Source organism: Novosphingobium sp. SG720 (genome assembly GCF_012275365.1).
Lineage (GTDB): Bacteria > Pseudomonadota > Alphaproteobacteria > Sphingomonadales > Sphingomonadaceae > Novosphingobium > Novosphingobium rhizosphaerae.
In genome coordinates, this window is sequence record NZ_JAAZQN010000001.1 from 673,994 (window position 1) to 731,664 (window position 57,671).

The following is a 57,671-nucleotide window of genomic DNA, read 5'->3' on the forward strand; positions in this document are numbered from 1 at the left end:
CGCAAGCATTGCCTGCTCAACGGCCTCGACGAAGTGGGCCTGACCCTAGCGCGTGGCGACGCAATCGGTGCGTTCGAAGCGCAAGTGGCCGATGCGCGGCCGTTCCTGGCCCAGGGCACTGGCGTCCCTGCCTAAGGGTTAGCCGCGCCGCAAGCGCGCGCGGGCCATCAGTCGACTGGCTCCTCCACCGGGGCCACATCGACGCAAACTCGCAGGCGCTGGCCGCCTCCACCATGGAACACGCCATCCATCGGCGCGACATCGGCATAGTCGCGCCCCATGGCCGTGAACACGTGGTCGGTCGAAGCGAGCACCGCGTTGGTGGGATCGAACCCGACCCAGCCCAATTCGTTGCCGCACCACAGCGCGGCCCAGGCGTGGGTGGCGTCGGCACCCACCAGGCGGGGCTGGCCGGGCGGGGGCAGGGTGCGCAAATAGCCGCTGACATAGGCGGCGGGCAGGCCATGCCCGCGCGCCGCCACGATCATCACATGGGCAAAATCTTGGCACACCCCATGGCGGGCGCGAAAGGCTTCCGCAGGCGGGGTGTCGGCCGTGGTCGCGGTGCCATCATAGGTGAATTCGTCGTGGATGGCGTGCATCAGCGCAAGGCCTGCGTCCATCACGCTGCGCTTGCCCGCCAGGATACTGCCGGCCCAGCCAACGATCTCGGGGGAAAGCGGCGTCATGGCCGACGGATAGATATAGCTCGCTGGGCCCAGCGCCGAAAGGTCGCGATGCGCGGCGGCGCAGGCACCGATCTCTGCCACGCTGGGCGTGACCGCCTCGGCCGGGTCGGCCGCAGCCGGGGTCACTTCCACGCGGAACGTGCTGTCCACGTCCAGCCGATCGAGCGGCTCGCGAATGAACAGGCGGCTGCGGTTGACCAGGAAGGGTCCGGCTTCCTCTTCCATGGTCCACGGTTGCGGCGAGACGGAGAGGCGGAACTGGCTGACCGATTGCGTGGGCCAGGGCGCGGGACGCAGGCGCAAGTTGAACCGGGCGAGGCGGACAGGCGCGTCGTAATCGACGCGTGTTTGATGGCGAATATCGTAGATCACGCGAGCAGGCTGCCACCGGCCGGGTTTCCGGCCTTTTCGAATTGCAGGAAATAGCGGGTGGATATCGTGTCGGACAGGGTCAGCAGCCGCTGCTCCACATCAGCCAGCCGCGCGAGGTTCCAGCTGGCCACGGGCAAGCTGGACAAGGGCGCCAGGATGGCACGCGCTTCCAACAGCGGGGCTTCGGGCAGGTTGTCTTCGCCCAGCGAAGGCAGCGCTTCGATATGGCCGACCAGGGTCTGCGCCTGAAACGCCAGCGAGCGCGGATTGGTGGGGTCGAGCAGCAGCAGGTCGAGCACCGGCGCCGTGCTGGGCGCGGCCAGATAGCGCGCGCGATAGGTGATCTGGCTGTCCGACAGGTCGAGCAATACGCCCAGCGCTTCGGGTGTCTCGATCTGCGCAGACAGCGCCCGCAGCGTCTGGCATAGCGCCACTGCGCGTTCCAGGCGGCGGCCCATGTCGAGGAAATGGCGCGATGGGCCCAGCGTGAAGTTTTCCGCCAGCAGGCCGGACAGCGCGGACAGGCGCTCGATCAATTCGCGCGCGGCCCGCAACAGCGCGCCGGGGCGGTGGCCGTCCATCGGCGGCAGTGGGCGGCTGGCGATGCGCCAGAAATCGGTGGTGAAGCGATCGCGCAGAGTCAGCGCCGTGGCGCGGATCGCGGCAAACAGCGCGCCGACCGAACCGTTCATCGCCGTGTCGGCCAAAGCCGCGCGGCAGGCTTGGGGCACGCCCAACCCGGCATCTTCGCGCTCGATTGCGCCCCAGCTTACCATCAGGTCTACCAGCCGCGCGATCACCTCGGGATTATGCCCGGCGGCCGCGTCCACTTCGATCGAACTGCCAAGTACGGCGCGCACCACGCGCACGGTGGTTTCCGCACGCTCCATATAGCGGCCGAACCAGAACAGATTGTCGGCCGCCTGGCTCGCCAGGATGCCCCCGCCGCGTCGCACCGCCGGCGGGGCGCCCAGTACCGAAGGCGTGGCGCTGACCGTGGCGACATCAACCGCGGTGTCCACCACGCAGACATCGGCGGAAATATCGCCTTCGCCCATCATCGTCGTGACCATTTCGCCCGACGAGGACAGGCGGGCAAAGCCGCCGGGCATGACGCTCCATTCCCCTGCCGCATTGCGCGCCAGGAAAGCGCGCACGGTAAAGGCGCGCGGCACGAACGCTTCGTCGATCAGCGCCGGCGTGGTGGAAAGAGTAACGATTTCCTGGCCGCAATAGTCCACCGGGCGGCGCTCCATCGCAGCGAGCAAGGCTCGGCGTTGCGCGGGGCTCAGGCTGCGCCCGGCCACGGGGCGGCCCTGGGGCAGGCCGGCCACTTCCACCCCGAACGCCGGGGTGATCATCAACTGGTCAAGCCGCGCGGCGACGTCCTGCGCTTCGCGGGGTTGGCCGCACCACCAGGTGGCGACGTTGGGCAGGATGGGCTCTTCGCCCAGCAGGGCCGAGAACAGGCGCGGCATGAACGCGGCAAAGGCCGGCGCTTCCAGCACTTCGGCCCCCGGCCAGTTTGCCAGGGTCACGCCGCCACGGTCCAGCGCCTCGAACAGGTCGGGCACGCCGATTGCCGATCGCGCATCAAAGCGCAGCGGATCGAGCGCGTTGGTGTCGATCCAGCGCCACAGCGCGTCCACCCGCTTGGGCCCGGCGATGGTGCGCACATAGAGCCGGTCGTCGCTCACCGTCAGGTCGCGGCCTTCGACCAGGGGGAAGCCCAGGTAGCGCGCGAGATGGGCCTGTTCGGGATAGGACTGGTTGAAGCGGCCGGGCGTGAGCAGGGCGATGCGCGGGTTTTCGCGCTGGCATTCGCGGGCGATGCCGCCGCGCAGGTCGGAAAAGAACTGGGCCACGCGGCGCGCGCGCATGTCGGTGAGCAGGCTGCCGGTCACGCGCGAAAGCGCCAGGCGGTTTTCCAGGGCATAGCCGATGCCGTTGGCCAGGCGCAGGCGATCGCCCAGCACGCGCCACTGCCCGCGCGGGCCGCGCGCCAGGTCTACCGCATAGACGTGGATATGCGGGCCGCTGCGTGGGCCCACGCCCACCATCGATCGGGCGAAATAGCGGCTGCCGGCAATGAGCGCGGCAGGCAGATGGCCATCGGCCACCAGGCGCCCTTCGCCATAGATGTCTTCCACCACGGCTTCGAGCAGGCGGGCGCGTTGCACCAGGCCGCGTTCCACCTGGGTCCATTCCTGGGCGCCGACGATCAGCGGCATGGGCGAAAGCGGCCAGTCGCGCTCCTCGTCCTCGCCGGTCAGGCGGAACGACATGCCCAGATCGAGGATCTGGCGGCCGACCAGTTCCTGCACCGCGACGCCGGCTTCCTCGCGCAGGGCCATCAGCCCTTGCGCCGCCTGCTGCCAGGCCTGGGCCACATCGGGCGCCGCATGGCGATAGAGATCGCCCGCACCCACATCCACCGGATAGCCGGCCAGCCCCACGGGCGGGCGCCGGCCCGCCGGCGATGGCGGGGTTTCGGGCAGGGTGGCCACCGTGGTCAGGCCAGCCCGGCGGGGCGGCGCAGGTCGAGCGTCATCGGGAATTCCCCAGGCATTTCGGCCGGCGGCACCGGCAGGGGGCCGGGCGAATGGCCATGGTCCTGAAACCGTGCGCGCCGCCGCGCTTCGGCTTCATAGCCGTTGATCGGCACCGAATCGTAATTGCGCCCCCCCGGATGGGCCACATGATAGACGCAGCCCCCCAGCGAGCGCTGGCTCCAGGTATCGAAGATATCGAACGTGAGCGGCGCATGGGGCGGCAGCATCGGATGCATGCAATTGGCCGGCAGCCAGGCCTTGTAGCGCACGCCGCCCACCGCTTCGCCGGGCGTGCCGGTATAGCTCAAGGGCACGCGGCGCCCGTTGCAGGTGATTACGTGGCGGCCCGGCACGAGGCCGGCCGCGCGCACTTGCAACCGCTCGGTCGAACTGTCGACATAGCGCACGGTGCCGCCGATCGCGCCGGTTTCGCCCAGCACGTTCCAGGGTTCGAGCGCATGGCTCACTTCCAGGTGCACGCCGCCCCCTTCCACCGCGCCGTGTACGGGGAAGCGGAACTGGCGCTGCGCTTCGAACCACACGGGATCGAAATCATAGCCTGCGCCGCGCAGATCGGCCAGCACATCGAGGAAATCGGTCCACACGAAATGCGGCAGCATGAACTTGTCGTGCAACTGCGTGCCCCAGCGCACCAGCGGGCCATCCACCGGCTGGCGCCAGAACCAGGCACATAGCGCGCGCAGCAGCAATTGCTGGGCGAGCGACATGCGCGCATCCGGCGGCATCTCGAACCCGCGAAACTCGACCAGGCCCAGCCGCCCGGTGGGACCATCGGGCGAAAACAGCTTGTCGATGCAGATTTCGGTGCGGTGGGTATTGCCCGTCACGTCTACCAGCAAGTTGCGGAACAGGCGATCGACCACCCAGGCGAGCGGCTGGGGCTGATCCGGGCCGGGCACTTGCGATAGCGCGATTTCCAGCTCGTAAAGCCCGTCGTGCCGCGCTTCGTCGATGCGCGGCGCCTGGCAGGTGGGGCCGATGAACATGCCGGAAAACAGATAGGACAGGCTGGGATGGCGCTGCCAATAGATCACGAACGACTTGAGCAGATCGGGCCGGCGGATGAACGGGCTATCCAGCAAGGTCGGCCCGCCCAGCACGATGTGGTTGCCCCCGCCGGTGCCGATGGCGCGGCCATCGACCATGAACTTGTCGGCCGTCAGCCCAATTTCGCGGGCGCAGCGATAAAGCGTTTCGGTGATGTCCACCGATTCCGCCCATGAGCCGGCAGGCTGGATGTTCACTTCGATCACGCCGGGATCGGGCGTGACTTTGAGCACCATCAGCCGCGGGTCGGGCGGTGGGGGATAGCCTTCGATGCGCACCGGCAGGCGGGTTTCCTCGGCCACGGCTTCCACGCTGGCAATCAGGTCGAGATAGTCTTCCAGCGTTTCGACCGGTGGGATGAACACGCACAAGTGATCGCCGCGCGGCTCCACGGTGATCGCCGTGCGCACCGCGCCTTCGATGGCGATGGTCTGTTCCACGCGGCTCTGCCGCACTGGGTCGGCACTGTGCCGCTCATGCCCCTGCGCCCGCGCCTCGCGGCTGCGATCCTCGTGGGACATCTCGCCGGGCGTGAGCGCGTCGCGCGTCTGCACCGCGCGTTCCACCACTTGCGCGCGGAAATCGGCCAGCGCTTCGCGTGGCTCGGCCGTGTCGCGTGGGTGAATATAGGGATAGGCCGAGGGCGGCACGTAGGGCAGCGAATTGAGCGGCAGGCGATAGCCCAGCGCGCTGTCGCCCGGCACGGCAAACAGCGCGCCGCGGCGCAGCTTCCACTTTTCCGAATACCAGTGGCCGGCGGCATGGGCGCGGCGCGCCTGCCAGGGCTGTTGCCGCTGGATCGGCAGGACATGCCCCACCGGCTTGGTCAGCCCGCGCTGGAACGTGCGGACAAAGCGCTGGCGCACTTCGGGATCGTCCAGCTTGGGATCGGTGGGCTCGGTGTTTTCGGGCAGGTCCGCCTCGCGCACGATCCATTCCAGCGCGTCTTCGTAGACCGGGGCGACATTCTCGGGCGCCACGCCCAGCACGGCGGCCGTCTCGCGCAGGAACAGCGCGGCGTCGTCGGCATCCACGCCGGTGACGCTGTCATCGGGCGGGCGATCGCCGGCGATCAGGCTTTCATCGCGCCAGATCGGCACGCCGTCCTTGCGCCAATAGATCGAATAGCCCCAGCGCGGCAGGCTTTCGCCCGGATACCACTTGCCCTGGCCGTGGTGCAGCAGCGATCCCGGCGCAAAGTGATCGCGCAGCTTGCGGATGAGCCGGTCGGCGTACCAGGCCTTGGTGGGCCCCACCGCGCTGCTGTTCCATTCGGGCGCCTCGAAATCGCCATCGGCCACGAACGTGGGTTCGCCGCCGATCGTCAGGCGCACGTCCTGGTTGGCAAGGTCGGCATCGACTTGCTGGCCCAGCGCATCGAGCGCGTCCCAGCGCGCATCGGTGAACGGCTTGGTGATGCGCACCGCTTCGGCAATGCGCGAAACCTGCATTTCGAAATGGAAATCGGAATGCACCGGTTCCAGCACCACACCTTCGATCGGCGCGGCGGAGCGATAGTGCGGCGTGGCGCAGAGCGGGATGTGTCCTTCGCCAGCAAACAGTCCCCAGGTGGCGTCCAGTCCGATCCAGCCCGCGCCCGGCAGATAGACTTCGGTCCAGGCATGCAGGTCGCACACGTCCTGCGCCACGCCGGCCGGGCCATCCACCGCGACGACATCGGGCGTCAGCTGGATCGAATAGCCCGAGACGAAACGCGCGGCAAAGCCCAGGCGGCGTAGCAGATGCACCAGGAGCCAGGCCGAATCGCGGCACGATCCGCTGCCCACGTCGAGCGTTTCCTCAGGGCTTTGCACGCCCGGCTCCATGCGGATGACATAGCCGACCGCCTGGTTGACCGCCTGGTTGATCGCCACCAGGAAGTCGATCGTGCGCCCCTCGTGGCCGGTAAAGCGCGCCAGCAATTCATCGAACAGCGGGCCTTGCGCTTCGGTTTCAAAGCAGGCGGCCAGATCGGCTTTCAGTTCCTCTGCATAAACAAAGGGATAGGTTTCGGCATATTCCTCGACAAAGAAATCGAACGGATTGATCACCATCAGATCGGCAAGCAGGTCGACCGAGATTTCGAAGTGATCGATCGGATCGGGAAAAACCACCCGCGCCAGCCAGTTGCCATAAGGGTCCTGCTGCCAGTTGATGAAGTGATTGGCCGGGCTGATCTTCAGCGAATAGTTCGGCACGGCAGTGCGGCTATGCGCCGCCGGCCGCAATCGGATCACCTGCGGGCCCAATCGAACCGGCTTGGAATAGGTATAGCGCGTGAGGTGATGGAGGCCCGCCTTGATCATAAGACGGGAGGGTGCCCCAATTCATGCTGCGCTGCAACGCACAATCCGCTGGCGTGCGATCAATCCGTGTCTGCGTGGGCAGGGCGGCCGCCATAGGCCGGGATAGCCAGTTTCCAGCGGATCGCGGCGGCACGCAGGGCAAACCCGGCCAGTGCCGATACCGCCCAGACCCAGCCCTTGGGCAAGTGCAGCGCCTGTCCTGCCGAACAGAGCGCTGCGGCAAGGGCTGCGGCGGTGACATAGAGTTCGGGCCGCATGATGATCGACGGGCGCCCGGCAACACAATCGCGGATCACCCCGCCCACGCAGCCCGTGATCACGCCCATGATGAAGGCCGGAACGGGAGGGATGCCATAGGCCAGCGCCTTGGTCGTGCCCAGCACGGCATAAGCGCTGAGCCCCACGGCATCGGCCCATTCCAGTGCGGCGCCGCGCCACCAGCGGTGCGGCGTGATCCAGCACACCACCGCCATGGCCAGGCAGACCAGCGCCACCCAGCGATCGTGCACCCAGAACACTGGCGCTCCGATCAGCAGATCGCGCACCGAGCCGCCGCCCACACCGGTGATCACCGCGAAAAAGCACATCGTCACCAGGGTCTGCCGCATCCGCGCGGCTACCAGTGCGCCCGACAGCGCAAACAGCGCGATACCGGCCAGGTCTGCCACGCCGATCACGGCGGGCAGGGCCGGGGCCACCGCGTGGGGTAACGCGCTGGGCAGGGACGATGGCAAGGACGTGGGCAGCGAGGGGACCAGCGGCATGGACCATGCCATGCCTTGTGGTTCACCGCATGTCGAGGCTGACCGTCGCCGTTCCCGTTCCTTCCACCGGCAGGTAGAGGCCTTGGCCCGCGGCCTTGAGACGGCCGGTGCGCACATCCTCGATCCGTGCGCGGATCACGAAATCGCCGGTGCGCTTGTCAGTCAGGGCGCGGTCGATCTTGGCCATCAGCTTGGCATAGTCGCGCTCGAAGTTCTGGGCGAGCGCGGCAGCGATGGTTTCCGAAAGACCTGGCGCGTTGGCCAGGCTCAGCAGCACATCGGTGCCGGTGCTGTCGGTCACGCCCGAAACGGCAAGGTCGGCAAAGCTGACGACGCGCGAATTCGGCGCATTGACCGGGGTGCCGGTCAGCCAGACGGTGCCGTGCGCGCCATTGGCGGCAAACTGTACGCCCACCGCCACCTTGCCGCCGGTGGTGCCATAGCAGGTCACCTTGCCGAACTGCGCCGTCACCGCCCCCAGGCCGGGAACATCGAACGGGCGGGCCGATCGCTTGACCAGCGCCCGCGCGATGACCGGTTCCAGTTCGCGATAATCGGCGATCACCGGAATGACGAACAGCATCCGCCCTGGCGCGCCATCAAGGGTGTGCAGCGGCGGCAGCGGGGCCGGGGTGGGATCGGGCGGACGGTTGCCGACGAAGGTTTCGGTTTGCGCCTGCATGCCCATCTTGAGCACCAGTTGCCGCCCTTCCACCGCATAGCCGCCATAGCGCAGATCCTTGGGCGTGACGCGCATCCACACCGGCGGATTGGCGTGGTTGAGTTCCAGCGACGTAAACGCGCTGGCCCAGGCCTTGCCGATCTGGCGATCGAGATGCAGCTTGTCCAACTCGCTGGGCAGGGTGCGTTCCAGCTTGTCGATCACGCCCTTGAGCTTGGCATCGGCCTTGCTGGTGAACGTGATGCGCTGTCCGAGAAAATCGATGCCCGGCGCGTTGGTCCAGTCATAGTGGATGTCGAGCGTGGCGCGTGGCTTCCAGTCGCGCGTCAGCGACAGGCGCACATGCGCGCGCACCACCGCATCGCCGGTGGCGGTTTCCTGCTTGAGCACCCCGGCAATGTCGCGCGCGCGCACCGTTGCGTGCATCGGCAGCGTGATCACCAGATCCTGCCCCTGTCCGGCCAGCGTGATCGGACCGCGCACCACGTTGCCCACGACGCGGCATTCCACGCGAGGCGTCTTGATCTTGACGCCCAGCACTTGGACTCGCTTCGACGCCAGGCAATCCTGGCCAGGCTGGTCGATCGACCACAACTCGCGCGGCACGGCCTGTTCGAGCGCGGCGCTGAGTTCATCGAGCCGGGCAACGATCGGCACGGCAATGGTGGAGGCCTGGGGCGGCAGGCTGATGGCGTCTGTGGCCCGCGGCGGCGCCTGGTTCGCCGGGCGGTGATGGCAGGCGACAAGCGGGATCGATGCGGCCAGCGCCACTGCGCTGCCGATCAGGAGAGAACGTTTCATGTGCAGTTGCCCCGTTTGGGCAGGACTACGCGCCAACGCCGGGCAAAGTTCCCGGTGCCATGATCGCGCCACAATCAACGTTCAGTTTCAGCATGTTGCGGATGGAGCCTAGCCGCCATGCCTATCGATGCACCACCTGTCGCACCGATTTCTGCCCCCGCCCCGTCCGCACCGCCTGCGGCGCAGGGCCAATCCTTCGACCTTGCGCGGCTCAAGCCGGAAGAGGCGCGCTGCGGCAGTCCGGCGGCCGATGGCGCGATCGTGGTCTGTGCGGTGGATCGGGAAAAGTTTCGCGTCCATCCCCTGACCGGTCCTTTCGCCGATCAGGCGCCACCCGTGGCGCAACTGCAATTGGCGCCTGGCGTCAAGGCCCAGGCCGAAGCGGAACAGCGCGCCGTGGGCGGCGGTGTCAGCGTTCCTTCGGCCATGGTTCGGATGAAGATAGATTTCTAGCGTGCGATGACAAAAAGTGGGTACCGGTTTTTGGCAGCAAATCGCACGATAACAAAAACCTAGATCACGATGGCGTGTCCATGAAACGTTATCGTGCTCTAGCGTTTGGAAGGGCTGCCTGGCGTCGCACGACGTGGCAGGTGGCGGGCCAGGCAGCCCTTCCTGCGTCAGGTCAACGCGGGCACTTCACGAACTTGCCCTTGTGGCCCTTGCAAACCTTGCGGGGTGCCGGCTTGGTTGGCGGACACTTGATGAACTTGCCCCTGGCGTCCTTGCACGGCGCGGCCTGGGCGACCATCGGCGTGGCGGCAAGCGCCATAGCGGCGGCAAAGGCGATCGTCAGACGGTTCATACGATGCTTCTCCTTGGTAAGCTCCCCTGCTTGCCTGCCTCGTAGATGGGCAGCCCCAGAAGTCACGTAAACAACTGTCAAGCATAGCCTATTTTACAAAGCTGCACGTCTTGTTGCGGCGCGTTGCCAGGGGCCACCAACAAGCGGGCCAAGAAAAAGGCCGCGCCCGGTTGCCCCGGCGCGGCCTTGTTCAATGCGCTCGCCGCCCAACGGCGGTGCGTCGATCAGATGTGGATCGGCTTTTCGCGGATGCCCATCGCCGCTTCCTTCAGCGCTTCCGAATGGGTCGGGTGCGCGTGGCAGGTATAGGCGATGTCTTCCGAGGTTGCGCCGAATTCCAGCGCCAGGGCCGCTTCGGCAATCATCGTGCCGGCCACCGAGGCAATCGCCCACACGCCCAGCACGCGGTCGGTCTGCGCATCGGCAATCACCTTCACGAACCCGTCGGGCTCGTGATTGGTCTTGGCGCGGCTGTTGCCCAGCATCGGGAACTTGCTGACCTTGATCTTGGACTGGTCGCCGCCGGCCTTTTCCAGCGCGGCTTCCTGCGTCAGGCCCACCCCGGCAAATTCGGGGAAGGTGTAAACCACGCCGGGGATCACGTCGTGGTTCACGATGCCCGTGAGCCCTGCGATGTTCTCGGCCACGGCAATGCCTTCGTCCTCGGCCTTGTGCGCCAGCATCGGACCCGGAATCACGTCGCCGATCGCCCACACGCCGTCAACCGCGGTGCGGAAATCGTGGTCGGTCTCGATCTGGCCGCGCGCGTTGGGCGCAAGGCCGATCTTGTCGAGGCCCAGGCCCTCGGTGTTGGGCCGGCGGCCGATGGCCACCAGCACGCAATCGGCTTCGATGGTTTCGGCAGCGCCGCCGGCCGAAGGCTCGACCGTCAGCGTGGCCTTGCCACCGTCCACCGCCACGCCGGTGACCTTGGTCGAAAGCTTGAGCGCCATGCCCTGCTTCTTGAAGATCTTGGCGGCTTCCTTGCGCACGTCGCCGTCCATGCCGGGCAGCAGCTGGTCAAGGTATTCCACCACGGTGACCTTGGCGCCCAGGCGGCGCCACACCGAGCCCAGTTCCAGGCCGATCACGCCGCCACCGATCACCACCAGGTGATCCGGCACGCGGGTCAGCGCCAGCGCGCCGGTCGAATCGACCACCACGCCCGCGTCGTTGTCCACGCTCACGCCCGGCAGCGGGGTGACCGAAGAGCCGGTGGCGATGACGATGTGCTTGGCCGAAACCTTCTGGCCCGCGACGGTGACGCTGTGCGCGTCTTCGAAGCTGGCATAGCCCTTGAGCCAGGTGACCTTGTTCTTCTTGAACAGGAATTCGATGCCGCCGGTCAGGCTCTTGACCGAGTCCAGCTTCTGCTGCTGCATCGTGGCCAGGTCCAGCTCCACCGGGCCGGTCTTGATGCCATAGCTGGCAAAGGTGCCGTTGACGGCTTCCTCGAACTTTTCCGAACCGTGCAGCAGTGCCTTGGACGGGATGCAGCCCACGTTGAGGCACGTGCCGCCCAGGGTTTCGCGCCCATCGGCACAGGCGGTCTTGAGGCCCAGCTGGGCCGCGCGGATCGCCGCGACATAGCCGCCAGGGCCAGCGCCGATCACCAGGACATCATAATCGTATTCAGCCATTGCGGCCTCCTGTTCGCGCGCCCCTGGAACTGTGGCGGGACTGGCGCGACTTATCACACAAGTTCGCTGCTATGCACGCCTGCGCGCCCGGCGTTGGTCGCCGGGCGCGGCACGCTTGGTCGATCAGAGATCGATCAGCAGGCGGGTGGGATCTTCGATCGCTTCCTTGATGGTCTTGAGCGCGGTAACCGCTTCGCGACCGTCGATGATGCGGTGATCGTAGGACAGCGCGATGTACATCATCGGGCGGATCACGATTTCGCCATTGCGCACGACCGGGCGGTCTTCGATGCGGTGCAGGCCGAGCACGGCCGACTGGGGCGGGTTGATGATCGGGGTGGACATCAGGCCGCCGAACACACCACCGTTGGAGATGGTGAAGGTGCCGCCCTTCATGTCTTCCATGGTCAGCGCGCCTTCGCGGGCCTTCTTGCCGTAATTGGCAATCGCCTTTTCGATGCCGGCGAACGAGAGCTTGTCAGCATCGCGCACCACCGGCACGACCAGGCCGTTCGGCGCCGAGACGGCCACCGAGATATCGACATAGTCGTGATAGACGATCTCATCGCCCTGGATCTGGGCGTTGACGGCCGGAATGTCCTTGAGCGCCAGGCACGAAGCCTTGGCGAAGAACGACATGAAGCCCAGCTTCACGCCGTGCTTCTTCTCGAACACGTCCTTGTACTTCTCGCGCGCGGCCATCACGGCCGACATGTCCACGTCGTTGAACGTGGTGAGCAGGGCGGCGTTTTCCTGCGCGCTCTTGAGGCGCTTGGCGATGGTCTGGCGCAGGCGCGTCATCTTGACGCGTTCTTCGTTGCGGCCAGGCGCGGCCACGGCGGCAGGCACGGCAGCGGCGGTGGCCACCGGCGCAGGCGAAGCGGCCTTGGCCTGGGCTGCGGCCAGCACGTCTTCCTTGGTCAGGCGGCCGTCCTTGCCGGTGCCCTTGACGGTGGAAGGATCGATGCCGTGCTCCAGCACCGCGCGGCGCACTGCCGGCGAGAGCGCGGCAGCACCGGCATCGTCACCGGCCGGCGCAGCCGGGGCTGCGGCAGGCGCGGGTGCAGGCGTTGCCGGCGCGATCGTGTCGGATGCGGGCGGCACCGGCTTTTCCTCGCGCGGGGCAACCTGGCCGTTGCCGGCTGCGGCCACGCCGTCTTCCACGGTGCCGAGCAGCGCGCCAACCGTGACGGTTTCGCCTTCGGCAACCAGGATCTGGCCGAGCACGCCGGCCACGGGCGAGGGCACTTCGACGGCGACCTTGTCGGTTTCGAGGCTGACGATGGGCTCGTCCAGAGCCACCGCTTCACCGGGCTTCTTCAGCCACTGGCCGACCGTCGCTTCGCTGACGCTTTCACCGAGCGTCGGAACCTTGACTTCGATGGACATGACTTGGTGTTCCTTGGGGAGAATTCAGGTGGACGAAACGGCCGGGTCAGGCCTTCTTCTTGCGGCGAATTTCCTCGCGCACCGACAGAGCCAGCGCATCGGCCACCAGGGCGGCCTGCTCGGCAACGTGGCGCTTGGCCAGGCCCGTGGCGGGCGAAGCAGAGGCGGCGCGGCCGGCATAGCGGGCGCGGGCAACCTTGCCCTTGGCGGCCTTGAGCGATTCCTCGATCAGCGGCTCGGCAAAGAACCACGAACCGTTGTTCTTCGGCTCTTCCTGGCACCATACCACGTCTTCCAGATTGGCCATGCGCGAAAGACGCAGGGCCAGCGGCTCACCCGGGAAGGGATAGAGCTGCTCGATCCGGATGATCTGGGTGTCGGTGATCCCGGCGGCATCGCGCGCCTCGATCAGGTCATAGGCCACCTTACCCGAGCACAGCACGACGCGGCGGGTGTCCTTGTCTTCGGGTGCCGAAGGATCGGACAGGATGCGCTTGAACTGTGCCTCGCCGATGAAATCGGCCGCGGTCGACTTGGCCAGCGGGTGGCGCAGCAGCGACTTGGGCGTCATGATGATCAGCGGCTTGCGGAACGAGCGGTGCATCTGCCGGCGCAGCACGTGGAAGTAGTTGGCCGGGCTGGTGATGTTGCACACCTGCAGGTTATCTTCGGCGCAGAGCTGGAGATAGCGCTCCAGACGGGCGGAGGAGTGTTCCGGACCCTGGCCTTCATAGCCGTGCGGCAGCAGCATGACGAGGCCGTTGGCGCGCAGCCACTTGGCTTCGGCAGCGGCCACGTACTGGTCGATCACGATCTGCGCGCCGTTGGCAAAGTCACCGAACTGCGCTTCCCACAGCACCAGCGTCTTGGGATCGGCGCTGGCATAGCCGTATTCAAAGCCGAGCACGCCATATTCCGACAGCGGACTGTCGAGCACTTCGAAGCGGCCATGGGGCAGCGTGGCGAGCGGCACGTACTTGTGCTCGTCGGTCTGGTCCACCCACACGGCATGGCGCTGGCTGAACGTGCCGCGGCCGCAGTCCTGGCCCGAAAGGCGCACGTTGTAGCCTTCGGTGACGAGGCTGCCATAGGCGAGCGCTTCGGCCGTGGCCCAATCGAACCCGTTGCCCGACGCGAACATCTCGCGCTTGGCATCGAGCACGCGGCCCAAGGTCTTGTGGACGGTGAGGCTTTCGGGAACCGTGGTCAGCGTGCGGCCCAGGCTGTCGAACAGCTTCTGCTCGATGCCCGTGGCCACGTTGCGGCGCGCGGTGACCGGGTCGGCCGGCTTGTTGAGGCCTGCCCAGCGGCCGCCGAACCAGTCGGCTTCGTTGGCCTTGTAGCTCTTGGCGGCTTCGAACTCGCTTTCCAGCGTGGCGGTGAAGCGGTCTTCGGCTTCGCCCTTCCAGTTCTTGTCGATCACGCCTTCGCTTACCAGGCGATCGGCATAAAGCGACGAGACCGCAGGGTGCTTGCGGATCTGGGCGTACATCAGCGGCTGGGTGAACGAGGGCTCGTCGCCTTCGTTGTGGCCAAAGCGGCGGTAGCACCACATGTCGAGCACGATGTCGCGGCCAAACTGCTGGCGATAGTCGATCGCCAGCTTGCAGGCAAAGGTCACCGCTTCGGGGTCATCGCCGTTGACGTGGATGATCGGCGCCTGGACGCCCTTGGCCACGTCCGAGGGATAGGGCGAGCCGCGCGAGAACTGCGGGCTGGTGGTGAAGCCGATCTGGTTGTTGATGATGAAGTGGATGCAACCGCCGGTGTTGTAGCCTTCCACGCCGGAAAAGCCGAAGCATTCCCACACGATGCCCTGGCCGGCAAAGGCCGCGTCGCCGTGGATCAGCACCGGCAGGACCTGCTTGTGCTTGCCATGGCCCACGTCGTCGCGGAACTGCTGCTGCGCCAGGGTCTTGCCCAGCACGATGGGGTCCACCGTTTCCAGGTGCGACGGGTTGGGCAGCAGGCTCATGTGCACCTTGGTGCCGTCGAACTCGCGGTCGGTGCTGGTACCCAGGTGATACTTCACGTCGCCCGAGCCGCCCACGTCTTCGGGATTGGCGCTGCCGCCCGAGAATTCGTGGAAGATCACGCGATAGGGCTTGGCCATCACGTTGGCGAGGATGTTGAGGCGGCCGCGGTGGGCCATGCCGTAGATGATTTCCTTCACGCCGCGCTGGCCGCCGTACTTGATCACCGCTTCGAGCGCGGGGATCATCGACTCGCCACCGTCAAGGCCGAAGCGCTTGGTGCCGACATACTTCTTGCCGAGGAACTTTTCGTACTGTTCCCCGCGCACCACGGCCGAAAGGATCGCCTTCTTGCCTTCGGGCGTGAAGTCGATCGACTTGTCGCCGCCCTCGATGCGGTCCTGCAGGAACTTGCGCTCTTCCACGTCGGAGATGTGCATGTATTCCAGGCCGATCTTGCCGCAATAGTTGCGACGCAGGATCTCGACCACTTCGGGCACGGTGCCCCATTGCAGGCCCAGCGTGCCGCCCAGGTAGATCTTGCGATCCATGTCCTTGGCCGTGAAGCCGTGGTATTCGGGGCTGAGGTCGGCCGGGAGGTCCTGCTTGGACAGGCCGAGCGGATCGAGGTTGGCCGCAAGGTGGCCACGCACGCGATAGGTGCGCACCAGCAGCATCACGCGCAGGCTGTCGTTGGCGGCCTGTTCCAGCGCCGCTTCGTCGAGCGCGGCACCGGCCTTCTTGGCAGCCTTGGCCACTTCGACCTTGAGCGCCATGGGATCGAGCGCACGGGTCAGATCATCGCCGGCCAGCGCGTCGGTAATCGGCCAGCGCTTCGATTGCCAGGATGGACCTTGCTGCGGCGCATCCTGTGAAGGATCGACTTCGAACTCGTGCACTTCTTGTCCCATCGTCAGTTCACTCCTTTGCCCCCGGGGAGGGGAGGGGCTTCGGAAAGAGGCATGAGGCAGACCGCGAAACCCAAGGCGGCCTGTCTGTGACTGTCATCGGTTGTCCGACGCCATCGCTTGGATCGGCAGCCAATCTGCGGCGCGGTGCGCGTGGATGGGCCAGGTATCCTTAATGGCGTTCGGTCAACGCCCTCCGAAGAGGGCCTTAAGGGTATTGCCAGCGCCACCGTGGCGGCCCTGGCCGATAACGTGCGGTGCAAGGCCCGTGGCCGCCCCGAAAGGCAAGCCGCGGGCCAAGCATTCAATCAGGCAAGCGAAGGATCGATACCCTTGCAGGCCACCAGAAGTTCCTTCACCGCGTCGACCGAAACCTGCAGGTTGGCCTTGGCGGCATCATCGAGGTTGATTTCGATGACCTTTTCCACGCCGCCGGCACCGATCACCACCGGCACGCCGACATAGAGGCCGTCAACGCCATAGGCGCCATCGACATAGGCGGCGCAGGGCAGGACGCGCTTCTGGTCCGACAGGTAGGCTTCGGCCATGGCGATGCCCGAGGCGGCCGGGGCATAGAACGCCGAACCGGTCTTGAGCAGGCCGACGATCTCGCCGCCGCCCGAACGGGTGCGCTGCACGATCGCGTCGATCTTGTCCTGGGTGGAAGCGCCCATCTTGACCAGGTCGGTGACGGGGATGCCGGCAACGGTGGAATATTCCACAACCGGAACCATGGTGTCACCGTGGCCGCCGAGCACGAACGAGTTCACGTCGCGCACCGAAACGCCGAATTCCCAGGCCAGGAAGGTGCTGAAGCGGGCCGAGTCGAGCACGCCGGCCATGCCCACCACCTTGTTGTGCGGCAGGCCGGAGAATTCGCGCAGCGCCCAGACCATCGCGTCGAGCGGGTTGGTGATGCAGATCACAAAGGCGTCGGGCGCGTTGTCGCGGATGCCTTCGCCCACGGCCTTCATCACCTTGAGGTTGATGCCGAGCAGGTCATCGCGGCTCATGCCGGGCTTACGCGCCACGCCGGCCGTCACGATGATGACGTCCGCGCCTGCGATGTCCTTGTAATCGTTGGTGCCGATGATCTTGGCGTCGAAACCTTCGACGGGGCCGCACTGCGAGAGATCGAGAGCCTTGCCCTGGGGAACGCCTTCCACCACGTCGAACAGGACGATGTCGCCCAGTTCCTTCTGCGCGGCCAGATGCGCCAGAGTGCCACCGATGTTACCCGCGCCGATCAGCGCGATCTTCTTGCGTGCCATGTGCTTTACGGTCCTTTCCCGGAGACGTCGCGGGACAAGCGTTCAAGCGTTGCCGACTCAAGCCCCCGGATGGAGGTCCCCCCGCGCCCGCGAGACGGGAAGGGTTGCCGACAAGTGGAGGGGCACGTAGGCCTGCCCGGCAGGGATTGCAACCGCAAAAAACCCCGCATTTGCGGGTTTCTTTGATAAGAGTTCGCAATAGCATTAAACCGTAAATCGGCCGTTCATACGAATGCGACAGGCAGGCCAGTGCCCGCCCGCCAGAACGGCACCGGGTGGCCGGCTTTCAGGGCAATTCACGCCAAGCCGGCCAGTTCCCGTTCCAGGGCGTGGCCCTTGCGGCGATCGAGCGTGTGGCACACTTGCGCCCACCAGGCGGCGCCATCGTGATCGCCCGCCACGGCGGCGCCCTTGGCTGCTGCGGCAGCCTGCCCGGCGGCGGCGTGGCCGTGGCTGGCAAACAGGCGCAGCGCCTGGGCTAGCAGGGCATCGTCGGCAAGATTGTCAGCCACGCGCGCGGCCATCATCCGGCCCGGGGAAGCGTGCGCGGTGCCATTGGCCTGGCGCAGGCTGGCCCAGCCGGGATTGTCGTTGGCCGCATGGGCCGGCCGGCCGGCGGGCCGGCGGAGACAGGGCGAGATCATGCCATAGCGAGGGGCGAAACGCAGCATGCGCAGATGGTCTCCATTGTTCGTTGCGACACCGAAATTTCGCGTAAATTCGGCTTTTTCCTTGTTGAAAGCGGCAAGCGGGCTGAAATCCGCAGCAGCTCTGCCGTCCTTCTAAGGGGGTGCGCGCTAACAGGGGATGAGACGAGACGGTAAACGACCCGTTGATGCTGCCATGGCGGTGGAAGTGAAGTGGCCCGGCGTGGCCGTGCCGCAGCGGCGCGTGGGTTCAGCCGTGCGGCTGGGCAATCCACTTGCCCGCGTTTTCATAAGCCTCGCTCGCTTCGGGGCGCAGTTGCCCGCTCGGCGCGCCGGGCAGGGGCGTGCCCGAGAGCGCGGGGCCGGCCGGTGCCGTGCCGCGCAAGGGCGAATCGACCGCACGCAGGCCCGTGCCCGCCGGTTGTGCCAGGGGCGTACCGCCCGGCCCGGCGGTCGTGCGCTCCAGTGCGGCCATGCGGCCTTCCTCGAACGCTTTTTCCAGCGTCAGCGGATCGGCCAGATCCGCCGCGACGGGCACCCAGCTGCGCGGATGCGGTGCGGCGAGCGGCTCTGCACCGCGATACGTGCCGGTGAAAGCAGCCGGCAGGCCGGCCGTGCCGGCCCAACGATAGAAGCGATGCGCCCCGATCGTGCCGATGAAGGCAAGCTTGTCTGCCCACAGCGGGTGCACCGCGCTGGTATGGTAATGCGTGGCGAGGCCAACCGGGGCAAAGACATTGCCGGCCAGGGCATCGGCGGCCACGCGCCGCGCGCGGTCCCAGAACTGCTGCACCGGGCGGCGCGCCATGGCGCCGTCGCACGCGAAGCTGAACTGGCAGCCGGGCCGTTCCGATCCCTGGTAGACCACGCCGCACACGGTCTTGGGAAAAGCGGGATGTGCCACGCGGTTGAGCACGACTTGCGCCACCGCGCGCTGGCCGGCATCGGGTTCCGAAGCGGCTTCGTAGTAGATCGCGGTGGTCAGGCATTGCAGCGCGCGCCAGCGGTCTTCGCCGCTGCCCGAGGCAAACAGCGGCCGTGCCGCGGGATTGCGCGCCCAGGCCGCAAGCGTGGGCGCATCGTCGGCGTCGCCATGGATCGCGGCCACCTGCCGGTCCCAGGCGCGCGCGGCGTCCTGCGGAGCCAGCAGGCCGCTGTCCTGGGCCGAAACGTAATAGAATGCCGAGCCGGGGAAACTTTCGCCCGCGCGCTCGAATGGTTGCAGGCCGTTGCGATCGTGTGCGGCCGCGGCATCGATCCCCGGCGATCCCCAACCTACCGCGCCCAGCACCAGGCCAAGGGCGCCGATCGCGGCAATGCCGGCAGCGCGCTCTGCCAGGCGCGAGCCTGCGCGGTGCTGGTGCCGCCACGATGTCATGTCGCGCCGGCGGATGCGTGCGGCGAAATCGCGTGGCCGCACCGGGGCCAGGGTCAGCGCCTGAAGCAACGCGCCATCGGCCTGCCGCCGCTGCGCCAGCATCGCGCGCTCTTCCGGCCCCGGCGGCGGCATCAGCGCTTCGGGTGGCAGGGTGGGCGTGGCGCCGGTGAAGGGACTCGGGTCTGGCATAAGGGCGGGCAGGGGCCTGATCTTGCAATGGTGCGTTAGTCGCTGCGCGGCAACCATGCACGGGGGTAAATGGCTTCGTCCCGATAAGGCACACCCCGCTACCGCTTGGTTAAATTCTGCCGCGGGCTTGCCCCATGGTACAGGGGGCGCTATCGGCCGCGGCAGACGCCACCGGTGCCCGCGCAAGCGGGCTAAGAGGGAAGCCGGAACCAAAGCCGGCGCTGCCCCCGCAACTGTTTCCGGACGAGCGCCACGCCCTTTGTGCGCCACTGGCCCCCACGCGGGCTGGGAAGGCCGGCGTGTCGCGATGACTTCGGATGAGCCAGGAAACCTGCCGGTGTGTGGTCGTTCCGCGGCCGGGCGGGGTGTACCGGGCGCAAGCGTGACGAGTTTCCGCCCGGGGCCCGGCGGACCCTCGCGCCATGGACGGCAAGACTGTCCATGGGCCGGGAGGAAAAGACCATGAAGACTTCGCTGTTTGCGCTGGCCGCCACACTCGTGCTGGCCATGCCTGCCCATGCCGAGGAAGCTGCACCATCCGATGGCGCAGAAATCACCGTCCTGGCCACCGGCAGCGCCCTGTCGCTCGACCAGACCGGCCAGGCGATCAGCGTCGTGCCGCTGCAAACGATCGAGGCGGTCCAGGGTGTCGATATCACCCGCGTGCTCGAACGCGTGCCGGGGCTGACCTATTCGCGCACCGGCGGGTTTGGCGCGCAGACGGCCGTGCGCCTGCGCGGCGGGGAAGGGCAGCACACCCTTGTCCTGGTCGATGGCGTGCGGGTGGAAGACCCGTCCGCGCCTTCGGGCGGGTTCGATTTCGGCACGCTGACCAGCGGCGGTATCGAACGGATCGAAGTGCTGCGCGGCTCCAACTCGGTCATCTGGGGCAGCTCGGCCATCGGCGGGGTGATCGCGGTGACCACGCGCGAGATCGACGGCGCAGAAGCTTCGACCGAGGCCGGCTCGCGCGGCAGCTATGATGCCGAGGCGGTCGCCGGGGTGAAGCGCGATCGCTATGCCTTCTCGCTGGGCGGCGGCTATGCCACCACCGATGGCGTCTCGGCCGCGGCCAATGGCACGGAACGCGATGGCTATGACCAGTGGCGCGTGGGCGGCAAGGGCCGCGTCAACCTGACCGACACGCTTTCGCTGGTGGCCAGCGCCCGCTATGCCGATGGCAAGACCCAGATCGATGGCTATGACGCCGATTTCAATTTCGGCGATACCCCCGAATATACCACCACCCGGCAGTTCTTCGGCCGTGCCGGGGTGCACTACGCGGGCGGCGCCCTCACGCTGGACGCCGGATATGCCCTGTCGGACACGCGCCGCCGCTATTATACCGGCGGAGCAGACGACACGTTCGAATACGGCTACAACGGCCGCAGCGAGCGGGTGGAACTCAACGGCCGCTATGCGCTGCCGGCCGATTTCGCGCTCGATTTCGGCGCGGATCGCGAATGGACCCGGTTCGACAGCACTTTTGACGCGCAACAGCGCGCGCACCTGACCAGCGGCCATGCCATGCTCGGCTGGTACGGTGCCAAGGCCAGCCTTGCCGGCGGCGTGCGTTATGACGAACAGAGCCAGTTCGGCAGCAACGTGAGCCTGGGGGCCAACGGCACCGTGGAAGTGCTGCGCGGCCTGCGGTTCAACGCCAGCTATGGCGAAGGCTTCCGCGCGCCCACGCTTTACCAGCTGCTTTCGCCCGATTACGGCAACGCCAATCTCAATCCCGAACGCAGCCGCAGCTATGATGCCGGCTTGGCCTATACCAGCGTCGACGGCACGTTCCACGCCGGGCTCACGCTGTTCCGCCGCGATACGCGCAACCTCATCACCTACGTCTCGTGCTACATGGTGGAAAGCGCGCTGTGCACCGGCCATGCCTATGGCGTGTATGACAACGTGGGCAAGGCGCGCGCGCAGGGCGCCGAACTGGAAGTGGGCGCCACGCTCAGCCCAGGGGTCAAGGGGCAGATCGCCTATGCCTATACCGAAGCGACCGATCGCACCCCTGGCGCGGCCACGTTCGGCAAGGACCTGGCGCGCCGTCCGCGCCACGCGCTGACCACCTCGCTGGACTGGACCACGCCCTGGGCCGGCCTGGCCCTGGCCGCGGATATCCGTTTTCAATCCGAAACCTTTGACAACGCGGCCAATTCGATCAAGCTGTCGGGCGGTAGCGTCACCACGTTGCGCGCCAGCCTGCCGATCCTTCATCAGGCCGAACTGTTCGGCCGGGTGGAAAACGTGTTCGATCGGCAGCTGGTGACTGCAGCGGGCTATGGCGCGCTGGGTCGTTCGGTGTTTGGCGGGGTGCGCCTGCGCTACTGATGGCGCGCCGCGGCACCAGCGAAAGGAATGACCTTGACGTGATCGGCCGTGTGCTGCCCCGCTTGTCTTGCCGCCGCCTGCCTGCGCTGCTGGCCCTGGCTCTGGTGGGATGCGCGCGGGTTGCCCCGGCCGATGAGGCGGCGCATGGCGCAGGTGCCCTGCCGCGTATCGTCTCGCTCAACCCGTGCAGCGACGCGGTGCTGGCGCAAGTGGCCGACCGCGCGCAGATTCTGGCGCTGTCCTTCTACAGCCGCGATCCTGCGCAAACCTCGATGGACGTGGCCGAGGCGCGCCGCTTTCCGTCCACCGATGGCGCCGTGGAAAGCGTGGTCGCGCTTCATCCCGACCTGGTGGTGACCAGCACTTATGCCGATCCGGCCACGCTGGCGGCGCTGCGCAGCATGGGGCTGCGCGTGGAAACGGTGGGCATTGCCGATTCGCTGGCTGCGGCGCGCGCGCAGGTCCGCAGCCTGGCCGCCTGGGCCGGCCATCCAGAGCGCGGTGCGGCACTGCTGGCGCAGATCGATCGCGCCGTGGCAGAGGCTGCGCCGCCGCCCGGCCATGTTCCCATTCCGGCCGTGTTGTGGGAGCCGGGCGGGCTGGTGCCGGGCCAGCACACGCTGGTCTCTGACCTGATGAGCCAGGCGGGTTTTGCCAATTTCAGCGCGCAGCGCGGGCTGGGCCAATCCGAACGCCTGCCGCTGGAGCGCATGCTGGCCGATCCGCCGCGCGTGATCCTGGCGGTGGGCCCGGCACCGGGCACGATCGTGCCCGGCACCGGCCCGGACGAAGACCGGCTGCTGTTCCACCCCGCGCTCGCCGCATTGACGCACACCGCGCGCGCGCCGATCGCGCCCAATCTCATCTATTGCGGTGGCCCCACGATTCCGCGCCTGCTCGATCGGCTGGTGGCGGTGCGCCGCGAACTGGAAGGCCCTGCGTTGGACAAAGCTTTGGGTAGGCCGCAATGAACCGAGCCGCTTTGCCCGTGGTGCTTGCCACGCTGCTCCTGCTGCTGTTTCCGCTGTGCCTGATGGCGGGGCAGGTGTGGATCAATCCGTTCGATCCGGCCGGGGCCCCATACAGTGCCAATGCCACGGTGATCCTGGCGCAACTGCGCCTGCCGCGGGCGGTGCTGGCGGTGGTGGTGGGCGCCGGGCTGGGCGCGTCAGGCGCGGCGATGCAGGGATACTTGCGCAATCCGCTGGCCGATCCCGGCCTGTTCGGGGTGGCGCCGCTGGCTGCATTGGGTGCTGTATTGTCGTTGTTCATGGGCTTTGCGGTGCAGCCTTTCGCGCTACCGGCTATGGCCCTGGCAGGCGCGGCGGGCGGCATGGTCCTGCTCGCCCTGATCGCTTCGGGGCCGCGCACCGGCCTGGCCGGCGGGGTGGCGCTGTTCACCCTGGCGGGGATGATGCTTTCCAGCCTTGCCGGCGCGCTCACCAGCCTGGCGATCAGCCTGGCGCCCAATCCCTTTGCCCTGACCGAGATCGTGACCTGGCTGATGGGCGCGCTCACCGACCGCAGTTGGCACGATGTCGCGCTGGCCGCGCCGCTCACCGCGCTGGGCCTTGCCGTGCTGTGGCGGGCAGGGCCCTCGCTCGATGCGTTGACGCTGGGCGAACTGGCCGCGCGGTCGATGGGGCTCGATCCCGCGGCCTTGCGCTGGATGATGGTGCTGGGCGTCGGGCTGGTGGTGGGCGCCGGGGTTTCGGCCGCCGGGGTCATCGGCTTTGTCGGGCTGATGGTGCCGCACATTGTCCGCCCGTTCACCGATCGCCGCCCGTCCAGCCTGCTGCTGCCCAGCGCGCTGGCCGGTGCCCTGCTGTTGCTGGTCGCCGATGCGCTGTGCCGCTGCCTGCCGCTGGCGGGCGGGGAACTGCGCCTGGGCATCGCGCTCAGCCTGCTGGGCGCGCCGTTCTTCCTGCACCTCCTGCTGCGCCTGCGGCGTGGTCTCGCCTGAAAGGGGCGCGCATGGAACTTGTTGCCGAAGCCGTGACCGTGGTGGGCCGCCTGCGCGAAGTGCGCGCAGGCCTTGCGCCCGGGCGCCTGACGGTGATCTGCGGGCCGAACGGCGCGGGCAAGTCCACCCTGCTATCCGCCCTGGCCGGCCTGGTAGAGCCTGACGCGGGCCGCGTGTGCCTGGGCCAGCATCGCCTGGGCGAATTGACTGGGCGCGAGCGGGCCTTGGCGATCGGCTATCTGCCCCAGGCCGGCGAAGTGGCATGGAACGTGACGGTGGAAACGCTGGTGCGGCTGGGCCGCCTGCCGCACCGCACCCCGGCCAAGGTGGACGCTGCCGCCACCATGGCCGCGCTCGACGCACTCGATCTCAATGCCTTGGCCGGACGCGAGGTGGGCACGCTTTCGGGCGGGGAGCGCGCCCGCGCCCTGCTCGCCCGTGTGCTGGCCGGGCAGCCGCGCTGGGTCTTGGCGGATGAGCCGCTGGCCGCGCTCGACCTGGCGCACCAGCAGGCGCTGCTTGCCCATTTTCGCCGCCTGGCCGGCCAGGGCGTGGGCGTGGTGGTGGTGGTGCACGATCTTGCCCTGGCGATGAACCATGCCGATCACGTCATCGTGCTCGATCGCGGCACCGTGGCGGCCAATGGCCCGCCGCACGTGGCCCTGGCCGAAGAGGTGCTGGCCAGCGTGTGGGGGGTCAAGGCGCGCTGGGTGGGAGACGGGCGCAGCCGCGCGCTTGCGATCGGCTGACCGGCTTCCCACATTCCAGATCAATCTTCCTTGCCCACGCAGCCATCTTGCGCGGCTATTGCTGCGCTGCGACAGGCTTGCGTGAATCGAACAAATCTGGAACACCGCCCTTCATGTCGACCGCATCCACTCGTGCGCGTAGCGCATTGACCACCCTTTCCGTGCGCGGCGCGCGCGAGCACAACCTGAAGGGCATCGATGTCGATCTGCCGCGCGACAGCCTGGTGGTGATCACCGGCCTGTCGGGCTCGGGCAAGTCCAGCCTGGCGTTCGACACGATCTATGCCGAAGGGCAGCGGCGCTATGTCGAATCGCTTTCGGCTTATGCGCGCCAGTTCCTGGAAATGATGCAGAAGCCCGATGTGGAGCACATCGACGGCCTTTCGCCCGCCATTTCCATCGAACAGAAGACCACCAGCCGCAACCCGCGCTCCACCGTGGCGACGGTCACCGAAATCTACGACTATATGCGCCTGCTGTGGGCGCGGGTGGGTATTCCCTATTCGCCGGCCACCGGCCTGCCGATCAGCGCGCAGACCGTCAGCCAGATGGTCGATCGCGTGATGGCCCTGCCCGAAGGCACGCGCGCCTATCTGCTCGCCCCCGTGGTGCGCGGCCGCAAGGGTGAATACCGCAAGGAACTGGCCGAGTGGCAGAAGGCGGGCTACACCCGCGTGCGTATCGATGGCGAGATGTTTGCCATCGAAGACGCCCCCGCGCTCGACAAGAAGTACAAGCACGACATCGAAGTGGTGGTCGACCGCATCGCGGTGAAGGACGGCATCCAGACGCGCCTGGCCGACAGTTTCGAGCAGGCGCTCAAGCTGGCCGATGGCCTGGTCTATATCGACCTGGCCGACACCACCGTGGCGGAACTGAATGGCGAGGCGCCGCCGGAAAAGGCCAAGAAGGGCGCCGCCAAGGGCCAGTTGAAAGGCGCGGGCCTGCCCGACAACCGCATCGTCCTGTCCGAAAAGTTCGCGTGCCCCGTCTCGGGCTTCACGCTCGACGCGCTCGAACCGCGCCTGTTCTCGTTTAACGCGCCGCAGGGGGCCTGCCCGGCCTGCGATGGCCTGGGCGAAAAGCTGCTGTTCGATCCGCAACTGGTGGTGCCCAACGAGCATCTCAGCCTCAAGCAGGGCGCCATTGTGCCCTGGGCCAAGTCCAATCCGCCCAGCCCCTATTACATGCAGGTGCTCGCCAGCCTGGCCGGGCATTTCGGGTTCAGCCTGGACACGCCGTGGGACAAGCTGCCGGGCGAAGTGAAGATCGTGATCCTCCACGGCACCGCCGGCAAGGCCGTGCCGCTGACCTTCATCGACGGCAAGAAGAGCTACACCGTCTCCAAGGCGTTCGAAGGCGTGATCGGCAATCTCAACCGGCGCATGCTGCAGACCGAAAGCGCCTGGATGCGCGAGGAACTGGGCAAGTTCCAGACCGCGCAGCCCTGCGAAACCTGCAACGGCGCGCGGTTGAAGCCCGAGGCGTTGAGCGTGAAAGTGGCCGGTAGCGACATTTCCACCGCCACGCACCTGTCGGTCAGCGATGCGCTGGAATGGTTCGCCACGCTCGATGGCAAGCTCACCAGCCAGCAGAGCCAGATCGCCAAGGCCATCCTCAAGGAAATCAACGAGCGGCTTGGCTTCCTCAACAATGTCGGCCTCGATTACCTCAATCTCGATCGCACGTCCGGCACGCTGTCAGGCGGGGAATCGCAGCGCATTCGCCTGGCCAGCCAGATCGGCTCGGGCCTTTCGGGCGTGCTCTACGTGCTCGATGAACCCTCCATCGGCCTGCACCAGCGCGACAACGACCGCCTGCTCGAAACCTTGAAGCGCCTGCGTGACCTCGGCAACACGGTCATCGTGGTGGAGCATGACGAAGACGCGATCCGCACGGCCGATTACATCGTCGATCTGGGGCCGGGGGCGGGTGTGCACGGCGGCGAAATCGTCGCTCAGGGCACGCTGGACGATATCCTGTCCAGCGAAGACAGCCTGACCGGCCAATACCTGACCGGCGCGCGCCGCATCGAAGTGCCCAAGAAGCGGCGCAAGGGCAATGGCCTGTCGATCGTGGTCGAAGGCGCGCGGGCCAACAACCTCAAGAACGTGACGGCCAAAATTCCGCTCGGTACGTTCTGTTGCGTCACCGGCGTGTCCGGCTCGGGCAAGTCGAGCCTGACCATCGATACGCTCCAGGCCGGCGCCGCGCGCATGCTCAACGGTGCGCGCGTGGTCGCGGGCGCCCATGACGCGATCAAGGGCCTCGAACACTGCGACAAGGTGATCGAGATCGACCAGTCGCCCATCGGCCGCACCCCGCGCTCCAATCCGGCCACCTACACCGGCTCGTTCACCCTGATCCGCGACTGGTTCGCCGGCCTGCCCGAAGCCCAGGCGCGCGGCTACAAGCCCGGCCGGTTCAGCTTCAACGTCAAGGGCGGCCGCTGCGAAGCCTGCCAGGGCGATGGCCTGATCAAGATCGAAATGCACTTCCTCCCCGACGTTTACGTGACGTGCGAGGAATGCGGCGGCAAGCGCTACAACCGCGAAACGCTGGAAGTGAAGTTCAAGGGCCACTCGATCGCCGACGTGCTCGACATGACGATCGAAGACGCGGTGGAATTCTTCAAGGCCGTGCCCCCGATCCGCGAGCGCATGGCCATGCTCCACGAAGTGGGGCTGGGCTATGTGAAAGTGGGCCAGCAGGCCACCACCCTATCGGGCGGCGAAGCCCAGCGCGTGAAACTGGCCAAGGAACTGGCCCGCCGCTCCACCGGCAAGACGCTCTATATCCTCGACGAGCCCACCACCGGCCTGCACTTCGAAGACGTGCGCAAGCTCCTGGAAGTGCTCCACCGCCTGGTGGACCAGGGCAACAGCGTGGTGGTGATCGAACACAACCTGGATGTGATCAAGACCGCCGACTGGATCATCGACATGGGCCCCGAAGGCGGCGTGCGCGGCGGCGAAGTGGTCGCCGTGGGCACCCCGGAGCAAGTGGCCAAGACCAAGGCTAGCTTTACGGGGCACTATCTGGCGCCACTGTTGAAGCGGTGAAGGCCTAAGATCCTCCCCGCTCTGCGGGGGGGGCCACGCGAGGCGTGGTGGAGGGGGCTGACAAAAAGATAGGTATGCTGTCTCTGGAAATTGCTGCATACTGGCAACAGTTTTGCTGATGCTTATCAGATGAAGGTGTAACCATCAGAGGCGCTGGACCTTTCGGACGTTGGCGCTACGTTTAGCCGCCATCGACGGAATGGGGGTGTTGATGTTCGGATTGGGAAGGAAGTCTCACGAGGTTTTTGGCATCTCCACCGAAATCCTCGAAGATTCATATGTCAACCGCGGTTCTATTGACGAACTGGCTGAGCGCCTGATCAAACGCAGCACACACATTGCTCTCCGGGGAGAATCCAAATGCGGGAAAAGCTGGGTGCGTCAGAAGAATTTTCCCGACGCAATCACTGTCCAATGCCGGCTCAACAAATGTGTGACCGATCTATACGAAGACGCCCTTAGTCAACTCGGGCTTAAGCTGATTGTCGAGCAGACCGGCGAAAAAGGCTTTCGGGGAAAGTTGGAGGCACACCAAGAGATTGGGGTCAAGTTACTCGCGAAATTGGAACTCGCTCAAGAGGTCGAGGGGGAGCAAAAATCCGGCACGAAATCCATTCCGGTGGGTCGGGATTTGAAAGACCTGCGTTTCGTCGCTGATATTATTAAGGCATCTGGTCGGCGCCTTGTCATCGAGGATTTCCATTATCTCGCGCCAGCAGAGCGCAAGGCGTTTGCATTCGATCTTAAGGCGTTATGGGACCTGCAGACCTATGTCGTGGTTATCGGGATATGGGCGGAAAACAATCTCCTGCTTTGGTTGAATCCCGATCTGGCCGGCCGGATCGAGGAAATTTCGATTTATTGGTCGAAGGACGAATTGGAAGCGGTGCTGACAAAGGGGGCCGACGCCCTCAACATAGAATTTTCGCCAGCTATTCGCGCGAAGATGGTCGAAGATGCATTCGGAACGGTTGGAATTCTTCAAGCGATCGCATTGAAGACATTAGATGAGCATGGAATTTTCGAACGCAAGTTGAGCAAGCAGAGCGCAGCGGATATCAGCAAATATGAATATGCGGCGGCGACTTACGCGGAGCAGCTAAACCCTCTCTACCAGACATTTGCCCAGCGAGTTGCGAAAGGCATCCGTACTCGAAAGGACGCCACCGGAATCTACGCCCACATGCTCAAAGTCGTCATGGACGCGGATTCTGCAGATCTGACCCGGGGCCTGCATATCGACGCGATATTCGCAAGAGCGCACCAGAATGAGCCGCGAATTCAAAAAGGAAACTTACGGCAAATTCTTACTAAAATAGATAGTCTTCAGATAGATGACGACGGGAGAGGTCTGATTTTGACGTTCGATCACGGAAAAAACGAGGTATTCGTCGTCGACAAGCAGCTGCTAACCTACCGAAAATATTGCACTGTTCACTGGCCTTGGGCTAGTCTCATCGAGCAGAGCGACCAAAGTGGCGGTGGATACGACGCTGACCAAGAATGACCCGGTCGTTGAATTCCGTGTGCAGTATACCAGTTAGCTTCCCCTTGTGCTGTACCGCCCCTCCACCACCGCTTTGCGGCGGTTCCCCTCCCCGAATCGGGGAGGAATGGGCGGGCCGCGGAGGGCATTGGCGCTACGCGAAATGCATTGCCGTCAGCCCTGAGGCCGCGGCTCGCGCCGCACAAACCACAGCGCCATCACCGCCAGCGCCACCAGCACGCCGCATAGCAGCCACGCCGCATTGACGGCCGGAACGAGCGCGGCCTTTTCCACCAGGGGCCGCACCATCTCGGTGGTGAAATCGTCGAGGGGCTGGCCGCGTTGTTCCAGGAAGGCGTCGCGGGGGATGCCGATGCGGACGGCGGTGGCCACGTCGCCGGCGCGGAGCTGGTCGGCTATGTGGGTGCCGGCGCTGGCGGCACGGGTGAAGATCGTGGTGTCGATCAGGGCGAGGCCCACGGCGCCGCCCAGGTTGCGCATCATGTTGAACAGGCCGCTGCCGTCCGCCACCAGCGTATCGGGCAGGCGGCCCAGCGCCATGCGGGTCGGCGGCAGGAGGCAGAACATGATGGCGGCGCCGCGCACGATCTGCGGCAGGATCATCGCGTGAAAATCGCTCTGTTCGGTCTGGCCGGTGCTGAGCAGAAGGCCGATGGCGAACAGCACGAAACCGAAGCCGGTCAGCAGTCGCGGGTCCATCCGGCGTTCGGCATAGACGGCGATGGGCGCCACCAGCAATTGCGTGCAGCCGGTCACCAGCATGATCTCGCCGATCTGCAGCGGCCCATGCTCGCGCACCAGGCCCAGGAAAAACGGCATCAGATAAGTCGAGCCGAACAGCCCGAAGCCGAGCACGAAGCTGAGCAGGCAGCCGATGGTAAAATTGCGATCGGCAAAGCAGCGCAACTCCACCAGCGGGGCGGAGGACAGCAATGTGCGCCACACGAAGCAGGCGGCGCACACGGCCGTGCCGGCCAGCAGCCCCAGCACGCGCGGGCTGGCCCAACCCAGCGTCGGCGCGTCTTTCAGGCCAAGCTGCAACGCCACCAGCCCGGCAGCGAGCAGGATCAGCGCGAGCAGATCGACCCGACGGCCCACCTGCCGGCCGGTCGATTGCCCGCGCAGAAAGATCAGCACGCCCAGGCTGGCGATCACGCCGGGCAGGATGTTGACGCGAAACAGCCAGTGCCAGGAATAAGATTGGGTGATCCACCCGCCCACGATCGGACCCACGGTGGGCGCCAGCACCGCCGCAACGCCGGCAATCGTGGTCGCCACCCCCTGGCTGCGCGGCGGAAACAGCAGGAACACCGCCGCAAACACCGCCGGGATGAGGGTTCCCCCGGCAAAGCCCTGAACCACCCGCCACGCGATCAACTGGCCAAAGCCGTTGCTGGCCGCGCAGCCCGCCGATGCCAGCGTGAACAGGCAGGCGGCCGCCACGAACAGCCAGCGCATGCCCAGCCGCGCGGTGAGAAAGCCGGTGAGCGGGATCGCCACAATTTCCGCGGTGAGATAGGCCGTCTGCACCCACACCATCTGGTCGGGCGCGATGCCGAGGGCCGCCTGGATGGCGGGCAGCGACGTGGCGACGATCTGGATATCGAGGATGGCCATGAACATGCCCAGGCACATCAGGATGAAGCCGATCCATTCGCGATAGCTTGCGCCGTCATGTTCGCTTAGGCTCGGGGCGTCAGTGCCAACCATGCGTCCAGCCATCGATTCTCCTGTGCGAGCCCGCGCCCATCATAACGCAGGCTAAGGAACTCGCTCTCGACAAATTCGTTTCGGGGCTGGGACATTTGCTGCCGGTTCGCCGGTCTTTCAGGCGACATCCGTGATGCACCCCGTTTCGATTCTCTCGCTTTGCACCCAAACCCCCGCCAATATCCTGCCCCAGGCCGAAGCGATCGCCACCGCGCGAGACCTGATCGGCGGGCACTTTGCCGATTTCGAGCGATTGGCCGCGGTTTATACCAACGCCGGCGTCCACACCCGCCAACTGGCCATGCCGGTGCAATGGTATCGCAGCGAGCGCAGCTTTGCCGAGCGGAGCGAAGTCTATCTCGAAGTTGCGCTCGATCTGTGGGTGGCGGCGGCCGAGCAGGCGCTGGCGCAAGCCGATCTGCGCGCCGAGCAGGTGGATACGATCGTCACCGTGTCTTCCACCGGCATTGCCACGCCCAGCCTGGAAGCGCGGGCCATGGCGCGGCTGCCGTTCCGCAACGACGTGGCGCGGGTGCCGGTGTTCGGCCTGGGCTGCGCCGGTGGCACCACCGGCCTTGGCCTGGCAAGCAAGCTGGCACGGGCCACGCCGGGTTCGCATGTGCTGTTCGTTACCGTCGAGCTGTGCAGCCTGGCCTTGCGCACCAACCGCGCCGACAAGGCCGACATCGTCTCCACCGCGCTATTTGGCGATGGCGCAGCGGCCTGCGTGCTGCGCAGCGGCGAGGGCGGTTTCGTGCAGATCACGGCAAGCGCGGAAAAGACCTGGCGCGACACGCTCGACATCATGGGCTGGCAGGCCGAGCCGACCGGGCTTGGCGTCGTGCTCAACCGGGCCATTCCTGCCTTCGCCCGGCAGGAAATGCGCCAGGCGATGCAGGAAATGCTGGCGCCGCAAGGGCTGAAGATCGAAGACGTGGATCGGTTCATCTGCCATCCTGGTGGGGCCAAGGTGGTCGATGCGCTGGAACAGGCCCTGGCGCTCAACCAGGGGGCGCTGGTCAAGGAGCGAGAGGTCTTGCGTGATCATGGCAATATGTCTGCGCCCACGGTGCTGTTCGTGCTGGACCGCTATCGCCGGGAAGGGCTGCCACCGCTCAGCGTGATGAACGCGCTGGGGCCGGGCTTTACCGCGTCTTCGCTCACGCTGCGGTGCGCGGCATGAACGCGGCCTATGCCATCATGGCCTTCGTCACGCTGCAGCGATTGAGCGAACTGGTGATCGCCCGGCGCAACACCGCCCGGCTGCTGGCCGCCGGCGCGCGCGAAGTGGGCGCGTCGCACTATCCGGTGATGGTGGCGATGCACAGCGCCTGGCTGGCCGTGCTGTGGTTCACCGTGGGCGATCGGCCGATTTCGTTGCCCCTGCTGGCGGTGTTCGCCGTGCTGCAATTGCTGCGGGTGTGGGTGCTCGCCACGCTGGGGCCGCGCTGGACCACGCGGATCATCGTCACGCCGGAAGCGCCGCTGGTGAAGCGGGGGCCATTCCGCTTTGTGCGCCATCCCAACTATATGGTGGTGACCGCCGAAATCGCGGTGCTGCCGCTCACGTTCGGGCTGGTCTGGGTGGCGCTGCTGTTCACCGTTCTGAACGCGGCGATGCTGACGGTGCGGATCGGGGCAGAAAACCGCGCGCTTTACGGCAATGCCAAAGTCAGCGCTTAGCCGCCGCCTCGCGCTCGGCCTTGATGCGCAGCATGGCGGCGTGGCACACCGGTGACGTCTGCTCGATCTTGGTGATCATGCAGGCTTCCACCTTCTTGCGGCTCAACGATTTCATCTCTGCTGGGCACAGCCGCCGCGCTTCCTGAACGCAGGCCTTCTTGCCCGGATCGGCCTGCGGTGCCGCTGCGGCCTCGCCCATGCCCAGTACGATTGCACCCAGGGACAGAACAACGCGAGCAGCACGAGACATCATCAAAGCATTCCTTGCGACAGGGGCAGGCTTTGCCCTGATGCGGCCGATTGGACCCATTCTTGTGATGCTTGTCAACGGGTTGCCGTGTCGGCTTGCCGCACTTGGGGCGCGGCAGATCAGCGCAGCTTGGCGATGCTCAGTCCGTCTGCCTTGGCGCGATCCTTGACCGATTCCTCGGTGCGGGTGAGGGCCTTGGCGATGGATTTGAGGCCCATGCCTTTCTTGGCGAGGGTGTGAAGCTTCTGGAGTTCCGCAGGAGTCCAGGGCTGGCGATGACGTTCGAACTTTTCGGCCATGGCGCGGGCGGTAGTCCACGGCGGGCGGGCTGTCCAAGGAAACGAGACCCGGTGCGCGGTGTGGGCGCGCGGTTCGGCGCGCCCGGTCATCGCTTTACTGGTGCAGGTAGATCGCGCGTTCGTGGCTGAAGCACTTGAAGCCGAAGTAGCCGTGATAGCTGCCCATGCCGCTGGTGTTCACGCCGCCGAACGGCAGGTTGTTTTCCAGGTAGTGCGAGAACACGCCATTGACCGTGACCCCGCCCGAAGAGGTGCGGGCCAGCACTTTCTCGACCGTCGCGTCGTCCTTGCTGAACACATAGAGCGCCAGCGGCTTGTCGCGCGCCTCGATATAGCCGATCGCCTGGTCGAGCGTGTCATAGGTCATCACCGGGATGACCGGGGCAAAGATCTCGTCCTGCAGGATCGCCATCTGCGGCGTCACGTCGGTGAGCATGGTGGGGTGGATCGTCAGGTCATCGGCGTCGAACTGCCCACCCACGGCCACCGTGGCGCCCTTGGCCACGGCATCGTCGAACATCGCCTTGACCCGGTCGAAATTCGCTTTGTTGACGATCTGGGCAATGCCGTCCTTCTTCAACTGGCCGGCTTCGTCATAGAGGTTGGCCTGCACGCGCGCGCGGAACCCGTCGACCAGCGCGGCCTTGGCGTCTTCGGGCACGAACACATAGTCCGGGCTGATGCAGGCCTGGCCGCCGTTGAACTGCTTGGCTGCGGCCAGGGCAGCGGCGATCGGCGCGATGTCCGCGCCGGCATCGATGATCACCGGAGACTTGCCACCCAGTTCCAGCGTCACGCTGGTGAGGTGGCGGGCGGCGGCGGCCATCACGATCTTGCCCACGCGCGGGCTGCCGGTGAAGAAGATGTGGTTGAACGGCAGGTCGAGCAGCGCGGTTGCCACCGAAACGTCGCCTTCGAACAGGGCCACGTCCTTTTCATCGAAGGCTTCGCGGATGATCTTGGCGGCAACGCGCGCCGTGGCCGGGCAAAGGTCGGTCAGCTTGACGATGCAGGTGTTGCCGGCGGCAATCGCGGCGGCCACCGGGCCCAGCGCCAGGCCCAGCGGGAAATTCCACGGCCCCAGCACCAGGCACACGCCGCGCGCTTCATAGCGGATCTGCGCGCGATCCGCCGGGTTGAGCGAGGTGGCGACTTCCGTCGGCTGCATCCAGGTTTCGAGATTGTCGATGTTGCGCTGGATGTTGCCGGTAACGTTGAGCACTTCGGTCACGCGGATTTCGCCCACCGGCTTGCGCGTGTCTTCCTGCACGGCGGCCAAGATGGCATCGGCATGGGCTTCGACCGCGGCTTTCATGCGGGCCAGCTTCTCCTTGCGCTCCGCCGCGCTGGAGGCCTTCGCCTCCCACTGGTGGGCCTGCTGCAAGGCAAAGACGCGCGCGATATCGCCCGAAAGGTCGGCGGCGGTGGGAACGGCAATGGTCATGGTCCGTGGCATCCTGCTGGCTTTTTATTCGTTAGTTAAACTAACGATAATTCTGCAGGAAGCAAATGCCATGTTGCCAGCGTGGCCCTGCACGAAGGGGCAGGGCCACGGCGCAGGCACAGTCTGCCCCAGACGCCGCGCATAAAACGAGGGCCGGCATTGCTGCCGGCCCTCACGAACGCCTGTGACCGGCCAAGCCGGTCTTGGGGAAGCGGGCGCTGACCAACGGTTGCGGGCGAGGGCCGTTCAGGACATCAAAGCCCCTGGGCCGTTGGCGGCGCCCGGCTGGTCAGGCGGCGTCAAAGCTCTCGTGCGCAGTCCGCATTCGCTCGCCCGGGGAAGGGCGAGGCCAGAACCCTTTTCCGCAACACCGCACGGTGCGCAGCATCACGGGCGTGGCCTTTACACCGAAGCACCGCTCCCACGCGCGCCGATCATGAACGCACGGGACGGACCCCACCGGGGCAAAGGCACCGGCAAATGGCGCCGTGGGCACAATTTCTGGCCGCGTGTTTCGACACGGGCATGTGCGAAATTGCTGCGCACAAAAACCATTGCCGCAAGCCCCCTCGCGGGCGCCACATATCCCCCTCACCATGCCGTGAAGGCACGAGCGGAATGCATGGTGTTCCGTTTGGCAAAAGGCTTGCTCTTCAGGTAAAGAGCTTTGCAAATCAGGGGCTTGCGCCTGTTGATTGGCGGCACTTCATCCTGTCGATTTCCGGATGCTGCGCCTGTCTTTCGAGTCGCGCAAGAGGGAATTTTGCGGATGGTTTGACGGGCGGGACGAGGCGAGTTTGCGGTGTTGTGCAAGGCTTCGCACCACCCCCCGACCCCCTCCTCTGAAGAGGAGGGGGAGTATTGCGCAGACACAAAAAAGCCCCCTCCTCTTCAGAGGAGGGGGTTGGGGGTGGTGGAGGCCATAAGCAGCCTCGAAGGGAGATCAGCGCCCCTGCTGGGCCAGCAGGCGCAGACGCAGGGCGTTGAGCTTGATGAAGCCTGCCGCGTCCTTCTGGTCATAGGCGCCGGCATCGTCTTCGAACGTCACGTGGCGTTCGGAATAGAGGCTGTCGGGCGACTGGCGGCCGACCACCGAGGCGAGGCCCTTGTAGAGCTTCAACCGCACGGTGCCGTTGACCTTGGCCTGGCTGTGGTCGATCGCGGCCTGGAGCATTTCGCGCTCGGGCGAGAACCAGAAGCCGTTGTAGATCAACTCGGCATACTTGGGCATCAGCTCGTCCTTGAGGTGTGCCGCGCCGCGATCGAGCGTGATCGATTCGATGCCGCGATGCGCCACCGCATAGATCGTGCCGCCCGGGGTTTCATACATGCCGCGGCTCTTCATGCCGACGAAGCGGTTTTCCACCAGATCGAGGCGGCCGATGCCATGCTTGCGGCCCAGCTCGTTGAGCGCGGTCAGCAGACTGGCCGGGCTCATCGCCTCGCCATTGAGCGCCACGCCATCGCCCTTGGCGAAATCGATGGTGATATATTCGGGCACATCCGGCGCGTCTTCCGGGTTGACCGTGCGCGAGAAGACATAGTCGGGCACTTCCTGCCACGGGTCTTCCAGCACTTTGCCTTCGGACGAGGTGTGCAGCAGGTTGGCGTCGGTCGAGAACGGGCTTTCGCCGCGCTTGTCCTTGGGCACCGGGATCTGGTGCGCTTCGGCCCAGGCGATCAGCGCGGTGCGGCTCGTCAGGTCCCATTCGCGCCAGGGGGCGATGACCTTGATGCCCGGCTCCAGCGCATAGGCTGAAAGCTCGAACCGCACCTGGTCGTTGCCCTTGCCGGTGGCGCCATGGGCCACGGCGTCGGCGCCGGTTTCGCGGGCGATCTCGATCAGGCGCTTGGAAATCAGCGGCCGCGCGATCGAGGTGCCGAGCAGGTAATCGCCTTCATAGCGGGCATTGGCGCGCATCATGGGGAAGACGAAATCGCGCACGAATTCCTCGCGCAGGTCGTCGATATAGATGTGCTCGGGCTTCACGCCCATCAGTTCGGCCTTGGCGCGGGCCGGTTCCAGTTCCTCGCCCTGGCCCAGGTCGGCGGTGAAGGTCACGACTTCGCAGCCGTATTCCACCTGCAGCCACTTGAGGATGACGGAGGTATCGAGCCCGCCCGAATAGGCCAGGACGACACGCTTGATCTCGGACATGGGCGGGCACTCCTCAACTGAAAGACGCGACAATGCCCGGACAGGGCAAGGACGGGGCGCGCCTAACAGGCAGGGGGCCATATCGCAAGGCGCGCGGGGGATTTTCGCCCCCCGCGCCCGCGCTCAGTTCATGAACCAGCCGTGGCTGGCCACCAGCGACTGGCCGGTGAGGGCATTCGTCGGGAAGGCGGCAAAGAACAGCGCCACTTCGGCAATATCGTCGACCGTGGTGAATTCGCCGTCCACGGTCTGGCCGAGCATGACCTTCTTGATCACCTCGTCCTCGCTGATCCCCAGTTCCTTGGCCTGTTCGGGAATCTGCTTGTCCACCAGGGGGGTGCGGACAAAACCGGGGCAAATCAGGTTGGTGCGCACGCCCTTCTTGCCGCCTTCCTTGGCGATCGTGCGGGCCAGGCCCTCAAGCCCGTGCTTGGCCGTGACATAGGCGCTCTTGAGCGGGGAGGCTTCCTTGGAATGGACCGAACCCATGAACAGGATCGCGCCGCTGCCCTTGGCATACATGTGCGGCAGCACGGCCTTGCTGGTGAGGAAGGCGCCATCGAGATGGATCGCCAGCATCTTTTTCCAGTCAGCAAAGGCGAAATTTTCCACCGGGTTGACGATCTGGATGCCCGCGTTTGACACCAGGATGTCCACCCCGCCCCAGGCGTCCACCACTTTGGCAACGCCGGCGTTGACCTGGTCCTCGCTGGTCACGTCCATTTCCACTGCCATCGCCGCGCCGGGATGATCGGCGTTGATGCCATCGGCAGCGGCCTGCGCCGCGTCCAGCTTGAGATCGGCAATCGCCACGCGCCCGCCGGCCTGGGCATAGCGCTTGGCAATGGCCAGGCCGATGCCGCTGGCCGCCCCGGTGACGATGGCGATCTTGTTGTCGAGGTTCATCTTTTCAAACTCCAGGTCTGGTCGGTCCCCAGAAGGTGTGCCGGCCCTGCCGTCAGGCAAGGTCGAGCGTGACGATGCCGCGCTGCGGGCGCTGGCGATGTTTCCAGCGCGGGCTGGCAAACGAGCGTTCCACATCGCGGCGGCCATTTTCCCAATGGCCGTTCACCGTCATGCGCGAAAACTCGTAATCCTTGCTTTGGGTTTCATAATCCTCGCCGCGATTGATCAGGTGCAGGATCGTCACCGGCCCATCCTGGGCGTGGGCGGTCAGCGTGGCGAGGTCTTCGTCCTTGGCAAATTCGGGTGGCAGGCGCTCGGCCAGCCGTGCCGCGGCGGCTTCGAGCGCCTCGATCCGCTTTTGCATGTCGGTGTTGAGCCGGGTGCGGCTGGAAAAGCGGATGTCCTTTTCGCGCTGCGCGCTTTCGGCCAGGCTGCGCGGCATCATCCCTCGTGCGGAGAAGAGATCCACCTGGAACACCAGCACCGGATCGCGCGCGGCCTGCGCACGGACGCTGTCGTGCCGGTCTGCCTCGCGCGCGCGCTCGTCCAGCACGAATTGCAGCGGCGTGTTGGAAACGATGCCGCCGTCCCAATAGGGTTCGCCATCCACCATGACCGGCGGGAAGCCCGGCGGCAGGGCGCCGCTGGCCATCACGTGTTCGGGTTCGATCAGGCGGTCGCGGTTGTCGAAATAGGCGAAATTGCCGTTGAGCACGTTGACCGCGCCAACGCTGAACCGCACTTTGCCGCTGTTGATCAGGTCGAAATCCACCAGTTCGAGCAGCGTCTGGCGCAACGGGCTGGTGTCGTAGAGGCTGATCGAATCGGGCGAGCCGGGCAGGGCCAGCCACGGCGGCGTGGTGCGCGGCGTAAAGAAACCGGGAATGCCGGTAAGCGCAACCGAGGCGGCGGCCCACTCGTTGAACAGGCGGCGGCCCCAGCCATCGGCGAACGGTGAAGGGTAAGGAATGCGCGACGATGCCTGTTCCCAGAACGCGCGCAAGTTGCGCACGCGCCGCTCTGGCGGGTTGCCCGCTATAAGCGCGGCGTTGATCGCGCCGATGGAAATGCCCGCCACCCAATCGGGGCTATAGCCTTCGCCAGCCAGTGCCTCGAACACTCCCGCCTGATAGGCGCCCAGCGCGCCGCCGCCCTGGAGCACCAGAACACATCGTTCGCGCGTTGCATCGGCCATCGTGGTCTTTTTCCGCCTTGTCATGCGCCGCCTGCGTGCAGTGCAGCGCGGTGCAGTGTGGGAGGGCAACGTGAAACTGGCAAGACGGGTTCCGCCACCCCGGTTCCGATTGTTGGGGCGCCACTTGCAGATTTCGCATGTGCTGGGCGGGGGCGTGGCGGAGAAACTTGCGCGGCTTTGGAATTCGCCTGCTTTCCATGCGGGCAATCCCACCCTACATGGGCTGCATCATGGCAAGACCAACTCCCCAGGCCTTCGACAAGAAGAAGATCGTCGCCGAAAACCGGCGCGCGCGGTTCGAGTATTTCATCGAAGACGTGTACGAGGCCGGCATCGCCCTGACCGGCACCGAAGTGAAATCGCTCCGCTTTGGCGAAGGTTCGATTGCCGAATCCTATGCCGAGGTGAAGAACGGCGAGGTTTGGCTGGTCAATTCCAACGTGCCCGAATTCAGCCACGGCAACCGTTACAACCACGAGCCCAAGCGCCCGCGCAAGTTGCTGTTGAAAGAGCGGGAAATCGCCAAGTTCCATGGCGCGGTAGAGCGCAAGGGCATGACGCTGGTGCCGCTGTCGGTCTATTTCAACGGCCGGGGCCGGGCCAAGGTGGAACTGGCCCTGGCCAAGGGCAAGAACGCGGCAGACAAGCGCGCCACGATCAAGGATCGCGATTGGCAGCGCGACAAGGCGCGGATCATGCGCGAACATAACTGAACGCGATTCTTGGCCCGCGGCTTCATCGCTTGGCAAGCTGGGCGGGTGCAGGATCGCGGCGAACGCCTTGGCCGCCACCATTGCTGCCACAACCACCAGGAACTGCCGTTTCGATGCATCAGAAGATAGCCACGATGGTCCGCTCCTCGATGCCCACGCGCGAGCAGATGGAGCGCAACCGCTTTACCGGGCCGCTTGCGGCGCGGGCGGAACTGTGGCGCTTCACCCGCCGCTCGGTGCCGCGCGGCGTCGCGATCGGCCTGTTGGTGGGCATCTTCGCGATGATCCCGGGGGTGCAGATTGCGGGTGCTGCGGCCATGTGCCTGCCGTTTCGCGGCAATATCCCGATTGCCGCGGGGATGACGTTCCTCTCCAATCCGGCGACAACGCCGCTGTTCATTGCCGCCTCGCTCGCGCTAGGCAACTGGTTTGGCTTCCACGCCGATGTCGCCACGTTCATGGGGCTGTTCGAACGCGGCGCCAGCCTTTCGGAATGGACGGGCTGGCTGCTGTCCGATGCGGCCCCCGCGCTGGTGTTTGGCCTGTTCGTGATCTCGGTGGTGGCTGCCGCGCTGGGCTATGTCATCGCGGCGTTTGCCTGGCGCTGGTGGACGGTGCACAAGCGGCGCACGCGCCTGGCCATGCGCGCCGGGCATTGATGAAGTGGGCGGGCTTTGCCGCCTGCAGGGGTGAAGGGAGCGAGCGTGCCGGCCGCAGCGGGCGACATCGAGGGGGAGAGCGACCGCTCGGCCACGCAGGCGGGTGGAGGCCCGGCCTGGCGACGCGATGCCATTGCGGTGGCCGCGGCAGCGGCGCTCGGCGCTCTGGTGCTGTGGCTGGTCGCGGGCGATGCGGTTCTCGCGCTGGCCTATCTCGTCGGCCTTGGTGCGCTGGTTCTGGCGGCGCGGCTGGTCGTGCGGTTCGTGCCCCAACGGGCCGATGCCGCCTTGGCGGCGCCCGATTGGTCGGTCACTTTCACGGCGATCGAACGGCCTGACGAAGCGCTGGCGATCATCGACCGGGCCGGGCGCCTGGCTTGCGCCAACAGCCGCTTTGCCCAATGGTTTGGCCATGCCGCGCCCCCGCGCGTGCCGCTCGATGGGCAAGACGCCGATGCGCTCGATGGCGCGGTGCGGGCCGCATGGCGCGATGGCCGGGCGCATCTGGACCAGGTTGCCTCGCCCAAGGGGCGCTGGCGGGTAGACCTGCTGCGCGCCGGGCGCGGGCAGGATCACCTCGTCTGCCGTTTCGTGCCGCTGGCGCAGGCCGATCTGGTGGCCGACATGGCCGGCCATGTCGCGGGCAAGCTCGGCCGCGCACTGGCGCGCGAGGGTATCCAGGCCGCCGTGGTCATGCCCGATGGGCGGGTGCGGGCGGCCAACACCGCCTTTGCCGCCCGCGCCAATGGCGAGGGCAGCGCTGTTGTCGGCAGCGATTTCGTTTCCTGGTTCCGCGCTGATGATAGCGAGCGCATCTTCTATGCCCGCGAAGGCGCGCGGGGCATGCCAGTGCGCTTTGTCCATGTGCCGGTTGTCGATCCCGATGGCGTGGCAGGCACCGGGGCCATTTCCGATCCGGCACGGGTGCCCTCGCTGTTCCTGATCATCGACAACGATGGCGCGCTCGGTGATGCGCGCGCGGGGCTTCCGCAGATCGAGGCGCTGCTTTCGCGCCTGCCGCTCGGCCTGGCGATGACCGACCGCGATGGCCGTTTTCTCTTTGCCAACCGTGCTTTCCTGCGCGCCGCGGGCCACGACGATACCGTCCCGCCGCCCTATCCGTCCGACCTGGTGATCCGCGAGGACAAGGGCGCCCTGGCCGATGCCGTGCGCCGCTATACCCAGGGCGCGCCCACGGCCGGAGACGTGGCGGTGCGGCTGCGCGCTTCGCCCGAAGAGCCGGTCTCGCTCAGCCTGGCTGGTGTGCGCGGCATCGGTGAGGGGGCGGTGCTGCTGTCCCTCAAGGATTCGACCGAGGAAGCCCGCCTCAAGCGCGAGATCGCGCAGGCCACCAAGATGCAGGCCGTGGGCCAGCTCGCCGGCGGGGTGGCGCACGATTTCAACAACGTGCTCACCGCGATCATCGGCTATTGCGACTTGATCCTGATGCGCCACACGCCCGGTGACAGCGATTACGACGATATCCAGCAGATCAAGGCCAATTCCAACCGTGCCGCCTCGCTCACCCGGCAATTGCTGGCGTTCTCGCGCCAGCAGACGCTGCGCCCCGAAGTGCTGCAACTGCCCGATGTGGTGGCCGAGGTTTCCACGCTGTTGAAGCGCCTGCTGGGCGAGAAGATCCAGCTCGACGTGACGCATGACCGCGATCTGGGCCTGGTGCGCGCCGATCCGGTGCAACTGGAGCAGGTGCTGCTCAACCTGGCGGTGAACGCGCGCGACGCGATGACCGCCAATGGCACCGATACCAAGGCCGGCGGCACGCTGCGCATCGCCACGCGCCGCGTCACCGCGAATGACGTGCGCGCAATGAAAAGCGAAATCCTGCCGATCGCGGATTACACCGCGCTGGTCGTGGAAGACACCGGGCACGGCATCAAGCCTTCGCAGATTGGCAAGATTTTCGAACCGTTCTTCACCACCAAGGAAAAGGGCAAGGGCACCGGCCTTGGCCTGTCCACCGTCTATGGCATCGTCAAGCAATCGGGCGGGTTTATCTTTGCCGATAGCGAGGTGGGCAAGGGCACGCGCTTTACCATCTATCTGCCTGTCCACGTGCCCGATCCAGCCGAGGCGGCCGAAGCCGCGCGGCCCAAGGCCGAAACGCGCCGCACGGAGTGGACTGGCGGCGGGCGCGTGCTGCTGGTGGAAGATGAAGACACCGTGCGCGCCGTGGCCGAACGGGCCTTGGTGCGCCAGGGCTATGAAGTGACCACGGCCGCCGATGGCGAAGACGGGCTGGAAGCACTCGCCCGCATCATGGCTGCGGGCAACGACATCGACCTCGTGGTGTCCGACGTCGTCATGCCTTCGATGGACGGGCCCGCCATGGCGCGCGAGATTCGCCGGGTGAAACCCGATCTGCCCGTGCTGTTCATGTCCGGCTATGCCGAGGAACAGCTCCGCCGCGAGATCGACATTCCCAACATGCATTTCCTGGCTAAGCCGTTTTCCGTGGCGCAGATCGTGGCGGCGGTGGAACAGGTGCTGCGCGGCGGCTGATTGCCCGTCCACCACCCGCTGCGCGGGCGGTCCTCTCCCCATCGCTGCGCGACAGGGAGGATCAAGCAGGTCCTCCCCCTGCAGGGGGAGCGTGGCAAGCCGCAGGCCTGACGAAGGGGGCAAGGAACAAAGCCACCCTGAGTCGCCAATGCTGCCACGATGGAAGCAATTCCCGATATTCGCAAAAGACCATGATTTCGCGTCTGTTGCGGCCCGCTTCAGCTTGCAAACAGGCCCGGAAATCCCCATGATTCCAAGCGACGGCAGGAATTGTCGCCAGTCTGGAGTGAAATTTATGTTCCCCTCTTGTTCCTATGGAACAGAGTGAGTACATTGTTCTGCGTGTTGACGGTTCGTGTCAGCCATCTCTAGGCAAGGGGAAGCAGCCATGGCGGCGCAGCTCAAGCTCATTCAGGAAGGCAAAGAAAAGGACATGGATCGTCAGAAGGCGCTAGACGCCGCGCTGGCCCAGATCGACCGCGCATTCGGCAAGGGCTCGGTGATGAAGCTGGGCTCGAAAGAGACGATGCAGGTGGAGGCTGTTTCCACCGGCTCGCTCGGGCTTGATATTGCGCTGGGCATCGGCGGCCTGCCGCGCGGCCGCATCATCGAAATCTATGGTCCGGAAAGCTCGGGCAAGACCACGCTGGCGCTGCACGCCATTGCCGAGGCGCAGAAGACCGGTGGCACCGCTGCCTTCGTCGATGCCGAACACGCGCTTGATCCGGTCTATGCCAAGAAGCTGGGCGTCAACATCGACGAACTGATCGTCTCGCAGCCCGACACAGGTGAGCAGGCGCTGGAAATCGTCGACACGCTGGTCCGCTCCAACGCGATCGACATCCTGGTGGTGGACTCGGTGGCCGCGCTGGTCCCCCGCGCCGAAATCGAAGGCGAAATGGGCGATAGCCACGTCGGCCTTCAGGCCCGATTGATGAGCCAGGCGCTGCGCAAGCTGACCGGCTCGATCAGCCGTTCGCGCTGCATGGTGATCTTCATCAACCAGGTGCGCATGAAGATCGGGGTGATGTACGGCAACCCGGAAACCACCACCGGTGGTAACGCGCTCAAGTTCTATGCTTCGGTCCGTCTCGATATCCGCCGCACCGGCCAGATCAAGGATCGTGACGAAATCACCGGCAACACCACCCGCGTGAAGGTGGTCAAGAACAAGGTCGCCCCGCCGTTCAAGCAGGTGGAGTTCGACATCATGTATGGCGAAGGCATTTCCAAGATCGGGGAAATCCTCGATCTGGGGGTCAAGGCCGGCCTGGTGGAAAAGTCGGGCGCATGGTTCAGCTATGATTCCGTGCGCATTGGCCAGGGCCGTGAAAACGCCAAGAACTTCCTGCGCGAAAACGGCGAGCTGCGCGATCGGCTGGAAGCCGCGATCCGCGCCCGCACCGAGCAGGTGGCCGAAGGCCTGATGGCCGGCCCTGACGCCGACGACGACAACTGATCGGCGCGGCAGGCGCCCGGCGCGCCTGCTGGCCTTTCACCCGATATCCTGATCGGCGCGCCACCCATTGCGGGCGGCGCGCCGATTACGTTTTGTTTCCCGGTGTTTGCGCTGCCCGCCTGGCGCGTTTAAAGCGCGATGAGGCACAGCGGGAACCAGCTCCGTCGAAAAATCGCACGGCAGCAAAGCCTTGGTTCGCTTCACCACCATGGAGGCACGGCATTTCGATCCATACAGACACGACACCACAGCCCGTCCTGAACGCAGGGGGTTGGCGCGCGCGCTGGGCGGCCTGGATGACGGACGGCGTCGATCATGATGCCACGCTGCGGCAGGTGGTCGAGGATTCGGGATGGTCGGGCCGCTATGCCTTCCTGATCGTGATTTCGGCGATGCTCTCGCTGCTTGGCCTGCTGATGCCGTCGGTGGCTGTGCTGATCGGCGCCATGCTGCTTTCGCCGCTGATGATGCCGATCATTGGCCTGGGCTTTGGCATCGCCACGCTGGATTTTGCCGAAATGCGCCGTTCCGCCGTTGCGCTGGGGGCCGGATCGGTGATCGCCGTGGTGCTGTCCATCGTGCTCGTCCGGCTCTCCCCGATCCAGACCATCACCACCGAGATTGCCGGCCGCACCCATCCCACCCTGTTCGATCTTCTGGTGGCGCTGCTGTCCGCCGTTGCCGGTGCCTATGCCCTGATCCGCGGGCGGGGCGGCGCGGTGGTGGGCGTGGCCATTGCCATTGCCCTGATGCCGCCGCTGGTCGTCGTGGGCTTTGGCCTTGCCACCGGGAACGCCACGGTGTGGGGCGGGGCGCTGCTGCTGTTCGTGACCAACGCCGTGACTATCGCATTGACCGCCGCGCTGGTCGCCCGCGTCCATGGGTTCGGCAGCCACCTTTCGCCCCACCATACCGGCCTGCAACTCACGATGTTCCTGGCCGCGCTTGGCCTGCTGTCCGTGCCGCTCGGCGCGGCATTGCGCCAGATCGCGTTCGAATCGCTGGTCCAGCGCCAGGTGCGCGACACCATTCGCGAACGCTTTCCCGACAGCGCCCGCCTTGGCCAGTTGGACATCGATTACAGCGCCCGGCCGATCCGCGTGCGTGCCATGATCCTCACCCCCACGGTCGATCCGGCGGCCGATGGCCATCTTGCCGATGACTTGCGGGCGCGGCTGGTGCAGCCGGTCGATATCCATGTCGATCAATTGCGCACGGCGCAGGAAGTGGGTGCGGCCGAAGCGGCGCAGATCGCCCACGCCGCCGATGGCGATGGGGCCTATGGCGTCGGATTGAACGCAGCCGTGGCGCGCCTGGCGCAAGTGGCCGGGGCGGCGCCCGATGTGGTGAGCGTCGATCGCGCCACTCGCACGCTGACCGTCGCCGCCGCGCCGCTTCCGGGGCTGAGCATGGCCGGCTACCGCGTGCTGGAACAGCGCGCGACCGCGCCCGAACCGGGCTGGACGGCGCATCTCGTGCCGCCACCGGGCGCTCCGCTGCCCGCCATCGTCCCGGTTGACGGCGTGATCGATCCCGCCGCGCTGGATGCCGCCGCCTGGGCCGCGCAGCGCCGCGGCCTTGCGCTCAGCGTGCGCGGCGGCACCGCGCGCCAGCGGCAGGCCGTGGCCGCCGCCCTTGCCGAAAACGCGGCCAGGGCCGATGAAGGGGACGCTGGCGGTCCGCTCCGCCTGGCATGGGGCCAACCGCAGGAAGACAGGCAACGATGACCGGCACAAGCGATTGGCAGGGTGGCGTCGGCCGTGCCTGGGCCGAAGAGTGGCAGCGCACCGATCGCTCGTTCTGCGCGCTCACGCCGGTGCTTCTGGCCGCCATCGCCGCGCAACCGGGTGCCCGCATCCTGGATATCGGCTGCGGCGCGGGGGAACTCTCGCTCGCCGTGGCGCAGGCGCGCCCGGCCGCGCAGGTGCGCGGCATAGATGTCTCGGCTGACCTGATCGAGGCAGCCCGGCAACGCGGGCAGGGCTGCGCCAATGCCCGGTTCGATCTGGCCGATGCCGGGGCCTGGTCCGATCCCGCGTTCGTGCCCGATCTGCTGGTCTCGCGCCACGGGGTGATGTTCTTTGCCGATCCGCCCGCCGCGTTTCGCCAGTTGGCCGCTTCCGCCGCGCCGGGTGCGCGGCTGGTCTTTTCCTGCTTCCGTGCGCCGGCACACAATGCCTGGGCCAGCACGATGGCCAGCCTTGCGCCGCCGCCGGCCAGCCTGCCCGATCCCCGCGCTCCAGGCCCATTTGCCTTTGCCGATCCCGATCATGTCCGCGCGATGCTGGCCGGATGGACCGACCTGGCATTCACGCCCCACGATTTCCGCTATCGTGCCGGGGAAGGCGCCGATGCAGAAGCACAGGCGCTGGCCCTGTTCCGGCGCATCGGCCCGGCGGCCTCTGCCCTGCGCCAGGCGGCAGAGGCCGATCGCGCCGGTATCGAACACCGGTTGCGCCAGGTGATTGCCGCGCATCACCGGAACGACGAAGTATCCTTCGCCGCTGCCGCCTGGATCGTTACCGCCACGAAAGCGTAAAGCGATCACGGTTAGCGATGAATCCCGCTTGTTCCGCAGCCGCGCCTCGCCTAATCGGCGGGTCATGACTTCGACGAACGAAATCCGCCGGTCCTTCCTGGAATACTTCGGCTCCCAAGGCCACGAAGTGGTGCCGTCCGCGCCGCTCGTTCCGTATAACGACCCGACGCTGATGTTCACCAATGCGGGCATGGTCCCGTTCAAGAACGTCTTCACGGGCCTGGAAACGCGCGCCATTCCCCGCGCCACATCTTCGCAGAAGTGCGTGCGCGCCGGGGGCAAGCACAACGATCTGGACAACGTGGGCTATACCGCTCGGCACCACACGTTCTTCGAAATGCTGGGCAATTTCTCGTTCGGCGATTACTTCAAGGAGCAGGCGATCACCAACGCCTGGACCCTGCTGACCAAGGTGTGGGGCATCCCGGCTGAAAAGCTGCTGGTGACGGTCTATCACACCGACGAAGACGCTGCCGCGCTGTGGCGCAAGATCGCCGGCTTGAGCGATGACAAGATCATCCGCATCGCCACCAAGGACAATTTCTGGGCCATGGGCGACGATGGCCCATGCGGTCCGTGCTCGGAAATCTTCTACGATCACGGCGCGCACATTCCCGGTGGCCCTCCCGGCAGCCCGGACGAGGACGGCGACCGCTTTATCGAAATCTGGAACCTCGTGTTCATGCAGTTCGAGCAGGCGGCCGGCGAAATCGTCGGCAATCTGCCCAAGCCCTCGATCGACACCGGCATGGGCCTGGAACGCATCGCTGCCGTGCTCCAGGGGGAGCACGACAACTATGACACCGATACGTTCCGCGCGCTGATCGCCGCTTCGGAAAGCCTCACCGGCGTCAAGGCGGCCGGCGAGCACACCGCGAGCCACCGCGTGATCGCCGATCACCTGCGCTCGTCCAGCTTCCTGCTGGCCGATGGCGTGCTGCCCTCGAACGAAGGGCGCGGCTATGTGCTGCGCCGGATCATGCGCCGCGCCATGCGCCACGCGCATCTGCTGGGCGCCAAGGATCCGCTGATGCACCGCCTGGTGGGCTCGCTGGTTACGGAAATGGGCCAGGCCTATCCCGAACTCGGCCGCGCGCAGCCGCTGATCGAGGAAGTGCTGCAGCGCGAGGAAACCCGTTTCCGCCAGACCCTGTCCAACGGCCTGCGCCTGCTCGACGAAGCCTCGGCCGGGCTGGGCGAGGGCGACAAGCTGCCGGGCGAAACCGCGTTCCGCCTCTATGACACGTTCGGCTTCCCCTATGACCTCACTGAAGATGCCCTGCGCGCCCGTGGCGTGAGCGTGGACCGCGCCGGTTTCGATGCCGCCATGGCGCAGCAGAAAGCTGCCGCCCGCGCTGCGTGGAAGGGGTCGGGCGACGCGGCGTCGAGCGAAGTGTGGTTCGACATTGCCGAGCGCGAAGGCGCGACGGAATTCACCGGCTACACCGCCACCAGCGGCGAAGGCGTGGTGGTTGCGCTGGTCAAGGACGGCGCGGAAGTGCAGGTGGCCCAGGCCGGCGACAGCGTGACCGTGCTGACCAACCAGACGCCGTTCTATGGCGAAAGCGGTGGCCAGATGGGCGATACCGGCACGATCGCCGGCGCCGATGGCCTCAAGATCACCGTGACCGACACCGCCAAGCCGCTTGGCCGCCTCCATGCGCACCAGGCCGTGGTGGACGCGGGCACGATCAAGGTGGGCGATGCCGTGCAACTGGTCGTCGATGTCGCGCGCCGCGATGCCACGCGTGCCAACCATTCGGCCACGCACCTGCTGCACCAGGCGCTGCGCAACCGCCTGGGCGGCCATGTCACGCAGAAGGGCTCGCTCGTCGCGCCCGATCGCCTGCGCTTCGACTTTTCGCATCCCACCGCGCTGACCGCCGACGACATCACCGCGATCGAAGCCGAAGTGAACGCGGAAATCCGCGCCAACGAGCCGGTGACGACGCGCTTGATGACGCCCGATGATGCCATTGCGGCCGGCGCCATGGCGCTGTTTGGCGAAAAGTATGGCGATGAAGTGCGTGTGCTCTCGATGGGCCGCCACACCACCGACAAAGTCTATTCGGTGGAACTGTGCGGCGGCACCCACGTGCGTGCGCTGGGGGACATCGGCGTGTTTCGCATCGTGGGCGAAAGCGCGGTATCCTCGGGCGTGCGCCGGATCGAGGCGCTCACCGGCGAAGGCGCGCGGCAGTGGCTGATCGGCCGCGAAGACGCGCTCAAGCACACCGCCAGCCTGCTGCGCACCACGCCCGATGAAGTGGAAGCCCGCGTGGCCGCCCTCATCGACGAACGCCGCAAGCTGGAACGCGAACTGGCCGAAGCCAAGAAGGCCCTGGCCCTGGGCGGCGGCGGCGCCAAGGCCGAGACGGCCGACGAAGACGTGGCCGGCACGAAGTTTTCCGGGCAGGTGCTGGAAGGCCTTGATCCCAAGGAACTGCGCGGCCTTCTCGACCAGGCCAAGCAGCGCCTGGGCTCGGGCGTGGCGGTGATCGTGGCCGTCAACGAAGGCCGCGCCTCCATCGCAGCCGCAGTGACCGAAGACCTCGCTGGCAAAGTCAGCGCCGTCGATCTGGTGCGCGCGGGCGTGGAAGCGCTGGGCGGCAAGGGCGGCGGTGGCCGTCCCGACATGGCCCAAGGCGGCGGCCCCGATGGCAGCAAGGCGACCGATGCCCTGGCCGCAGCCAAGGCCGTGCTGGCCCGCTGATCGGCAAGGCAAGGCAGGATTAAAAGGGGCCGGTGCGCGCGCCGGCCCTTTTTGCTGGTCAGGCCTGGGCCAATGGCAGTTCCACCCGAAAGATCGCGCCAGATCGATCCTGACGGTTGCTCGCCACGATGCGCCCGCCGTGCGCCTCCGCCAGTTTTTCTGCGAGGGCGAGGCCGAGCCCGCTGCCCGGCCGGCCCGCCACCTTGTCGGCGCGCGATCGCCAGAATGGCATGAACAAGCGCTGGGCATCCTGCGGGGCAAACCCGCCCCCTGCATCGATCACTTCGATGATGGCACGGTGCCCGTCGGTGCGGCTGCTCACCTGGATACGGCTGCCCACCGGCGCATGCTTGATGGCATTGGTCAGCAGGTTGAGGAAAATCTGGCTGAGCCGCACGGCATCGCCATGCACTTTGCCCCCGGCATAGTGTTCGGCAAATTCCACTTCGGCGGCCACGGCGCCGCCGCGCAGGTCGGTCACGCACACGCGCAGCACGTCGTCCACCATCAGGTTGCGCCGATCCAGCGCCAGTTCGCCGGCATCGGCATGGGCCAGGGTTTTCAAGTCCTCCACGATCCGTCCCAGGTGCTCCACCTGGCGCAGCAACCGATCGGCTTCTGCCGCGGAAGCGGGCACCATGCCATCGGCAATGCCATGCAACCGTCCCTTGAGGATGGTCAGCGGCGTGCGCAACTCGTGCGTGACGCCGGCGGTGAACACCGTGCGCTCGCGCTCATAGGCCTCGATGTCCGAAGCCATGCGGTTGAAGCTGTCGATCAAGGTGCCCACTTCGCCCGAAACCCGCCCCTTGGCGACCCGAACCGAGCGATCGCCGGCGGCCACGGCTGCGGCCGCCTCGGCCACGGCGATGATCGGTTGGCTGATCCGCCGTGCCAGGAGAACCGCAACCGTGCCGCCGGCCACGATCGACGTGATGCCGATGGCCAGGATGAAGCCGGCATCGCTGATATCGAGTGCGCCGCTGCCATAGCGTTCGAACAGCGCAAAATAGCGTGGGCTGGCCTGCTGGCCATGGGCGATCAGGCCGGCCAGTTCCTGCCGCGCTTCGGGCGGCATGTGCTTCATCATCACCTGCAGATGGAAGTAAGCTGCGCCGTAATAGGCGATCAGCCCCACCGCCATGGTGATGGCGATCATCACCCCGGCCAGCGCGATCAACCGCGCGACGATGCTGTTCAACGCTCGGCCCACAGCCGATAGCCGATGCCGCGCACGGGCTCGATGATGTCGGGGCACCCGGCCATCATCAGCTTCTGGCGCAAGTTGGAAACGTGGCTGTCCACCACCCGGTCATAGGCGTCGCTGTCGGGCGAAATCGCCTCCAGCAGTTCCGCGCGCGAGAAGGCCCGGCGCGGATGCGCGGCCAGATGGGCCAGGATGCCGAATTCGCTGGGCGTAAGCGGCAGGCGTTGGCGGCTCTCGGCCGGGCCGCAACTGGCGGTGCGGGCATCCAGGTCGATTTCCACCGGGCCTGCTGCAAACAGGCGGCGCAAGCGGCCGCCCCGCGTGCGGCGCAGCACGGCGCGGATGCGCTCCACCACTTCGGACGGGTTGAACGGCTTGACCACGTAGTCATCCGCGCCGATCCGCAAGGACGACAGCTTGGTGACTTCATCGTCCACCGCCGTGACCATGATCACCGGCGTATCCACCCGCCGGCGGACCGAACTGAGCACGTCGAGCCCGTCGCCGCCGGGCAAGCCGATGTCGAGCAGGACGAGATCGGGGGCAAACTGCGCATGCTGGCGCACCGCCTCTTGATAGCTGGTGGCGCGGGCCACGGCGAATCCGGCATTTTCCACGTACAGCGTGAGGATTTCTGCAATCTCGCGCTCGTCTTCCACGATCAGGATGCGGTCGGTCATCGGTGTGCCTCTTCACCCGATCCATGGCACGGCAGTGTTGAGAAATGGTCGAGAGCGCCTCGATCGTTCCTTGATCGCTTGCCCATCGGCCCTTGATCGCGTCGGGCTAACTGCCGTGGCGGAGCCGGCGCCCCTGCCGGCGATGCACAAGGAAGCGCATATGTTCCGTCTCCACCATCTTGCTGCCCTGGCCATGGTTGCCGCGCCTTGGGCCACCAAGGCCCACGCGCAAGACGCCGAAAAGGGGATCTATGCCGTGGCGCGCGCCGGCGGCGTGATCCAGCCCGATCAGAAGCTTGATCGCAATGGCCTGCCCAATGTCACGATCGACGACAACACCAAGTATCGCACCGGCGTGACCGGCGAAATCGGCGGCGGTTATGATTTCGGCATGTTCCGCCTGGAACAGACCATCGGCTACACCGATCTCAAGCTCAACCGCGATCGCGCCGAGGCCGGTGGGTTCCTGGCCGATGGCCGGGCCAAGATGTTCACGATGAGCGTGAACGGCTATGTCGATATTCCGCTCGGTCGCGTTTTCGTGCCCTATGTCGGCGGTGGCGTGGGCGTGGCGCGGGTCGATGCCGATCTTTCGCGCGTGGATGCCGTGACTGGCGCGGGCAGCAGCTATTCCGGCAAGGACTGGGGCTTCCTGTGGCATGCCGATGCGGGCCTGGGCATCAAGGTGTCGCGCAAGGCGACGGTCGAAGTCGGCGCGCGCTACACACGTGTCAGCAGCCTGACGTTCGACGGCCAAAGCGATGGCGTCGCCACGCAGTTCGCGCCCCAACTCAATGGCATTTCCGGCACCGTGGGCCTGCGCTATCGCTTCTGATCACGGGCAGATTGGCGGGGTGGCGCGCCGATTGGCGTTGCCGCCCGCTGCGCGCGCGCAGCCAAGCCGATCAGGCGGGGCGATCGCGCAGCCGGCTGGCCTTGAGGCGGGGTGGAGTGGCCAGTTCGCCTTCGGCCATGATCTGTTGGCGAAACTGGTCGCGCTTTTCATGGATCGAGGCGATCACCGGGCCCATCGGCACGCCCAGGTCTACCAGCACGGCTTCCGAAAGTTGGAGCGAACTTTCCAGCGTTTCGGGCACGGCATGGCTGGCCCCGGCGCGATAGAGCTGGGCGGCATGGCCGGCATCGCGCGCACGCACGATGATCGGTACATCCGGCGCCAGGCTGCGCAGCTTGCGCACGATGCGCAGGGCCAGCACCGGTTCGTCCATCGTCACGATCACTGCGCTGGCCTCGGCCAGGTTCAGCCGTTCGATCACCGATGCGCTGTCGATATTTCCGAACAGCACCGGGAGCCCGGCCGACCGCGCGGCGCGCACCACTGCCGGTTCGGCATCGAGCGCGAGGTATGGGCGGCCATGTTCGGTCAGCATTTCGCCGATCAGCCGGCCGACGCGGCCAAAGCCCAGGATCACGGTGCGATTGCCCTCGGGTTCGTCCACGGCAACCTCGTCCGGGCGCACGCGGTTGCGCACGCGGCCCGCGCCAACCTGGCCCACTTTGGCCAAAAGCGGCGTGATGGTGAGACCGATGGCGGTGACGATTTGCCAGAATTGCGCGGTGGCCGGCTGGATCAACTGGGCCTGGGCCGCCGTGCCCAGCACGATCAGCGTGGTTTCCGAAGGGCTGGACATCAGGATGCCGGTTTCCAGCGCGGTGGAACGCTCCTTGCCCCAGAACAGCAGCAGCAGCCCGGTAACGAGCGCCTTGGCCACCACCACGCCGGCCACGCCGAGCGCCAGCGGCCAGAAATTGGCCACCAGCACGCGCAAGTCGATCCCCATGCCCACCGTGATCAGGAACACGCCCAGCGCCAGGCCCTTGAACGGCTTGGTGATTGCTTCCACCTCGCCATGGTATTCGGTTTCGGCGATCAGCAGCCCGGCGAGAAGGGCGCCCATGATCGGCGACAGGCCGGCCGCCCCGGTGGCGAGCGAGGCAACGATCACCACCAGCAGGCTGGCGGCCAGGAACAGTTCCGGGCTCTTGGTCTTCGCCGCCTGGGCGAACAGCGGCGGCAGGCCAAAGCGGCCGAACACCAGCAGTGCAATGATGACCGCGCCGCCCTTCCACAGCGTTTCGACCATGCTTGGCGCGTTGGCCGCTGCCACCGGGGCCATGGCGCCCAGCAGGAAGATGATCGGCACCAGCGCGATGTCTTCGAACAGCAGCATGGAAAGCGCGGCGCGGCCCACCGGGCCCTGCGTACCGGAAATCGGCAGCACCAGCGCGGTGGACGAGAGGGCGAGCGCCAGGCCCAGGCCCAGTGCACCGGCCACCGGCTGGCCCAGCAGCATCAGCCCCAGCCCGACCAGCAGCGCCGAACCGACCAGTTCCATCGCGCCCAGGCCAAACACCAGCCGGCGCATCGACCAGAGGCGATTGAACGAGAGTTCCAGCCCGATCTCGAACAGCAGCAGGATAATGCCGAATTCGGCAAAGGGCTCTATCGCGTGGGGATTGGATATCGTGACGTAATGGAGCCAGGGCACGGCCTGCGCCAGCGAGCCCAGGCCATAGGGGCCCACGAGCAGCCCGACGAGAATGAAGCCGATGATCGGCGTGATGCGGAACCGCGCAAAGGCGGGAATGACGATACCCGCCGCGCCCAGGATCACCAGGGCATCGGACAGGGCGGACGTGGATGCGAACTGGCCTGCCATCGCCCCAGGCTAGGGGTTATGGTCGCACTTGGCCACCCCCGGCTCACGTAAGATTGTGTGACTGGGGCAAAAGAATACCGCCGATCCGGATCAAGGCGGTGAAATTTCCTAGACCTAGGTCGTGAACTCATAAATGGCGCCCCAGAGGCGCCAAAATGGCGAACATATCGGGCCAAAGTGCCCGCCGCGAAGGCTGGTAGCCTTTGCAAGGGCACTTTGGGCTGAGATGGAAGCCATTTTGGCGTCCCTTCGGGATTTGACCCAAAGGCCCCTTCGCAGCGTCGAAAGCACTGGAAATATATAAGATATTCCTGCGCGCTTTCTCCTCGCGACGGGGCCTTTGGCCTCAAACCTCGGGGGCGACATTTATGAGTTCACGACCTAGACGGCCGGTGCGATCATTTCGGCGGTCTCAAACCGGCGCTCGGCAAGATCGTCCGGGGCTATCCAGAATTGCAGCACGTGGTCTCCCAGGTGATGACCCAAGGCTTCATCGGCGGACAGTTCCAGCAGCAGCAACTCGCGGCCGGTGCGGTCAGACTGGTCGATCTCGGTTTCCGACGGCGCGGCCAGCAGGCGATCGGGTACGCGGGCGTGCACCCGTGCGGCGGTGCGCACGGCCAGGGCGTGGCGATAGGCCAGCCTTGCCACCAGTTCGTCCGGGAACGGAGCCGTGCTGCCGGGCAAGGCATGCAGCGTGGTTTCCACCGCCGTCACGCACCCGCGCGGCGCAACCAGCCGGGCGAGCGGGGCATACCCGGAAAACCATTCCCAGAACGCCTGGCGCACCGGCTCGGTCACGTCGGCAAAGGCGGGTTTCGTGCGGGCAAGCGCGTGCCATTCGCCGCATTCGCTCGCGATCCGGGCCAGCAGGGCGCGGCGTTCGTCTTCGCCCGCCTGGGGCCACAGCGTGCGTGCGGCGGCCGGCATCGTGCGTCCCGCTTCGCGAGACAGCATGGCCACCAGCGTCTGGATCGCCAGCCAATCGTGCGGAAAACCGGGCCACGGGCGGTCCATCAGCCCATCGTCCCCCAAGTTGAAATCGTTGGGGGACAGCGCAAAGACCGCAACGGGCGAACCCTGCGCGGCCAGCAGGGCATCGGCCGTTGTGCTGCCTTCGGGCCAGGTCAGCGGCGGGGCGGCAGGATCGTGGGCGGCGGCGGTGAGTTCGATCACCGCCGGGGCAAAGGGCCATCGCGGCAAAACCTGTGGCGCATCGGCAGCATCGAGCGCCCAAGGCCAGGCTTGCGCCGTGGCATCGCCATAGGCCGGGGGCAGGTCGCCCGGCGGGTCGGCCTCGGTCCAGGTCGTGTCGTCTGCTTCGTCCAGCCAGATCACGCGCCCGTGCGCCGGGTGACCGGTGCCTGGTGCGGCGGCCAGATCGGCAAAGAACAACAGCGCCCCGCTGCCTGGCAGCACGCCCAGCCGGGCACGAGGCGCCACGGCGGCGCAATCCACCTGCAACAGGAAATGCAGGGGCAGGCCGGTTCGGGGCGAGCGCGGCCAATCGAGCGGGGCGGGGGTGAAGGGAACGCCGCCATAAAAGCTGCGTGCGCCGGCGGGCGCGGGGGGAAAGGCCTGGCGAAACACCACCGCCTGGCGCAGCGCGCCGGCAATCGTGGCGGGCAACCGTGCAGGCGCTGCGGTCTCGGCGGCGGGCGGCGCAGTGGCCGCTTCATGCGCGGCGGCGGCCTGGGCGGCGGCCACGAACGCGGGCAGGTCGGGTGCCGCATCGGCTGCGGGAGATTGACTTTGTGCAACGGCGCTGCCGGGGCCAAAGCTACGGCGGCGCACGATCGGGGCAGGGGCATCCTCTGCCAGTTCGGGCTCTGCCAGGGCAGCAGCCTTGCGGCGGCGGATGATCAGCAGCACCACAAGCGCGCCGAGCGCTGCCACCAGGGCCAGCCCGATCCCCGCCAATGCCGCCAATTCCCGCATGCTACCCCCTTGTGCGCAGCTCCGTCACCCGAAACCGCATCTGTTCGTGCTAGCCGGTTCCCACCCCAAAAGAAAAGGCCCCGGCGAGAGCCGGAGCCTTTCTTTTTCATGCGAAATGGCGCGGGTTCAGGCCCAGCTGGCCATTTCCTTTTCCAGGTTCTCGACGATCGCCTCGAAGAACTTTTCCGTGGTCATCCACGGCTGGTCCGGGCCGATGAGGATCGCGAGGTCCTTGGTCATCTTGCCGCTTTCCACGGTCTGGATGCAAACGCGCTCCAGCGTTTCGGCAAAACGCACCACTTCGGGGGTTTCGTCGAACTTGCCGCGATACATCAGGCCGCGCGTCCAGGCGAAGATCGATGCGATCGGGTTGGTGCTGGTCGCCTTGCCCTGCTGGTGCTGGCGATAGTGGCGCGTCACGGTACCGTGGGCCGCTTCGGCTTCCACGGTCTTGCCATCGGGCGTCATCAGCACCGAGGTCATCAGGCCGAGCGAGCCGAAGCCCTGGGCCACGGTGTCGGACTGCACGTCACCGTCATAGTTCTTGCACGCCCAGACGAACTTGCCCGACCACTTGAGCGCCGAGGCGACCATGTCGTCGATCAGGCGGTGCTGGTATTCGATGCCGGCGGCGGCGAACTTTTCCTTGAAGCCTTCGCTGTCGAACACTTCCTGGAACAGGTCCTTGAAGCGGCCGTCATAAGCCTTGAGGATGGTGTTCTTGGTCGACAGGTAGACCGGCCAGCCCAGGTTCAAGCCATAGTTGAAGCTGGCACGGGCGAAATCGCGGATCGAATCGTCGAGGTTGTACATCGCCATCGCGACGCCGGCCGACGGGAAATCGAACACGTCGAGATCGATCGATTCGCCGTTCACGCCGTCGAACACCAGGCGCAGCTTGCCGGGGCCGGGGATCAGGGTGTCGGTCGCCTTGTACTGGTCGCCAAAGGCATGGCGGCCGACCACGATCGGGTCGGTCCAGCCCGGAACCAGGCGGGGCACGTTCTGGATCACGATGGGTTCGCGGAACACCACGCCGCCCAGGATGTTGCGGATCGTGCCGTTGGGCGACTTCCACATCTTCTTGAGGCCGAATTCTTCCACGCGGGCTTCGTCCGGGGTGATCGTGGCGCACTTCACGCCCACGCCGTACTGCTTGATGGCGTTGGCCGAATCGATGGTGATCTGGTCGCCGGTCTCGTCGCGCTTTTCGACCGAAAGGTCGAAATACTTGAGGTCCAGGTCGAGGTAGGGAAGGATCAGGCGTTCGCGGATCCATTCCCAGATGATGCGGGTCATCTCGTCGCCGTCGATCTCGACGATCGGGTTCTTCACCTTGATCTTCGCCATAGCCGTCCTGTTGCCTTGCCTGGGGAGTTGAACTTACCGCCCCCTTAGCAGGTGCGGAACGCGGCGCAAGCACGGGGCCGGTGATTCTTGGCGGGGGTTGCGGTTTTCACGGCGCGGCCCGCAGGTCATAGATTGCCTCGCCCACGCGGACCCTGTGGCGCCGCACGATGTGCCAGCCGGCGTCTTCGAGCAGGCGAGCAAAGCGCAAGGGGCCGTGGCGGTGCAACCAGATCACTTCCTTGCGACGCAGGTGCAGCGCCCACAGCACGTCCTGGACCGAGGCGTGGTTGTAAGACAGCACGACCCGATCGAATTGCCGCAGTTGCGCAAACAGGCGCGGTAGATCGGTCACGTACTCCACCACGCCCAGCATGGCGGCGGCGCGTTCGGCAAAGGGGGGCAGGGGATCGGCGTTGAGATCGGTCAGCACCGTGCCCGGGCCGCGATCGACGATGTCCACCGGCACATAGCGCGTGGCGGCGGGCAGATGATCGCGCAACGGCATCAGTCCG

The 57,671-nt window shown here is 66.2% G+C and carries 43 protein-coding genes and 1 riboswitch (2 of these 44 running past the window's edge); of the genes, 18 read left to right on the top strand and 25 right to left on the bottom strand.

The genetic code is table 11. The features are described 5' to 3' along the window. Positions 1-135, top strand: the end of a protein-coding gene (leuD, locus tag FHW94_RS03165; protein ID WP_168554309.1) for a 3-isopropylmalate dehydratase small subunit. The gene continues 468 nt to the left of window position 1, outside the view; only the last 135 of its 603 coding nucleotides appear in the window; its start codon lies off the left edge, out of view; its stop codon occupies positions 133-135. 32 nt (positions 136-167) lie between these two features. Here leuD and FHW94_RS03170 read toward each other — a convergent pair whose 3' ends face one another. Genes FHW94_RS03170 through FHW94_RS03190 form a run of 5 tightly spaced genes read right to left on the bottom strand, consistent with a single transcriptional unit; the run spans position 168 to position 9,234 of the window. Then, complete coding sequence (locus FHW94_RS03170; protein WP_168554310.1) at positions 168-1,061, bottom strand: transglutaminase family protein; 894 nt, start codon at positions 1,059-1,061, stop codon at positions 168-170. After that, complete coding sequence (locus FHW94_RS03175; protein WP_349237426.1) at positions 1,058-3,568, bottom strand: circularly permuted type 2 ATP-grasp protein; 2,511 nt, start codon at positions 3,566-3,568, stop codon at positions 1,058-1,060. Before FHW94_RS03175 ends, FHW94_RS03170 begins: the two co-directional genes overlap by 4 nt. A 5-nt stretch (positions 3,569-3,573) precedes the next feature. Next, complete coding sequence (locus FHW94_RS03180; RefSeq protein ID WP_168554311.1) at positions 3,574-6,987, bottom strand: transglutaminase family protein; 3,414 nt, start codon at positions 6,985-6,987, stop codon at positions 3,574-3,576. Positions 6,988-7,046: 59 nt separating this feature from the next. Further along, on the bottom strand, positions 7,047-7,751 hold the full coding sequence (locus tag FHW94_RS03185; protein ID WP_168554312.1) for a trimeric intracellular cation channel family protein: 705 nt from the start codon (positions 7,749-7,751) through the stop codon (positions 7,047-7,049). Between the two features lie 22 nt (positions 7,752-7,773). Further along, entirely contained in the window at positions 7,774-9,234 is a 1,461-nt protein-coding gene (locus FHW94_RS03190; protein WP_168554313.1) for a DUF4403 family protein, read from the bottom strand. Positions 9,235-9,351: 117 nt separating this feature from the next. Here FHW94_RS03190 and FHW94_RS03195 point away from each other — a divergent pair, with 117 nt between their 5' ends. Beyond that, entirely contained in the window at positions 9,352-9,687 is a 336-nt protein-coding gene (locus tag FHW94_RS03195) for a hypothetical protein (RefSeq protein WP_168554314.1), read from the top strand. A gap of 172 nt (positions 9,688-9,859) precedes the next feature. Here FHW94_RS03195 and FHW94_RS03200 read toward each other — a convergent pair whose 3' ends face one another. The 7 genes from FHW94_RS03200 to FHW94_RS03230 all read right to left on the bottom strand — a co-directional run bounded on the left by FHW94_RS03200 (position 9,860) and on the right by FHW94_RS03230 (position 19,434). Beyond that, positions 9,860-10,039, bottom strand: a complete 180-nt coding sequence (locus tag FHW94_RS03200; RefSeq protein ID WP_168554315.1) for a hypothetical protein — start codon at positions 10,037-10,039, stop codon at positions 9,860-9,862. A gap of 224 nt (positions 10,040-10,263) precedes the next feature. Further along, the gene (gene lpdA / locus FHW94_RS03205; protein WP_168554316.1) at positions 10,264-11,679 is read right to left on the bottom strand and encodes a dihydrolipoyl dehydrogenase; all 1,416 of its coding nucleotides are present in this window, start codon (positions 11,677-11,679) and stop codon (positions 10,264-10,266) included. Between the two features lie 123 nt (positions 11,680-11,802). After that, positions 11,803-13,068: a 2-oxoglutarate dehydrogenase complex dihydrolipoyllysine-residue succinyltransferase gene (odhB, locus tag FHW94_RS03210; protein ID WP_168554317.1), complete on the bottom strand. Its 1,266-nt coding sequence runs from the start codon at positions 13,066-13,068 to the stop codon at positions 11,803-11,805. Positions 13,069-13,114: 46 nt separating this feature from the next. Next, entirely contained in the window at positions 13,115-15,952 is a 2,838-nt protein-coding gene (locus FHW94_RS03215) for a 2-oxoglutarate dehydrogenase E1 component (RefSeq protein ID WP_168554318.1), read from the bottom strand. Positions 15,953-16,257: 305 nt separating this feature from the next. Then, the gene (mdh, locus tag FHW94_RS03220) at positions 16,258-17,220 is read right to left on the bottom strand and encodes a malate dehydrogenase (RefSeq protein WP_168554319.1); all 963 of its coding nucleotides are present in this window, start codon (positions 17,218-17,220) and stop codon (positions 16,258-16,260) included. Between the two features lie 296 nt (positions 17,221-17,516). Continuing rightward, entirely contained in the window at positions 17,517-17,891 is a 375-nt protein-coding gene (locus FHW94_RS03225) for a hypothetical protein (protein ID WP_168554320.1), read from the bottom strand. Between the two features lie 226 nt (positions 17,892-18,117). After that, positions 18,118-19,434, bottom strand: coding sequence for a cell wall hydrolase (locus tag FHW94_RS03230; protein WP_246865860.1), 1,317 nt, complete (start codon positions 19,432-19,434; stop codon positions 18,118-18,120). A 155-nt stretch (positions 19,435-19,589) separates the two neighbouring features. Further along, a riboswitch (cobalamin riboswitch) is annotated at positions 19,590-19,788 on the top strand. Between the two features lie 108 nt (positions 19,789-19,896). Here FHW94_RS03230 and FHW94_RS03235 point away from each other — a divergent pair. From FHW94_RS03235 to FHW94_RS03260, 6 genes are all read left to right on the top strand, one after another. Further along, complete coding sequence (locus tag FHW94_RS03235; protein ID WP_168554321.1) at positions 19,897-21,774, top strand: TonB-dependent receptor; 1,878 nt, start codon at positions 19,897-19,899, stop codon at positions 21,772-21,774. A gap of 38 nt (positions 21,775-21,812) precedes the next feature. Next, complete coding sequence (locus tag FHW94_RS03240; protein WP_349237427.1) at positions 21,813-22,745, top strand: ABC transporter substrate-binding protein; 933 nt, start codon at positions 21,813-21,815, stop codon at positions 22,743-22,745. Further along, entirely contained in the window at positions 22,742-23,737 is a 996-nt protein-coding gene (locus FHW94_RS03245; RefSeq protein ID WP_168554323.1) for an iron ABC transporter permease, read from the top strand. The genes FHW94_RS03240 and FHW94_RS03245 overlap by 4 nt, the downstream gene beginning before the upstream one ends. An 11-nt stretch (positions 23,738-23,748) precedes the next feature. Then, entirely contained in the window at positions 23,749-24,486 is a 738-nt protein-coding gene (locus FHW94_RS03250; RefSeq protein ID WP_168554324.1) for an ABC transporter ATP-binding protein, read from the top strand. Between the two features lie 113 nt (positions 24,487-24,599). Further along, positions 24,600-27,548 (top strand): excinuclease ABC subunit UvrA, encoded by a 2,949-nt coding sequence (gene uvrA / locus FHW94_RS03255; protein WP_168554325.1) that lies wholly within the window; start codon positions 24,600-24,602, stop codon positions 27,546-27,548. A gap of 208 nt (positions 27,549-27,756) precedes the next feature. Continuing rightward, complete coding sequence (locus FHW94_RS03260; RefSeq protein ID WP_168554326.1) at positions 27,757-29,055, top strand: hypothetical protein; 1,299 nt, start codon at positions 27,757-27,759, stop codon at positions 29,053-29,055. Between the two features lie 153 nt (positions 29,056-29,208). Here the strand turns inward: FHW94_RS03260 and FHW94_RS03265 are convergent, their stop codons facing one another. Then, the gene (locus tag FHW94_RS03265) at positions 29,209-30,765 is read right to left on the bottom strand and encodes a DHA2 family efflux MFS transporter permease subunit (RefSeq protein WP_168554327.1); all 1,557 of its coding nucleotides are present in this window, start codon (positions 30,763-30,765) and stop codon (positions 29,209-29,211) included. A gap of 133 nt (positions 30,766-30,898) precedes the next feature. On the opposite strand from FHW94_RS03265, the gene FHW94_RS03270 reads away from it, so the two are divergent. After that, positions 30,899-31,948 (top strand): 3-oxoacyl-[acyl-carrier-protein] synthase III C-terminal domain-containing protein, encoded by a 1,050-nt coding sequence (locus FHW94_RS03270; protein ID WP_168555434.1) that lies wholly within the window; start codon positions 30,899-30,901, stop codon positions 31,946-31,948. Further along, positions 31,945-32,448: an isoprenylcysteine carboxylmethyltransferase family protein gene (locus FHW94_RS03275; protein WP_168554328.1), complete on the top strand. Its 504-nt coding sequence runs from the start codon at positions 31,945-31,947 to the stop codon at positions 32,446-32,448. The genes FHW94_RS03270 and FHW94_RS03275 overlap by 4 nt, the downstream gene beginning before the upstream one ends. Here the strand turns inward: FHW94_RS03275 and FHW94_RS03280 are convergent. The 6 genes from FHW94_RS03280 to FHW94_RS03305 all read right to left on the bottom strand — a co-directional run bounded on the left by FHW94_RS03280 (position 32,438) and on the right by FHW94_RS03305 (position 38,724). Beyond that, positions 32,438-32,698, bottom strand: a complete 261-nt coding sequence (locus FHW94_RS03280; protein ID WP_246865861.1) for a hypothetical protein — start codon at positions 32,696-32,698, stop codon at positions 32,438-32,440. The two genes, FHW94_RS03275 and FHW94_RS03280, sit on opposite strands and share 11 nt — an antisense overlap. A gap of 119 nt (positions 32,699-32,817) precedes the next feature. Then, positions 32,818-32,997: an SANT/Myb-like DNA-binding domain-containing protein gene (locus FHW94_RS03285; RefSeq protein WP_054130888.1), complete on the bottom strand. Its 180-nt coding sequence runs from the start codon at positions 32,995-32,997 to the stop codon at positions 32,818-32,820. Positions 32,998-33,091: 94 nt separating this feature from the next. After that, complete coding sequence (locus FHW94_RS03290; protein WP_168554330.1) at positions 33,092-34,441, bottom strand: aldehyde dehydrogenase family protein; 1,350 nt, start codon at positions 34,439-34,441, stop codon at positions 33,092-33,094. A 943-nt stretch (positions 34,442-35,384) separates the two neighbouring features. Continuing rightward, positions 35,385-36,599: an argininosuccinate synthase gene (locus FHW94_RS03295; RefSeq protein WP_168554331.1), complete on the bottom strand. Its 1,215-nt coding sequence runs from the start codon at positions 36,597-36,599 to the stop codon at positions 35,385-35,387. A 123-nt stretch (positions 36,600-36,722) separates the two neighbouring features. Beyond that, positions 36,723-37,505: a 3-hydroxybutyrate dehydrogenase gene (locus tag FHW94_RS03300; RefSeq protein ID WP_168554332.1), complete on the bottom strand. Its 783-nt coding sequence runs from the start codon at positions 37,503-37,505 to the stop codon at positions 36,723-36,725. Positions 37,506-37,557: 52 nt separating this feature from the next. Next, a complete protein-coding gene (locus FHW94_RS03305) occupies positions 37,558-38,724 on the bottom strand; it encodes a patatin-like phospholipase family protein (RefSeq protein WP_246865862.1) in 1,167 nt (388 codons plus the stop codon). A 206-nt stretch (positions 38,725-38,930) separates the two neighbouring features. Between FHW94_RS03305 and smpB the strand changes: the two genes are divergently transcribed. The 7 genes from smpB (at position 38,931) to alaS (ending at position 49,303) form a co-directional block, all read left to right on the top strand. Continuing rightward, complete coding sequence (gene smpB / locus FHW94_RS03310; protein WP_168554333.1) at positions 38,931-39,413, top strand: SsrA-binding protein SmpB; 483 nt, start codon at positions 38,931-38,933, stop codon at positions 39,411-39,413. Positions 39,414-39,526: 113 nt separating this feature from the next. After that, positions 39,527-40,072: a DUF2062 domain-containing protein gene (locus FHW94_RS03315; protein WP_168554334.1), complete on the top strand. Its 546-nt coding sequence runs from the start codon at positions 39,527-39,529 to the stop codon at positions 40,070-40,072. A 138-nt stretch (positions 40,073-40,210) separates the two neighbouring features. Further along, complete coding sequence (locus FHW94_RS03320; RefSeq protein WP_349237479.1) at positions 40,211-42,592, top strand: ATP-binding protein; 2,382 nt, start codon at positions 40,211-40,213, stop codon at positions 42,590-42,592. A gap of 388 nt (positions 42,593-42,980) precedes the next feature. Next, positions 42,981-44,051: a recombinase RecA gene (gene recA, locus FHW94_RS03325; protein ID WP_168554335.1), complete on the top strand. Its 1,071-nt coding sequence runs from the start codon at positions 42,981-42,983 to the stop codon at positions 44,049-44,051. A gap of 296 nt (positions 44,052-44,347) precedes the next feature. Beyond that, positions 44,348-45,778, top strand: coding sequence for a DUF389 domain-containing protein (locus FHW94_RS03330; protein WP_168554336.1), 1,431 nt, complete (start codon positions 44,348-44,350; stop codon positions 45,776-45,778). After that, entirely contained in the window at positions 45,775-46,590 is an 816-nt protein-coding gene (locus FHW94_RS03335) for a class I SAM-dependent methyltransferase (RefSeq protein WP_168554337.1), read from the top strand. The genes FHW94_RS03330 and FHW94_RS03335 overlap by 4 nt, the downstream gene beginning before the upstream one ends. 64 nt (positions 46,591-46,654) lie before the next feature. Further along, positions 46,655-49,303 (top strand): alanine--tRNA ligase, encoded by a 2,649-nt coding sequence (gene alaS / locus FHW94_RS03340; protein WP_168554338.1) that lies wholly within the window; start codon positions 46,655-46,657, stop codon positions 49,301-49,303. 58 nt (positions 49,304-49,361) lie between these two features. Here the strand turns inward: alaS and FHW94_RS03345 are convergent, their stop codons facing one another. Both FHW94_RS03345 and FHW94_RS03350 read right to left on the bottom strand, forming a co-directional pair. Further along, positions 49,362-50,504, bottom strand: a complete 1,143-nt coding sequence (locus FHW94_RS03345) for a HAMP domain-containing sensor histidine kinase (RefSeq protein ID WP_168554339.1) — start codon at positions 50,502-50,504, stop codon at positions 49,362-49,364. After that, the gene (locus tag FHW94_RS03350) at positions 50,501-51,190 is read right to left on the bottom strand and encodes a response regulator transcription factor (protein ID WP_168554340.1); all 690 of its coding nucleotides are present in this window, start codon (positions 51,188-51,190) and stop codon (positions 50,501-50,503) included. Before FHW94_RS03350 ends, FHW94_RS03345 begins: the two co-directional genes overlap by 4 nt. A 160-nt stretch (positions 51,191-51,350) precedes the next feature. Here FHW94_RS03350 and FHW94_RS03355 point away from each other — a divergent pair, with 160 nt between their 5' ends. Continuing rightward, entirely contained in the window at positions 51,351-52,025 is a 675-nt protein-coding gene (locus FHW94_RS03355) for an outer membrane beta-barrel protein (RefSeq protein WP_168554341.1), read from the top strand. Positions 52,026-52,095: 70 nt separating this feature from the next. Here the strand turns inward: FHW94_RS03355 and FHW94_RS03360 are convergent, their stop codons facing one another. From FHW94_RS03360 to FHW94_RS03375, 4 genes are all read right to left on the bottom strand, one after another. After that, positions 52,096-53,871, bottom strand: a complete 1,776-nt coding sequence (locus FHW94_RS03360; RefSeq protein ID WP_168554342.1) for a cation:proton antiporter — start codon at positions 53,869-53,871, stop codon at positions 52,096-52,098. A gap of 381 nt (positions 53,872-54,252) precedes the next feature. Continuing rightward, complete coding sequence (locus FHW94_RS03365) at positions 54,253-55,809, bottom strand: DUF1963 domain-containing protein (protein ID WP_168554343.1); 1,557 nt, start codon at positions 55,807-55,809, stop codon at positions 54,253-54,255. A 126-nt stretch (positions 55,810-55,935) separates the two neighbouring features. Beyond that, entirely contained in the window at positions 55,936-57,159 is a 1,224-nt protein-coding gene (locus tag FHW94_RS03370) for an NADP-dependent isocitrate dehydrogenase (protein ID WP_168554344.1), read from the bottom strand. 106 nt (positions 57,160-57,265) lie between these two features. Then, positions 57,266-57,671: the 3' portion of a class I SAM-dependent methyltransferase gene (locus tag FHW94_RS03375; RefSeq protein WP_168554345.1), read on the bottom strand. Its footprint extends 137 nt past the window's final position; only the last 406 of its 543 coding nucleotides appear in the window; the start codon falls outside the window, past its right edge; the stop codon is at positions 57,266-57,268.

What these genes read in the sequence shown, in the direction of transcription:
- FHW94_RS03180 (WP_168554311.1), bottom strand. Translation starts at nt 6,987, where the DNA reads ATGATCAAGGCGGGCCTCCATCACCTCACGCGCTATACCTATTCCAAG.
- FHW94_RS03185 (WP_168554312.1), bottom strand. Translation starts at nt 7,751, where the DNA reads ATGCCGCTGGTCCCCTCGCTGCCCACGTCCTTGCCATCGTCCCTGCCC.
- FHW94_RS03190 (WP_168554313.1), bottom strand. Translation starts at nt 9,234, where the DNA reads ATGAAACGTTCTCTCCTGATCGGCAGCGCAGTGGCGCTGGCCGCATCG.
- FHW94_RS03195 (WP_168554314.1), top strand. Translation starts at nt 9,352, where the DNA reads ATGCCTATCGATGCACCACCTGTCGCACCGATTTCTGCCCCCGCCCCG.
- FHW94_RS03200 (WP_168554315.1), bottom strand. Translation starts at nt 10,039, where the DNA reads ATGAACCGTCTGACGATCGCCTTTGCCGCCGCTATGGCGCTTGCCGCC.
- lpdA (WP_168554316.1), bottom strand. Translation starts at nt 11,679, where the DNA reads ATGGCTGAATACGATTATGATGTCCTGGTGATCGGCGCTGGCCCTGGC.
- odhB (WP_168554317.1), bottom strand. Translation starts at nt 13,068, where the DNA reads ATGTCCATCGAAGTCAAGGTTCCGACGCTCGGTGAAAGCGTCAGCGAA.
- FHW94_RS03215 (WP_168554318.1), bottom strand. Translation starts at nt 15,952, where the DNA reads ATGGGACAAGAAGTGCACGAGTTCGAAGTCGATCCTTCACAGGATGCG.
- mdh (WP_168554319.1), bottom strand. Translation starts at nt 17,220, where the DNA reads ATGGCACGCAAGAAGATCGCGCTGATCGGCGCGGGTAACATCGGTGGC.
- FHW94_RS03225 (WP_168554320.1), bottom strand. Translation starts at nt 17,891, where the DNA reads ATGCTGCGTTTCGCCCCTCGCTATGGCATGATCTCGCCCTGTCTCCGC.
- FHW94_RS03230 (WP_246865860.1), bottom strand. Translation starts at nt 19,434, where the DNA reads ATGCCAGACCCGAGTCCCTTCACCGGCGCCACGCCCACCCTGCCACCC.
- FHW94_RS03235 (WP_168554321.1), top strand. Translation starts at nt 19,897, where the DNA reads ATGAAGACTTCGCTGTTTGCGCTGGCCGCCACACTCGTGCTGGCCATG.
- FHW94_RS03245 (WP_168554323.1), top strand. Translation starts at nt 22,742, where the DNA reads ATGAACCGAGCCGCTTTGCCCGTGGTGCTTGCCACGCTGCTCCTGCTG.
- FHW94_RS03250 (WP_168554324.1), top strand. Translation starts at nt 23,749, where the DNA reads ATGGAACTTGTTGCCGAAGCCGTGACCGTGGTGGGCCGCCTGCGCGAA.
- uvrA (WP_168554325.1), top strand. Translation starts at nt 24,600, where the DNA reads ATGTCGACCGCATCCACTCGTGCGCGTAGCGCATTGACCACCCTTTCC.
- FHW94_RS03265 (WP_168554327.1), bottom strand. Translation starts at nt 30,765, where the DNA reads ATGGTTGGCACTGACGCCCCGAGCCTAAGCGAACATGACGGCGCAAGC.
- FHW94_RS03270 (WP_168555434.1), top strand. Translation starts at nt 30,899, where the DNA reads ATGCACCCCGTTTCGATTCTCTCGCTTTGCACCCAAACCCCCGCCAAT.
- FHW94_RS03275 (WP_168554328.1), top strand. Translation starts at nt 31,945, where the DNA reads ATGAACGCGGCCTATGCCATCATGGCCTTCGTCACGCTGCAGCGATTG.
- FHW94_RS03280 (WP_246865861.1), bottom strand. Translation starts at nt 32,698, where the DNA reads ATGTCTCGTGCTGCTCGCGTTGTTCTGTCCCTGGGTGCAATCGTACTG.
- FHW94_RS03285 (WP_054130888.1), bottom strand. Translation starts at nt 32,997, where the DNA reads ATGGCCGAAAAGTTCGAACGTCATCGCCAGCCCTGGACTCCTGCGGAA.
- FHW94_RS03290 (WP_168554330.1), bottom strand. Translation starts at nt 34,441, where the DNA reads ATGACCATTGCCGTTCCCACCGCCGCCGACCTTTCGGGCGATATCGCG.
- FHW94_RS03295 (WP_168554331.1), bottom strand. Translation starts at nt 36,599, where the DNA reads ATGTCCGAGATCAAGCGTGTCGTCCTGGCCTATTCGGGCGGGCTCGAT.
- FHW94_RS03300 (WP_168554332.1), bottom strand. Translation starts at nt 37,505, where the DNA reads ATGAACCTCGACAACAAGATCGCCATCGTCACCGGGGCGGCCAGCGGC.
- FHW94_RS03305 (WP_246865862.1), bottom strand. Translation starts at nt 38,724, where the DNA reads ATGACAAGGCGGAAAAAGACCACGATGGCCGATGCAACGCGCGAACGA.
- smpB (WP_168554333.1), top strand. Translation starts at nt 38,931, where the DNA reads ATGGCAAGACCAACTCCCCAGGCCTTCGACAAGAAGAAGATCGTCGCC.
- FHW94_RS03315 (WP_168554334.1), top strand. Translation starts at nt 39,527, where the DNA reads ATGCATCAGAAGATAGCCACGATGGTCCGCTCCTCGATGCCCACGCGC.
- recA (WP_168554335.1), top strand. Translation starts at nt 42,981, where the DNA reads ATGGCGGCGCAGCTCAAGCTCATTCAGGAAGGCAAAGAAAAGGACATG.
- FHW94_RS03330 (WP_168554336.1), top strand. Translation starts at nt 44,348, where the DNA reads ATGACGGACGGCGTCGATCATGATGCCACGCTGCGGCAGGTGGTCGAG.
- FHW94_RS03335 (WP_168554337.1), top strand. Translation starts at nt 45,775, where the DNA reads ATGACCGGCACAAGCGATTGGCAGGGTGGCGTCGGCCGTGCCTGGGCC.
- alaS (WP_168554338.1), top strand. Translation starts at nt 46,655, where the DNA reads ATGACTTCGACGAACGAAATCCGCCGGTCCTTCCTGGAATACTTCGGC.
- FHW94_RS03350 (WP_168554340.1), bottom strand. Translation starts at nt 51,190, where the DNA reads ATGACCGACCGCATCCTGATCGTGGAAGACGAGCGCGAGATTGCAGAA.
- FHW94_RS03355 (WP_168554341.1), top strand. Translation starts at nt 51,351, where the DNA reads ATGTTCCGTCTCCACCATCTTGCTGCCCTGGCCATGGTTGCCGCGCCT.
- FHW94_RS03360 (WP_168554342.1), bottom strand. Translation starts at nt 53,871, where the DNA reads ATGGCAGGCCAGTTCGCATCCACGTCCGCCCTGTCCGATGCCCTGGTG.
- FHW94_RS03365 (WP_168554343.1), bottom strand. Translation starts at nt 55,809, where the DNA reads ATGCGGGAATTGGCGGCATTGGCGGGGATCGGGCTGGCCCTGGTGGCA.
- FHW94_RS03370 (WP_168554344.1), bottom strand. Translation starts at nt 57,159, where the DNA reads ATGGCGAAGATCAAGGTGAAGAACCCGATCGTCGAGATCGACGGCGAC.